Genomic DNA, 55418 nt, shown 5'->3' with positions numbered 1-55418 from the left:
CGGGGCGTACCGCGTTGACGCGCACGCCGTGCGGGCCGAGTTCCTTCGCAAGACCGATCGTCAGCGAATCGACCGCGCCCTTCGAGCCCGCGTAGTCGACGTATTCGTTCGGCGAGCCGAGCCGGGAGGCGATCGACGATACGTTGACGATCGCGCCGCCGCGACCGCCACGGTCGGTGGACAGCCGGCGCGCCGCTTCGCGCGCGCACAGGTACGCGCCGAGCACGTTGGTGTCGAACATCCGCCGCAGCCGGTCGGCCGGCATGTCGGCGAGCGGCATCGACGGCGCGACGATGCCCGCGTTGTTGACGAGCGCGTCGAAGCGACCGAATGCGGCCGTGACGGTGTCGAACATCGCGACGACGTCGGCTTCGTTCGCGACGTCGCCCGCGACGACGCATGCACGGCCGCCCGCGTCGCGGACGGCCTGCGCGGTGAGTTCGGCCGCCGCCGCGTCGCGCGCGTAGTTGATGCCGACGTCCCAGCCGCGCCCGGCCGCGAGCACGGCGGTCGCGCGGCCGATGCCACGGCTCGCGCCGGTGATGAGGACGGCCTTGCGGTCGGACGGTGCGGTCATCGCGTGCGGGTTCCGGTGGCGCTTACTTGGCTGCGTCGGGTGCCCACTTGTCGCGGGCGGGCGGCTGGTAGCGACGCAGTCGCTCGATCAGCTCGACGGGTTCGGATTCGACGCACAGCGCGTCGAAATAGGCCGGACGCATGAAGCCTTCGTCGACCGTATGGCGCAGCAGCGCGATCAACGGATCGTAGAACGAATCGATGTTGTAGACCGCGACGGGCTTGCGGTGATAGCCGAGCTGCGCCCACGTGTAGACCTCGAATAGCTCTTCGAGCGTGCCGGCGCCGCCGGGCATCGCGACGAACGCGTCGGAGAGGTCGGCCATCATTTTCTTGCGGTGGTGCATGTCGGGCACGACGTGCAGTTCCGACAGCCCCGTATGGCCGACTTCCTTGTCGACGAGCAATTCGGGGATCACGCCGACCGCACGGCCGCCGGCCGCCATCACTTCGTCGGCGATCACGCCCATCAGGCCGACGCGGCCGCCGCCGTAGACGAGCGTGAGGCCCGCATCGACGAGCGCGCGGCCGAATGCGCGCGCGGCGTCGGCATAGATGGGCCGGACGCCGGACGACGAGCCGCAGTAAACACAGACTGCCTTCATTGCTTGGAATCCTTGGCGGGGGCCTGCCCGGTGACGACGGGGCTGTCTGCCGGTCGCGGCGAGCCGTCGCGCGGCGGCAGGTAGTCGGTGAACTGGCGCTTCGGCAGCTTGCCGGAGACCAGGTCGTCGAACAGCTGGCGCGAACGGCCGCGCAGATACGGTGCCATCACGGAGATCACGTGCATGCTGACCTGGTGCAGTTCCTCGCGGATCGCGTCCTGGTCGTTGTACTTGCGTGGATGCATCACGTACTGATACGACAGCCAGTACGTCGAAATGACGGCCATGTTGGTGGCGATGACCTCGATCTCGGCGGGGGTCGCGACCATCTCGGCGTCGGATACGAGCAGCTCGCACATGTCGCGCGCGAAGCGCACCTTGTGGCTGATGATCTGCTTGAAGTGCGTCTCGAGCGTGCGATTGCGCGCGAGCAGGTCGTTGAGGTCGCGATACAGGAACCGGTAGGTCCACATGAAATCGGCCATGTACTGCAGGTACGACCAGGTTTCGTCGATCGTCGGACGGTGATCTTCGGGAAAGCGCAGCCGCCGTTCGATCTGCTGCTCGAACTGCGCGAAGATGCTGTTGATGATGTCGTCCTTGTTGCGGAAATGGTAGTACAGGTTGCCTGGACTGATTTCCATTTCCTCGGCGATCGTCGTGGTCGTGACGTTCGGCTCGCCGATCTCGTTGAAGAGTTTCAACGACAACTCGAGAATCCGTTCGCGGGTGCGGCGGGGAGGTTTCGCTTCCATGTCGTCCGGCCCTGTGTGTGCCGGACTGGCGGGCGCTGCAATCGATGCTGCGTGATTCGTCCGGCGCGGGTTGCTGTTCTATGTCTAGCGGACGATTATAAACCGGGGTTTCGCCACACCGGGCGCATTTCGTGTGCGCGGCCCCGCACGGCGCATGGTGCAGCGCCGCACGCGGGCGGTGCGCGGCGCGTGCGCCCGGCGCTTGTCTAGAAGCCCAGCCAGTGTGCGACGACCGGGCCGAGCACGAAGGCCCACGTCGTCACGCATGCGAACAGCGCGACCGTCACGGCCGCGCTGCCGAGGTCCTTCGCACGTTTGGAGAGTTCGTGGCGTTCGAGCGAGATGCGGTCGATCGCGGCCTCGACGCTCGAGTTCAGCAGCTCGACGATCAGCACGAGCAGCACCGACGCGATCAGCAGCGCGCGCGAGGCGGCCGGCACCGGCGCAAACGCGCCGATCGGGAGCATCAGCGCGGCGAGCGTGAGTTCCTGGCGAAACGCGCTCTCCTCGCGGATCGCGACGCGAAAGCCGTTCAGCGAATGCTTGAGCGCGTACCAGGCGCGCGTGATGCCGCGGTGGCGCTTGTACGGGTTCGGCGGCAGCGGCGTCAGCCGATCGTCGGGGCCGAGCGGCTCGTGCGCGTGCACGTCCGCATCGGCATGCGGCTCTTCCTCGTCGAACGGACGGTGCCGTTGCGGCGTGGCGTCGGGGGGCGGGGACTTGTCGTTCAGGTCTCGTTTCAAACGGCGGCACCTTCTGCTGGCGAGTACGCGGTCTTCGGCAGCGGCTTCAGATGCGACGCGAACTGCTCGGACGCCGCGCGCCACGAAAAGCGTTCGGCCCATGCGCGCGCAGTCGCGCGTTCGATCTTCAGCGCTTCGAGGCAGGCTTCCTGCAGGTCCTCGTGCATCGCGCCGGCGTCGCCTTCGCCGAGCACGTCGATCGGGCCCGTCACGGGATAGGCGGCAACCGGCGTGCCGCAGGCGAGCGCCTCGAGCAGCACGAGGCCGAACGTGTCGGTGCGACTCGGGAACACGAACACGTCGGCCGCAGCATACACCTTCGCGAGCTCGGCCTGTGACAGCACGCCGAGATAGTTTGCCTCCGGATAACGCGACTTCAGCTCCGCGAGCGCGGGGCCTTCGCCGGCGACCCATTTCGAGCCGGGCAGGTCGAGGCGCAGGAACGCCTCGACGTTCTTCTCGATCGCGACGCGGCCGACATAGAGGAAGATCGGCCGCGCGGTATTGAGCACCTTCGATTCCATCGGCCGGAACACGTCGAGGTCGACGCCGCGGGTCCACAGCACGACGTTCGTGAAGCCGAATTTCTCGAGATCCTGCTTGACCACCGGCGTCGGCGCCATCACCGCGAGCGACGGGCCATGGAACCAGTGCAGGAAGCGGTAGGTCGCCGCGAGCGGGATGCCGAAGCGCGCCTGCACGTACTCCGGAAAGCGCGTGTGATACGCGGTCGTGTACGGCAGCTTGCGCGAGCGTGCATAGCGCCGCGCGGCGAGGCCGAGCGGGCCTTCGGTCGCGATGTGCAGCGCGTCGGGGGCGAACGCGTCGATCCGCGCGCGCAGCTTGCGGTACGGCAGGATCGACAGGCGGATCTCGGGGTAGGTCGGGCAGGGCACCGTGCGGAATTCGAGCGGCGTCAGCAGTTCGACGCGGTGGCCGAGCGCGGTGAGTTCGCGCGACGTGCTCTTCAGCGTGCGCACGACGCCGTTGACCTGCGGTTCCCACGCGTCGGTGACGATCATGATCTTCATCGCGGCAATGTCCTGTAGGTGCGGGGTTGTGTCAGGCAGTGGCCTTGGCCTTGCGCGACGTGGTTTCCGACGGTGCGGTGCGCATCACCGTCCAGTAGACGATCTTCAGTTCGCCTTCCATCGTTTCGACGAGTGCGGACAGGCTCTCGACCCAGTCGCCGTCGTTGCAGTACAGCACGCCGTCGATGTCGCGGATCTCCGCCTTGTGAATGTGCCCGCACACGACGCCGTCGCAACCGCGGCGGCGCGCCTCGTCGGTCATCACGGTCTCGAACTGCGAGATGAAGTTGACGGCGTTCTTGACCTGGTGCTTCAGGTACTGCGACAGCGACCAGTACTGGAAGCCGAGCCGGCTGCGGATCCGGTTGAACCAGCGGTTCAGCACGAGGATCAGCGTGTAGAGCGTGTCGCCGAGGTACGCGAGCCATTTCGCGTGCTGGATCACGCCGTCGAACAGGTCGCCGTGCACGATCCACAAACGTTTGCCTGCGAGCGTCGTGTGGAACGCCTCGCCGCGCACCTGGATGTCGCCGAACGCGAGGTCGCAGAACTGCCGCGCGCCTTCGTCGTGGTTGCCCGGGATGTAGACGACCTGCGTCCCCTTGCGCGCCTTGCGCAGGATCTTCTGCACGACGTCGTTGTGCGCCTGCGGCCAGTACCAGCCCTTTTTCAGTTGCCAGCCGTCGATGATGTCGCCGACGAGGTACAGGTACTCCGAATCGTTGTGGCGCAGGAAGTCGAGCAGGTACGGCGCCTGGCAGCCGCTCGAACCGAGGTGGATGTCGGACAGCCAGATGGTGCGGTAGCGATGCGCGGACGAGTCGGGGTCGTCATGCCGCGTGGCGTGACCGGCAGGCGGTTCTTGCGACACCCGCCCGTCGGTTGCGGCGGAACCGGACAGGAAGGCGGTGGCGGCGCGGGCGCCGAGAGGGTGACGGAACAGGGAGGTCGCAGACGTTTTCTGGCCCATGCATGACTCGCGCCGGTTGACATTACCGGCATTCCGCCATGCGGGCGTGACTGTGCCGTGACAGTCACGAGACGTTCTTATTACGACCGCTGCAAGGTGTTTAGCAGTGAATGTCGGGACGTTGTGTGACCTGCCGTACTGAACGTCCGGCGCTTGTCCGGCAAGGCTGTCGGGCCGGGCGGGAGTCGCCTCGGCGACGTGCTTTCGTCTGGTGAATGCGGTGCGTCAGCGCTTCAACGCGGGATGGCGACGACGCGCGTGCGTGCGATCCGGTCGTGCGGAAACTGGCGGCCGGCATGCAGCCGGGCCGCGCCGGCCCACACGACGATCCACGCGGCGGTGAGTGCGAGCGTGACGGGTACCGACAGGCCGAGGAGCGGATGCAGCGCGAGCGGCGGCAGGAACCACAGCCAGCCGAGCGCATAGCGGACGAGCGCGTGGCCCGCGCTCAGCGGCCGGCCGCTCGACGATTCGAGCCGCAGCCGCCACGTTTTCATCGGTAGCGTCTGGCCGCCGTGGGTCCAGAACCAGACGAAGTACGCGCCGACCACGAGCGCGATCCAGGCGGCGAGCAGGTTGTGATGGACGAGGCCGTTGCGCTGCTGCGTCGCGAGGCTGAACGCGAGTCCGGCGAAGAACACCACGCCGAACAGCAGCACGCCTTCGTAGAGCAGCGCGGCGAGGCGCCGCCGCACGGACGGCGCGGCGGCCGATGTTTCGGGGGCGCGGGCGTTCGCCACGGCCGCTCAGGAGCCCTTGAACAGCGAGGGGGCGTCGGCGGGCGACACGGGCGCCACGGCGGCCGGCGCGGATGCGGTGCCGGCCGTCGACGACGCGGGCACCGGCTGCGCGGCGGCGGCCGAGACGGGCGCCGGCGCGGTGGCTGCGCCGCTTGCGGCGTGATCGTGCGAATTGACGAGGCGACGGACGTCACGGTCGGCGACGGTCGGCGGCGCGCTGACGACGCTCGGCCGGCGGCGGCGCTCGGCGGCCGCGAGACGTTCCTTCTGCTCTTCGGGGAGTTGCTGGTACGCCTTCCAGGCCCGCTCGCGCGCCTGCGCGGACAGCTCCTTCGCACTCTGGTAGTTCTCGCGCGCGACGCGGCGCTGCTCGGGCGTCATCCGCGCCCATTCGGTCATCCGGTCCTGCAGGCGTTTTTGATCATCGGGCGTCAACTTCGCGAAACGCGATGCGATCTTCAGCCATTTGCGCTTGCGTGCGTCGCTGAAGCCATCCCACTGGTCGGCGAACGGCGCGAGTGCCGCGTGTTGCGCCGGCGTGAGGCGCGCCCAGGACAGCGGGCCGGACGCGGCCGGCAGCCGCAGGGGCAGCGGAGGGAGTTCGGTGGTCAGCCCGGTCGCGGCCGATGCGGGCGCGGCAGGGCTGTTGGCCGCGGCGGTGGGCGTCGCGGGGGCCGGGTGGAATCGTGGGTACGTGGCGACGTAGGAAACGGCGATCGCGATTACGCATCCGAAAAATACGGCCAGGCCGCGCTTCTGACTCACCCGTGCGATCCCCTCGTTATTGTCTGTTAGTGCGCACGCGACAGATACGCGTTGAACCCGTGATCGAGATACGCGTTGAGCGGCAGGTCGTCGCTGAGCATCGCCGCGTCGATGTCGGCGAGTTCGGCGGTGCGCTGCATGTCTTCCCAGTAGGCGATGCCGACGAGCCCCGCGAGCAGCAGCGCCAGCGGCCACGCGCGCAGCAGGCGGCGCGCGAACGACGGGCGGCCGGCCTGCGGGCGGCCCGCGGGCGCCGTGCCGTACGCACCGGCCGCGCCGGCGAAGGCCGGCACGAACACCGGCACGGTCGCGGCTTCGGGCTTCTTGCGCGCGAGCGCAGCCCGGCGGGCGGCGGCCAGACGGTCGGTGGTCGCGGCAGGCAGGTCGGCCGCGCGCTCGTCCAGCGCGCGGCGCACCTTCAGCGCGAATTCGTGTTCTCGATTTGCGGGAGCGGAGCTCATAGCGTGATTCCTTTGGCCTTGAGCGCTTGCGCCAGGGTGTGGGTGGCTCGCGAGCAGTGCGTCTTGACGCTGCCCTCGGAGCACCCCATTGCGGCGGCAGTCTCGGCGACATCCATATCTTCCCAATAACGCATCAGGAACGCTTCCCGTTGACGCGTCGGAAGTTTCTGGATTTCTTCGTCGATCAGGGCCAGAACCTGCTCTCGTTCGAGGCGGTGCTCGCTGCTTTCGACGCCCGCGTTGTCGTCCGCGGATTCGAGGGTTTCGAGCGGGTCGAAATCGTCGTCGTCGGTGTTGTTCAGCGACGAGAACAGCGTGACCCACGTGTTGCGGACCTTCTGCCGGCGGAACCAGTCGTGGATCGCGTTCTGCAGGATCCGCTGAAAAAGCAGCGGCAGCTCGGCCGCCGGCCGGTCGCCGTACTTCTCCGCAAGCTTGATCATCGCGTCCTGCACGATGTCGAGCGATGCATCGTCGTCACGCACGGCGTACGCGGCCTGCTTGAACGCGCGCCTTTCGACGCCCGCCAGAAAGTCGGCGAGTTCCTTGTCTGATGCCATTCCGTGAAGGTATGCGCTGCGGGCCGCTGCGTGGTGAAAAAGGTCGAAAAATTTCGTAAAACCCGCGGATGCTATCAAATTTTCGTGCCGCTTGGCACCGGGGCGGGCGCCGCACGTTGCGCGCGAGCCGCGGCGGCGGGGTGCCGGGCGGGGCCCATGATGCGCTGCGGGATATTTTGCTTGACGACCCATTCGCGACCCGCTATCGTCAGCGATTCGCAACATGAAGTGATGGTCTCATTTGAGGCTGGCCCAAGAAGCCTGCCCTTCAAACTGGACGCGCCGCTTGAACCCGAGCCACAAGCCCGGCAGAGAGCACCCGATCAATTTTTTGCCGAAAATTCGAAAGGTCAAAATGAACATGCCCAGCGCGGAATTCTCCACGTCGGAACCCCTTTCCCCTCCCGATAGCGACTCCATCGGCGGCACCGTGCTCATGAAGGCACTGGCCGATGAAAACGTCGAATTCATCTGGGGCTACCCCGGCGGCTCGGTACTCTACATCTACGACGAGCTTTACAAGCAGGACAAGATTCAGCACGTGCTGGTGCGCCACGAACAGGCGGCCGTGCACGCAGCCGATGCGTATGCGCGTTCCACCGGCAATGTCGGCGTTTGCCTCGTGACGTCGGGCCCCGGTGTCACCAACGCGGTGACCGGCATCGCAACGGCGTACATGGATTCGATCCCGATGGTCGTGATCAGCGGCCAGGTGCCCACGGCCGCGATCGGCCAGGATGCCTTCCAAGAGTGCGACACCGTCGGCATCACGCGTCCGTGCGTGAAGCACAACTTCCTCGTGAAGGACGTGCGCGACCTCGCGGAAACCGTCAAGAAGGCGTTCTACATCGCCCGCACCGGCCGTCCGGGCCCCGTGCTGATCGACATCCCGAAGGACATCTCGAAGACGCCGTGCCAGTACGAGCCGGTCAAGAGCGTGTCGCTGCGTTCGTACAACCCGGTCACGAAGGGCCATTCGGGCCAGATCCGCAAGGCCGTGTCGCTGCTGCTGACGGCGAAGCGTCCGTACATCTACACGGGCGGCGGCATCATCCTCGCCGACGCGTCGCGCGAACTGAACCAGTTCGCGGACCTGCTCGGCTACCCGGTCACGAACACGCTGATGGGCCTCGGCGGCTATCGCGCGTCGGACAAGAAATTCCTCGGCATGCTCGGCATGCACGGCACCTACGAAGCGAACATGGCGATGCAGCACTGCGACGTGCTGATCGCGATCGGTGCCCGCTTCGACGACCGCGTGATCGGCGATCCGGCGCACTTCGCGTCGCGTCCGCGCAAGATCATCCACATCGACATCGACCCGTCGTCGATCTCGAAGCGCGTGAAGGTCGACATCCCGATCGTCGGCGACGTGAAGGAGGTGCTGAAGGAGCTGATCGAGCAGTTGCAGACGGCCGAGCATGGCCCCGACACCGAAGCCCTCGCGCAATGGTGGAAGGACATCGAGGGCTGGCGCGCGAAGGACTGCCTGAAGTACGACCGCGAAAGCGAGATCATCAAGCCGCAGTACGTGGTCGAGAAGGCGTGGGAGCTGACGGACGGCAATGCGTTCGTGTGCTCGGACGTCGGCCAGCACCAGATGTGGGCGGCGCAGTTCTATCGTTTCAACAAGCCGCGTCGCTGGATCAACTCCGGCGGCCTCGGCACGATGGGCTTCGGCCTGCCGGCAGCGATGGGCGTCAAGATGGCGCACCCGGACGACGACGTGCTGTGCATCACGGGCGAAGGCTCGATCCAGATGTGCATTCAGGAGTTGTCGACCTGCCTGCAGTACGACACGCCCGTGAAGATCATTTCGCTGAACAACCGCTATCTCGGCATGGTTCGCCAGTGGCAGCAGATCGAATACAGCAAGCGCTATTCGCATTCGTACATGGATGCGCTGCCTGACTTCGTGAAGCTCGCCGAAGCGTACGGCCATGTCGGCATGCGGATCGAAAAGACTTCGGATGTGGAGCCGGCGCTGAAGGAAGCGCTGCGCCTGAAGGACCGCACCGTGTTTCTCGACTTCCAGACCGATCCGACCGAAAACGTCTGGCCGATGGTACAGGCCGGCAAGGGCATCACCGAGATGCTGCTCGGATCGGAAGACCTGTAACGGCGCGACGCGCGCCTGGGCCGAAGCGGCCGCCTTCACGAAGGGCGGTGCGGCACGCGGCGGCGCGCGGCGCGAGTGAATCGACACGGACACATTCTGGAAGAAGCGAACATGAGACACATCATTTCCGTCCTGCTGGAGAACGAACCGGGCGCGCTGTCGCGCGTGGTCGGTCTGTTTTCCGCACGCGGCTACAACATCGAAACCTTGACGGTGGCGCCGACCGAAGACCAATCGCTGTCGCGGCTCACCATCGTTTCCATTGGCTCCGACGACGTGATCGAACAGATCACGAAGCATCTGAACCGCCTGATCGAGGTGGTGAAAGTGGTGGACCTGACCGACGGTGCACACATCGAACGCGAGCTGATGCTGATCAAGGTACGTGCAGTGGGCAAGGAGCGCGAAGAAATGAAGCGGATGGCGGACATTTTCCGCGGCCGCATCATCGACGTGACCGAAAAGACCTACACGATCGAATTGACGGGCGCGAGCGACAAGCTCGACGCATTCATCCAGGGGCTGGACGCGGGCGCGATCCTCGAGACCGTGCGCACCGGCAGCTCCGGCATCGGACGCGGCGAGCGCATCCTGAAGGTGTGATGCCGACATTGCCAAAGTGGCACGCCGGGTGCGCCGTCATGTCCCGGCCCGCAGTACTCCATCCGAACGAATTGTTGAATTTTTGAATTAGCGAAGGAACCATCATGAACGTTTTCTACGACAAAGACGCTGACCTCTCCCTCATCAAGGGCAAGCAAGTCACGATCATCGGCTACGGCTCGCAAGGCCATGCACACGCGCTGAACCTGAAGGACAGCGGTGTCAACGTGACGGTCGGCCTGCGCAAGGGCGGCGCGTCGTGGAGCAAGGCCGAGAACGCCGGCCTGTCGGTCAAGGAAGTCGCGGAAGCGGTGAAGGGCGCCGACGTCGTGATGATGCTGCTGCCGGACGAGCAGATCGCCGACGTGTACGCGAAGGAAGTGCACGAGAACATCAAGCAGGGCTCGGCGCTGGCATTCGCGCACGGCTTCAACGTCCACTACGGCGCGGTGATCCCGCGCGCCGACCTCGACGTGATCATGATCGCGCCGAAGGCACCGGGCCACACCGTGCGCGGCACGTACTCGCAAGGTGGCGGCGTGCCGCACCTGATCGCGGTTGCGCAGAACAAGTCGGGCGCGGCACGCGACATCGCGCTGTCGTACGCTGCGGCGAACGGCGGCGGCCGTGCCGGCATCATCGAGACGAACTTCCGTGAAGAAACCGAAACCGACCTGTTCGGCGAGCAGGCCGTGCTGTGCGGCGGTACCGTCGAGCTGATCAAGGCTGGTTTCGAAACGCTGGTCGAGGCAGGTTACGCGCCGGAAATGGCGTACTTCGAGTGCCTGCACGAACTGAAGCTGATCGTCGACCTGATCTACGAAGGCGGCATCGCGAACATGAACTACTCGATCTCGAACAACGCCGAGTACGGCGAGTACGTGACGGGCCCGCGCATCGTCACGGAAGAGACGAAGAAGGCGATGAAGCAGTGCCTGACCGACATCCAGACGGGCGAGTACGCGAAGAGCTTCATCCTCGAGAACAAGGCAGGCGCACCGACGCTGCAGTCGCGCCGTCGCCTGACGGCCGAGCACCAGATCGAGCAGGTCGGTGCGAAGCTGCGCGCGATGATGCCGTGGATCGCGAAGAACAAGCTTGTCGACCAGACGAAGAACTAAGCACCGCGTGCTGTTCCGGCCCCTCGAATAGAGGGCCGGTACCAAAAAGCCGCCCGAAGGCAGCAGTGCCCCGGGCGGCTTTTGTTATGCTACGGGCTTTGCAATTCACCGAACACAGAACGAATCCATGAACTATCCTCATCCGATCATCGCGCGCGAAGGCTGGCCGTTCATCGCGATTGCTGCCGTCATCGCGCTGTTGATCCACGCCGTCGGGGGCTTCGGCTTCGCGTGGCCGTTCTGGCTGCTGCTCGTCTTCGTCGTCCAGTTCTTCCGTGATCCGCAGCGCCCGATCCCGGCGCAGCCGAACGCGGTGCTGTGCCCGGCAGACGGCCGCATCGTCGCGGTCGAGACCGCGCAGGATCCGTACGCGAACCGCGAAGCGCTGAAGATCAGCGTGTTCATGAATGTATTCAACGTCCATTCGCAGCGTTCGCCGGTCGATGGCGCGATCTCCAAGGTCGAGTACTTCCCGGGTGCGTTCCTGAACGCGGCGATCGACAAGGCATCCACCGAGAACGAGCGTAACGCGGTCGTGATCCAGACGGCGAGCGGCAAGACCGTGACCGCCGTGCAGATCGCCGGCCTCGTCGCACGCCGGATTCTCTGCTACGTGCGCGCCGGCGAGCCGCTGTCGCGCGGCCAGCGTTACGGTTTCATCCGCTTCGGTTCGCGCGTCGACGTGTACCTGCCGCTCGGCAGCCGCGCGAAGGTGTCGATCGGCGAGAAGGTCTACGCGTCGTCGACGATCCTCGCCGAGCTCGAACAGTAAGCGGCGGGGCGCACGATGGCCGCATTCAAACCGCGTCGGCCGCGCAACGGCGCCGGCCAGACGCCACGCCCGTTCCGCCGCAACAAGGGGATGGCCGCCGATCCGGTGCCGATCGAGAGCCGCCGCGCCGCGCGTCAGCGGTTCCTGAAGACGCGCGGCATCTACCTGCTGCCGAACGCGTTCACGACCGCCGCGCTGTTCTGCGGCTTCTTCGCGGTCGTGCAGGCGATGAACGTGCGCTTCGAGATCGCCGCAATCGCGATTTTCGTGGCGATGGTGCTCGACGGGATGGACGGGCGCGTCGCGCGCATGACGCATACGCAGAGCGCGTTCGGCGAGCAGTTCGACAGCCTGTCGGACATGGTGTCGTTCGGTGTCGCGCCCGCGCTCGTGATGTACGAGTGGGTGCTGAAGGATCTCGGCCGCTGGGGCTGGCTCGCCGCGTTCGTCTACTGCTCGGGCGCCGCGCTGCGCCTCGCTCGCTTCAACACGAACATCGGCGTCGTCGACAAGCGTTTCTTCCAGGGGCTGCCGAGTCCGGCCGCCGCCGCGCTGATTGCGGGCTTCGTGTGGCTCGCCACCGACAACCGCGTGCCGATGAAGCTCGGCTGGCTGCCGTGGGTCGCATTCGTGCTGACGATCTATGCGGGTGTGACGATGGTGTCGAACGCGCCGTTCTACAGCGGCAAGGCGCTCGACGTGCGGCACCGCGTGCCGTTCGCGGCGATCCTGCTGGTCGTCGTCGCGTTTGTGCTCGTGTCGTCCGACCCGCCGCTGATGCTGTTCTGCCTGTTCGTGCTGTACGGGCTGTCCGGCTACGTGTTCTGGGCCTACATGGCCGTGCGCGGGCGGGCAAACCCCGCGCGCTCGTCGCAGCGCGATCACTGACGCGCGTTGTTTACCCGGAAACGGCGGCCTCGGGGCCGCCGTTTTCATTTGTCCCCTGTTCGGCCCGGACTGCCGGAAACCCCGGGTGCCGTCCGATTGCGCACCCAACGGAATGCCGCTATAGTCTTCGGCATGACTGCATTTTCCCGCCTCTCCCTCCTTCTAGCCGGTGCGCCGCTACGCGCGCTAGCTTCGGCGCGCCTGCCGCGCTGACCGTTCCCGCCCTCCGTCAAGCTTCGTCTGTTGTTGAGCGTCGCCAACGGTGGCGCGATCTCGTTACGTTTGACTTCCGTATAAAGAGCCCTGGAGCCCCCCATGACAGACAAGCTGATCATTTTCGATACGACGTTGCGTGACGGCGAACAATCGCCCGGCGCGTCGATGACGAAGGAAGAGAAAATCCGCATCGCGAAGCATCTCGAGCGGATGAAGGTCGACGTGATCGAGGCCGGCTTCGCGGCCAGCTCGAACGGCGATTTCGACGCGATCCACACGATCGCCGGTCTCGTGAAGGACAGCACGATCTGCTCGCTGGCGCGGGCCAACGACAAGGACATCCAGCGTGCGGCCGACGCGCTGAAGCCGGCCAACAGCTCGCGGATCCACACGTTCATCGCGACGTCGCCGCTGCACATGGAGAAGAAACTGCGCATGACGCCGGACCAGGTGTTCGAGCAGGCGCGTCTCGCGGTGCGTTTCGCACGCAAGTTCACCGATAACGTCGAATTCTCGCCGGAAGACGGCAGCCGTTCGGACCTCGACTTCCTGTGCCGCGTGCTGGAAGCCGTGATCGCCGAAGGGGCGACGACCATCAACATCGCCGATACGGTCGGCTACGGCGTGCCCGAGCTCTACGGCAACCTCGTGAAGACGCTGCGCGAACGCATTCCGAACTCGGACAAGGCGATCTTCTCCGTGCATTGCCACAACGACCTCGGGATGGCGGTGGCGAACTCGCTCGCCGGCGTGAAAATCGGCGGCGCGCGCCAGATCGAGTGCACGATCAACGGTCTCGGCGAGCGCGCGGGCAACACGTCGCTCGAGGAAATCGTGATGGCGGTGAAGACCCGCAAGGACTACTTCGGCCTCGACGTCGGCATCGACACGACGCAGATCGTGCCGACGTCGAAGCTCGTGTCGCAGATCACCGGCTTCGTCGTGCAGCCGAACAAGGCGGTGGTCGGCGCGAATGCGTTCGCGCACGCATCGGGCATCCACCAGGACGGCGTGCTGAAGGCGCGCGACACCTACGAGATCATGCGCGCGGAAGACGTGGGCTGGACCGCGAACAAGATCGTGCTCGGCAAGCTGTCGGGCCGTAACGCGTTCAAGCAGCGCCTGCAGGAGCTCGGCGTGTCGCTCGACAGCGAAAGCGAACTGAACGCGGCGTTCATGCGCTTCAAGGATCTGGCCGATCGCAAGGCCGAGATCTTCGACGAGGACATCATCGCGATCGTGTCCGAGGAATCGGCGCTTGCACACGAGCAGGAACACTTCAAGTTCGTGTCGCTGTCGCAGCGCTCGGAAACGGGCGAGCAGCCGCACGCGAAGGTCGTGTTCGGGGTCGACGGCAAGGAAGTGACCGGCGAGGCGCGCGGCAACGGCCCGGTCGACGCGACGTTCAATGCGATCGAGAGCGAAGTCGGCAGTGGTTCCGAGCTGCTGCTGTATTCGGTGAACGCGATCACGACCGGTACGCAGGCGCAGGGTGAAGTGACTGTCCGGCTGTCGAAGAGCGGGCGGATCGTCAACGGCGTCGGCACCGATCCGGACATCGTCGCCGCATCCGCGAAGGCGTACATCTCGGCGCTGAACAAGCTGCATTCGAAGGACGACAAGGTCAATCCGCAGCGCTCGTAAGCGCCGCGCGTCGCGCATCACCGAAACGCCCCGTGCGGCCCTGCGCCGCCGGGGCGTTTTTCATGCGCCGCTCATTCGGCGGCCGGCGCACGGAACAGCCAGCGGCGCGCGGCCGTGCGCGGTACCGGGCTGCGGCGCCGGAACTCGACGGCGATGCCACGTCGCGGCGCATCGGCGACGAACGCGTCGAGCAGTTCGAGCACGTCGTGATCGATGTAATCGGCGCGTGTCGCGTCGATGATCACCGCGGCCCGGTCGGGGATGTGCCGCAGGTGATGCTTGACCTGCACCTTGCCGAGAAACGACACGTCCTTGCGGAACGACAGCAGGAAGTGGTCGTCGTGCTGCGCGAGCGTCACGGGGCTCTTCAGGTTCGCGACGGCGACGGCCAGCACGCTGCACGCGAGGCCGAGCGCGATGCCGAACAGCAGGTCGACCGCGAGCACGCCGGCGATCGTCGCGGCGAACGGCACGAAGGCGGCCGGCCCCTGTTTCATCACCGAGCGGAACAGCGCCGGTTTCGCCAGCTTGAAGCCGGTATGGATCAGGATCGCGGCCAGGCTCGCGAGCGGGATCAGGTTGATCAGGCCGGTGAGCGCGAACACGCTCGCGAGCAGCAGCATCCCGTGCACGATCGCCGACATCCGGCTTTGCGCGCCCGCGTTGACGTTCACCGAACTGCGCACGATCACCGACGTGATCGGCAGCCCGCCGACCGCGCCCGCGACGAGATTGCCGACGCCCTGGGCCTTGAGTTCGCGATCGGGCTGGGTCGGCCGGCGCTTCGGGTCGATCTGCTCGACGGCTTCGAGGCTCAGCAGCGTCTCGAGGCTCGCGACGACCGCGAGCGTGATCGCGACGCGCCACACGTCCGGATTGACGAGCTGAGCGAAGTTCGGGCCGAGCTCCGCATGCTTGAGCGACGCCGCAAAGGCCGCGAACGAGCCGAGTTCGGGCAGCGTCACGCGATGGGCGGCGCCCGGCGCGACCGACGGTGCGACGATGCTCAGCACGAGCGTGGCGCCGATACCCAGCACGACGACCGCAAGCGGAGCCGGCACCGAGCGCACCAGCGCGAAGCGGCGCAGCGCGGGCGTGTCCCACGCGATCAGCAGCGCGAGCGACGCAAGCGCGATGGCCGTGGCGGCCCACGCGACCGGCAGGCCGGGCCAGTTCGCAAACGATTGCGCGGCCGAGCCGCCGATACCGAACGCGAACGGAATCTGCTTTACGATCAGCAGCAGGCCGATCGCGGCGAGCATGCCCTTGATGACGGGTGACGGTACGTAGGCGGCGAAGCGGCCGGCGCGCAGCATGCCGAACCCGAACTGCAGGACGCCGGACAGCAGCACCGCGAGCAGGAATGCGGAGAAGCTGCCGAGTTGAGCGATGCCTTCTACGACGATCACGACGAGGCCGGCGGCCGGCCCGCTGACGGACAGCGACGAGCCGCTCAGCAGCGCGACGACGATGCCGCCGACGATGCCGGATACGAGCCCGGCAAACGGCTCGACGCCGGATGCATTGGCGATGCCGAGACACAGCGGCAGCGCGACGAGGAACACGACGACGCCGGCGACGATGTCGCGCGGCAGGGTGGACAGGCGCTGGTTCAGTTTCATGGTCGGGATGATTTCATTGGCTTTGGGGGGGCAGGTCAGCCGAGCGCGCAGGCCGCGACGGCCTGCACGGGTTCGACGTCGGCGGGCGGGGTGGTGTAGCCGGAATCGAGTTCCTTCAGGCGGCCGTCCGCGAGCGAAAAGATCCAGCCGTGCACAAGTGGTGGCCGTTCGCGGCCCCGCACGATCGGGGACGCGCGCAGCAGCCGCACCTGTTCGAGCACGTTGAGCTCGGCGAGGCGGTCGGCGGCGGCCGTGTCGTCGAGCCCGTTCAGCGTGTCACGATGCCGTCGCGCGAGCGCGCACAGCGGCGCGATGCGGCGTGCGACGTGCGGCAGGTCGGACGGCGGCGGCAGCAGCGATGCGCGTACGCCGCCGCACCCGTAGTGCCCGCACACGATCACGTGGTCGACCTGCAGCACGCGCACCGCGTACTCGAGCACGCTGGCGGAATTGTCGTCGTCGGGATGGAACAGGTTCGCGATGTTGCGATGGACGAACAGCTCGCCGGGTGCGCAGTGCGTGATGGTTTCGGCCGGCACGCGGCTGTCGGCGCAGCCGATCCACAGCACGCGCGGGTTCTGGCCGCGCGCGAGCGCGTCGAAGAAGCCGGGCGTGTGTTCACGCGTTTCGCGGGCCCAGGCGATGTTGGCAACCAGCATGCTCTTGGGGCGATTCATGAGGACTCCTTTGAGATAAAGGCAATCGAATATCGGCAAAAATGACGAAATGGCATTCTTTCTAAATTGAAAGGTTGAGTTTCGACTGATATTAGGGGTATGCCCTAGCGCTTCGGGGGTGTTGAAACAAATTGTTTCAAATTGGTTTGACGTAGTGCATTGCATGCACCAACTCACCGCATGATATGCACTGCGCGTGCCTGTTTTCAGGCAAAGGCCCGTATGACGGGGATGTCAGCGAATTGCCATCGGCATGTCATCGATCGGAAAAGATTTCCGTCGCATTTGCCGAATTAATAAGCCGGCGGAAAAAAGGAAATGGCCATTCACGCAATGATTCGTGAATGGCCATCGAGATAATTGCGCGTAAATGCGTAATCGGTCAGAACAGGTTGCGGCGGTCGGGGTCGTGCAACGGGTCGGGTGTTTTCTGCGTGATACGCAGGATGCCCTGCGGGTCGAAGTAGAAGCTGTACATCATGTACCAGACGTTGTCCTCGAGATACCGGTACGTCCATACCTCGCGCTTCATCAGCGGGAAGTAGGACGTCTCGACGGGGCGTCCGAAGTTGACGAGGACGTCGGTCTTCGTCCACTTGCCGATCTCCGCACGATAGAACTCGCTCGGCTGCAGGACCTGGCGCACGTTGACGATCTTGTGGGCCGCATCGACGTCGGCCGCGACGGTGATCTCGCCCATCGGCTGGGTTGGCCACATCAGGCGCTTGCCGCCGCCGGGCAGGTCGTAGATCTCGCGCGGCGGGCCCATGCGTGCGACGATCGCCGACTCGTCCTGGCCGGCCTGGTATTGCTGCCACGGTTGCGCGCAACCGGTCAGCAGCGCGGCGGCGCTGGCGAGCAGCACCGGCAGGCGCGCGGAAATGCGAATGCGCATGGGGATTCTCCAGAACACGGAAACAAGTCCCGTTTTATCACGGACGGCGAGCGATCGCGCATCGCTTGGAAAAAATCGGTGCGGATCGCCGGCACGGTCACGCTTGCGGGCGGCGGGGGCGCCGGCCTATGATCCGCGCTTCTCGGGCTGATTGAAGGGCAGGTGGCCGATGCAGGGGTGGAAGCGGTGCGCGCTCGCGTTGAGCGCGGGGTGGATGCTGGTGTCGTCCGCATTTGCCGGCGGCGAGCCGGTGCGGATCGCGCTGATCGAAGGGATGTCGGGCCCGTTCGCGAACGCGGGCGCGGCGGTCGAGCGCAACCTGCGCTTCGGCGTCGAGCAGGTGAACGCGGCGGGCGGCGTGAAGCTGCGCGACGGCGCGCACCCGCTCGAACTCGTCGTGCTCGACAGCAAGGGCAGCCCCGAGGAGGCGCTCGTGCAGCTGCGCGCGGCCGCGGATCGCCACATCGGTTTCGTCACGCAGGGCAACAGCTCGGCCGTCGCGGCCGCGCTCGTCGCGGCGCTCGACAAGCTGAACGCGCGCGATCCGGACAACCGGATGCTGTTCCTCAACTATTCGGCCGACGATCCGGCGCTGACCGGCGCGCGCTGCAGTTTCTGGCATTTCCGCTTCGATGCGCACGCCGGCATGCGGATGGCCGCACTCGCGGACGTGATGGCACGCGACCGCGCGCTGCGCAAGGTCTACCTGCTGAACCAGGACTATAGTTTCGGCCACGACGTCAGCACGCTCGCACGGCAGGCGCTGGCCGCGCGGCGCCCGGACGTGACGATCGCTGGCGACGAGTTCCACCCGATCGGCCGGATCAAGGATTTCTCGCCGTATATCGCGAAGATCCGCGCGAGCGGCGCCGACGCCGTCGTGACCGGCAACTGGGGCAACGACCTCACGCTGCTCGTGAAGGCGGCGCGGGAGCAGGGGCTGAATGCGAAGTTCTACACGTTCTACGGCAACAGCCTCGGCGCGCCGGCAGCCCTCGGCGACGCCGGTGTCGGGCGGGTCGTCGCCGTGGCGGACTGGCACCCGAACGCAGGCGGTGCGAAATCGGATGCGTTCTACCGGGCGTTCCGGAACCGTTTTCCGGCCGCCCAGGACGACTATCCGGTGCGGCGGATGAGCCTGATGATCGAGATGCTGGCCGCCTCGATGAACCGTGCGGGTTCGGCCGACCCTGTCGCGGTCGCGCGTGCGCTCGAGGGTCTGTCGTTCGACGACGGCTTCCATGCGTCGCGGATGCGCGCGCAGGACCATCAGTTGACCCAGCCCCTTTACGTGATGGAGATGGACAAGGCCGGCACGCCGGGCGTGCGCTTCGACAACGAAGGGTCGGGCTATGGCTTCCGGACGGTGCTCGCGGTGCCGGCGCAGCGTACCGAGATGCCGTCCGCCTGCTCGATGACACGCCCGTGACAGGGGGCGGTAAGAACGGCGTGGAGTTGTGCTACAATGCCCGCCGGTTGTAAGTCACGGCACGGCCATTCTTCCGTGTCCGCCTGTTCAGTTAGAAAGTAGAAACCAAGGAAATCTCATGTCTGTTGCAGATATCAAGAAGTCGGAAGTCGTTGCTCAGTTCGCCCGCGGTACGAACGACACGGGGTCGCCCGAAGTCCAGGTCGCACTGCTGACCGCACGTATCGTCGAACTGACGGGTCACTTCAAGACCCACGCGAAGGATCACCACAGCCGCCGCGGCCTGCTGCGCATGGTGAGCCGCCGTCGCAAGCTGCTCGACTACCTCAAGGGCAAGGATGCCGACCGTTACCGCGCACTGATCGAGAAGCTGGGTCTGCGTAAGTAATCGAGGCGATTGCCGCCAGCAAGATGCCTGTGTCAGTCCGCTGATACAGGCATTTTGTTTTTGCGCGTTGCGTAGCGTCACACGCATCGCAGGCTGTCCGGCACGACCGTGCGGGGCCGCCGCAACGACTGATACCGGGGCAGGATTTGTGTCATTCCAGCGCGTCGCTACACGAGTGCCGCGCTGGAATGGCATAAAAAACACACCTTGCTCCGGGTGATTCGGTCGGGACGCCGCCGCGCGGGATGGCCGGCGCGGCGAATGAAATGCATGAATTCAAAGGAGCAACCATGTCCATGTTCAACAAGGTCGTGAAGGAATTCCAGTGGGGCCAGCACAAGGTGCGCCTCGAAACCGGTGAAGTCGCTCGCCAGGCAAGCGGCGCCGTGATCGTCGACGTCGAAGACACCGTCGTGCTGGCAACCGTCGTCGGCGCGAAGTCGGCGAAGCCGGGCCAGGACTTCTTCCCGCTGACCGTCGATTACCTCGAGAAGACCTACTCGGCCGGCAAGATCCCGGGTGGCTTCTTCCGTCGCGAAGGCCGTCCGTCGGAGCACGAGACGCTGACGTCGCGCCTGATCGACCGTCCGCTGCGCCCGCTGTTCCCGGAAGGCTTCTACAACGAAGTCCAGGTCGTGATCCACGTGCTGTCCGTGAACCCGGAAATCCCGGCGGACATCCCCGCGCTGATCGGCGCATCGGCTGCGCTCGCCGTGTCGGGCCTGCCGTTCAACGGCCCGGTCGGTGCTGCGCGCGTTGCCTATATCGACAACGCCTACGTGCTGAACCCGACGCGTGACCAGATCAAGGCATCGAGCCTCGACCTCGTCGTCGCGGGTACGGAGCGTGCGGTGCTGATGGTCGAATCGGAAGCCGACCAGCTGTCGGAAGACGTGATGCTGGGCGCCGTGGTGTTCGGCCACGAGCAGATGCAAGTCGCGATCGACGCGATCCACGAACTGGTGCGCGAAGGCGGCAAGCCCGAGTGGGACTGGCAGCCGGCGCCGAAGAACGAGGCGCTGATCGCACGCGTGACCGAGCTGGCACAGAACGACCTGCTCGCCGCTTACCAGCTGCGCGACAAGCAAGCGCGTTCGGCGAAGCTGAAGGAAGTTTACGCAGCGACCTCGGCGAAGCTCGAGGAAGACGCACTGGCAGCCGGTACGGCAGCGGCCGACAAGGCCACCGTCGGCAACGTGCTGTTCGACATCGAAGCGAAGATCGTCCGTTCGCAGATCCTGAACGGCGAGCCGCGTATCGACGGCCGCGACACGCGCACCGTGCGCCCGATCGAGATCCGTACCGGCGTGCTGCCGCGTACCCACGGCTCGGCGCTGTTCACGCGCGGCGAAACGCAGGCGCTGGTCGTCGCGACGCTCGGCACGAAGGGTGACGAGCAGATCATCGACGCGCTCGAAGGCGAATACCGCGAGCGCTTCATGCTCCACTACAACATGCCCCCGTTCGCGACCGGCGAAACGGGTCGCGTCGGCTCGCCGAAGCGTCGCGAAATCGGCCACGGCCGCCTCGCGAAGCGCGCGCTGGTCAAGTGCCTGCCGAGCGCCGACGAATTCGGCTACTCGATCCGCGTCGTGTCGGAAATCACCGAATCGAACGGTTCGTCGTCGATGGCATCGGTGTGCGGCGGCTGCCTCGCGCTGATGGACGCCGGCGTGCCGATGAAGGCGCACGTCGCGGGTATCGCGATGGGCCTGATCCTCGAAGGCAACAAGTTCGCGGTGCTGACCGACATCCTCGGCGACGAAGATCACCTCGGCGACATGGACTTCAAGGTAGCCGGCACGGAGCAAGGCGTGACGGCGCTGCAGATGGACATCAAGATCCAGGGCATCACGAAGGAAATCATGCAGGTCGCGCTCGCGCAGGCGAAGGAAGGCCGCATGCACATCCTCGGCAAGATGACGTCGGCGGTTTCGGGTGCGAACACGCAACTGTCGGAATTCGCGCCGCGCATGATCACGATCAAGATCAACCCGGAAAAGATCCGCGACGTGATCGGCAAGGGCGGTTCGGTGATCCGCGCGCTGACGGAAGAAACGGGCACGACCATCGACATCTCGGACGACGGCGTCGTGACGATCGCGAGCACGAACAGCGACGGCATGGCCGAAGCGAAGAAGCGCATCGAGCAAATCACGGCCGAGATCGAAGTCGGCCAGGTGTACGAAGGCACGGTTCTGAAGCTGCTCGATTTCGGCGCGATCGTGAACCTGCTGCCGGGCAAGGATGGCCTGCTGCACATCTCGGAAATCGTCAACGAGCGTGTGAAGGACATCAACGACTACCTGAAGGAAGGCCAGCAAGTGAAGGTCAAGGTCATCCAGACGGACGAAAAGGGTCGCGTGCGCCTGTCGGCGAAGGCGCTGCTGAATGAAGCAGCGGCAGCTGCGCAGTCGGATACGCCGCCGCAGCAGTAAGCGGGCAGGCAGACGAACGGCCGGCAGTGCGAAAGCGTGCCGGCCGTTTTTTCTGTAGCATCGTTGTGCGGCGCAGCAGCGCCGGCAACGCGTCCGTGCCGCGTGCGGGCGCACCATCCGATTCCGATCCTGATCCCGGAGCGACCATCACCATGAAAGCCATCGAAATCACCGAATTCGGCGCCCCCGACGTGCTGAAGCTCGCGGAGCGCCCGCGCCCCGATCCGAAGCGCGGCGAAGTGCTGATCAAGGTGGCGGCTTCCGGCGTGAACCGGCCCGACGTGTTTCAGCGCAAGGGCGCGTATGCGCCGCCGCCGGGCGCATCGGATCTGCCGGGCCTCGAGGTCGCGGGTGAGATCGTCGGCGGCGACCTGTCCGACGCGGCGCTGAACCCGTTCGGCCTGAAACTGGGCGATCGTGTGTGTGCGCTGCTCGCGGGCGGCGGTTATGCCGAGTATGCGGTCGCGCCGCTGCTGCAATGCCTGCCGGTACCCGACGGGCTTACGGATATCGAGGCCGCGTCGCTGCCCGAAACGTTCTTCACCGTATGGAGCAACGTGTTCGACCGTGCGCAGCTCGGCGCGGGCGAGGGCGGCGAGCAGGAGACGCTGCTCGTGCAGGGCGGCTCGAGCGGCATCGGTGTGACGGCGATCCAGATCGCGCATGCGCTCGGCTTTCGCGTGTTCGCGACGGCCGGTACCGCCGACAAGTGCCGCGCGTGCGAGGCGCTCGGCGCCGAGCGGGCGATCAACTACAAGACGGAAGACTTCGTCGAGGTCGTGAAGTCGCTGACGCACGATCGCGGCGTCGACGTGATCCTCGACATGGTGGCGGGCTCGTACGTGCCGCGCGAACTGTCCGCACTCGCGGATGGCGGCCGTCTCGTGCTGATCGCGCTGCTCGGCGGCGCGAAGGCCGACATCAACCTCGGCGAGATCCTGCGTCGCCGGCTGACGATCACGGGTTCGACGCTACGCCCGCGTCCGGTCGAGTTCAAGGCGCAGATCGCCGCGCAACTGAAGGCGCGCGTGTGGCCGCTGATTGCCGATGGCCGTATCAAGCCGGTGATCTATCGTGTATTGCCGGCCGCGGATGCCGCGCAGGCGCATGCGCTGATGGAAAGCAGCGAGCACACCGGCAAGATCGTCCTGGATTGGGGGTCGAACGCCTGACGGCCCGTGTGGCCGGGCTTGACATGCGCGGTTTGACCGGTTCAAGCCGTGCGCAGTAAAATCGCGGGTTTGCTTCGCCAGATCAAACCTGACGGCCGGTTTCCGGCACGTTAATGACCAAGCGGTGACGAGACAGACACGATGTCGAAACAGAGAACTAAGCGTGTGATCGGCAACTGGAAGATGCACGGCCGGCTGGCCGGCAACCAGGCGTTGCTGAACGAAGTGGTGCAGGGTGCGGGCGCGGTGGCGGCCGAAACATCGGTCGGCGTGTGCGTGCCGTTCCCGTATCTCGCGCAGGTTCAGGCGCAGCTCGACGGCGGCCGTGTGGCCTGGGGTGCGCAGGACGTGTCGGCGCACGAACAGGGCGCGTTCACCGGCGAAGTGGCGGCCGCGATGGTCGCGGAGTTCGGCGCACGCTATGCGATCGTCGGTCATTCGGAGCGTCGCGCGTATCACGGCGAGCGCAACGAGACGGTCGCGGCGAAGACGCAGCGCGCGCTCGCGGCGGGGCTCGCGCCGGTCGTGTGTGTCGGCGAGACGCTCGACGAGCGCGAGTCGGGCGCGACCGAGCAGGTGGTCGGTGCGCAGCTCGACGCAGTGCTGGCCGTGCTGACGGCCGACGAGGCTGCGCGCATCGTCGTCGCGTACGAGCCGGTCTGGGCGATCGGCACGGGCAAGAGCGCGACGTCGGCGCAGGCACAGGACGTGCATGCGTTCCTGCGTGGGCGTCTCGCGGCAAAGGGTGCGGCGGACGTGTCCGTGTTGTACGGCGGCAGCGTGAAGCCGGACAACGCGGAAGAGCTGTTCGCGCAGCCGGACATCGACGGTGGCCTGATCGGCGGCGCGTCGCTGAAGGCGGAAGATTTCCTGGCGATCTGCCGGGCCGCGCGATAAGCGGTCCGGGATCGAATTGAACCATGAGGGCGGCCGGTCGTTCCGGTCGCCCGATCCAATCGGGTGGGTGTGATGCTGTTATTCAAGACGCTGATTATTGTGGTGCAGGTGCTGTCTGCACTCGGTGTGATTGGTCTCGTGCTGCTGCAGCACGGCAAGGGTGCCGACATGGGTGCTGCGTTCGGCAGCGGCGCGTCGGGCAGTCTGTTCGGTGCCACGGGGTCGGCAAACTTCCTGTCGCGTACGACGGGCATTCTCGCGACGATCTTCTTCGTCGCGACGCTGGCGCTGACGTATCTCGGTTCGTACAAGTCGACGCCGTCGGCCGGTGTGCTCGGCACGGCAGCGACCGCGCCGGCATCGGCACCTGCAGCATCGGCGCCGGTAGTCGCGGCATCCGCCGCCGTTGCGGGTTCGGCTGCGAGCGCGCCGGGCCAGGATGTCCCGAAATAAAAAGTTAAAATTTTTGCGATTGTGCGTTGAACAATTCCGGGACTCAGGTTAGAATTTAATTCTTGAAGCGATTCGCGGGAAACAAGTAGTTACAACCCCGGTTGCATGCAGTGCCGACGTGGTGAAATTGGTAGACACGCTATCTTGAGGGGGTAGTGGCGAAAGCTGTGCGAGTTCGAGTCTCGCCGTCGGCACCAAAGTTACTCAATGCCAGCCGCTTCTAGTGGCTGGCATTTTTCATTTCTGGGGTGTGCTTGCGGTTGTCTTGCGATCGCGTGCACTCCGAAATGATTCCTTCCGCCGGAAGTGGTATTCTCCGGACGCTCAGAACCAACCGATAGAGGATTGCCTTGAACCTCGCAGCCTATTACCCCGTCTTGTTGTTCCTCCTCGTGGGCACTGGTTTAGGTATAGCGCTGGTCAGCATCGGCAAGCTTCTTGGTCCCAACAAGCCGGACGTCGAGAAGAACGCACCGTACGAGTGCGGCTTCGAAGCCTTTGAAGACGCCCGGATGAAATTCGACGTCCGGTACTACCTCGTCGCCATCCTGTTCATCATCTTCGATCTCGAAACCGCATTCCTGTTTCCGTGGGGCGTCGCGCTCCGGGACATCGGCTGGCCGGGTTTCATCGCAATGATGATTTTTCTGCTCGAATTCCTGCTGGGCTTTGCCTATATCTGGAAGAAAGGCGGCCTCGACTGGGAGTGATGGGTTAATCGCCGGTTTGCATGGGCGGCCACGCTCGGTCGCTCGTCTGGAGTGGAAAGCAAATGAGTATCGAAGGGGTCTTGAAGGAAGGGTTTGTCACCACGACGGCTGACAAGCTGATCAACTGGACGCGTACCGGCTCGCTGTGGCCGATGACGTTCGGGCTCGCGTGTTGCGCCGTCGAAATGATGCATGCGGGCGCGGCCCGTTACGATCTGGACCGGTTCGGCGTCGTGTTCCGCCCGAGTCCGCGTCAGTCGGACGTGATGATCGTCGCCGGCACGCTCTGCAACAAGATGGCGCCCGCGCTGCGCCGCGTGTACGACCAGATGGCCGAGCCGCGCTGGGTGATCTCGATGGGGTCGTGCGCGAACGGCGGTGGCTACTACCACTACTCGTACTCGGTGGTTCGCGGCTGCGACCGGATCGTACCGGTCGACGTCTACGTGCCGGGCTGTCCGCCCACGGCCGAGGCGCTGGTCTACGGCGTGATCCAGCTTCAGGCGAAGATCCGCCGCACCAATACCATCGCCCGTCAATAAAGCCCCGAGCGTCCCCTCAATATGGCAAGCAAAATCGAGACCCTCAAGGCAAACCTCGAAGCCGCGCTCGGCGCGCGCGTGGTGAGCCTCACCGAAGCGATCGGTGAACTGACGCTCGTCGTGAAGGCGAGCGATTACCTCGAAGTCGCAAAGACGCTGCGCGACGATCCGAAGCTCCGTTTCGAGCAGCTGATCGACCTGTGCGGCGTCGACTACCAGACCTTCGGCGACAGCGCTTACGACGGCCCGCGTTTCGCGGCCGTGTCGCACCTGCTGTCGGTCACGAACAACTGGCGTCTGCGCCTGCGCGCATTCGCGCCGGACGACGACCTGCCGATCGTGGCATCGCTGGTCGACATCTGGACTTCCGCGAACTGGTACGAGCGCGAAGCGTTCGACCTGTACGGCATCGTGTTCGAAGGCCACCCCGACCTGCGCCGCATCCTCACCGACTACGGCTTCATCGGCCACCCGTTCCGCAAGGACTTCCCGGTGTCGGGTTACGTCGAAATGCGTTACGACCCGGAAGAGAAGCGGGTCGTGTACCAGCCGGTGACGATCGAGCCGCGCGAAATCACGCCGCGCGTGATCCGCGAGGATCGCTATGGCGGTCTGAAACATTAAGGGGGCGTCATGGCAGAAATCAAGAACTACACGCTCAACTTCGGCCCGCAGCACCCGGCAGCGCACGGCGTGCTGCGCCTCGTGCTCGAGCTCGACGGCGAAGTCATTCAGCGTGCCGATCCGCACATCGGCCTGCTGCACCGCGCGACGGAAAAGCTCGCGGAATCCAAAACATTCATCCAGTCCGTGCCGTACATGGACCGTCTCGACTACGTGTCGATGATGGTCAACGAGCACGGCTACGTGCTCGCGATCGAAAAGCTGCTCGGCATCGAAGTGCCTGAGCGCGCCCAGTACATCCGCGTGCTGTTCGACGAGATCACGCGCGTGCTGAACCACCTGATGTGGATCGGCGCGCACGCACTCGACGTCGGCGCGATGGCGGTGTTCCTGTACGCATTCCGCGAACGCGAAGACCTGATGGACGTGTACGAAGCGGTGTCCGGTGCCCGGATGCACGCGGCGTACTACCGTCCGGGCGGCGTCTACCGCGACCTGCCTGACGCAATGCCGCAATACAAGGCGTCGAAGATTCGCAACGAGAAGGCGCTCGCGAAGATGAACGAAGCGCGCAGCGGCTCGGTGCTCGACTTCATCGACGACTTCTTCACGCGCTTCCCGAAGTGCGTCGACGAATACGAAACGCTGCTCACCGACAACCGGATCTGGAAGCAGCGTCTGGTCGGGATCGGCGTGGTCAGCCCGGAGCGTGCGCTGCAGATGGGCCTGACGGGCCCGATGCTGCGCGGCTCGGGCATCGCCTGGGACCTGCGCAAGAAGCAACCGTACGAAGTGTACGATCGCATGGATTTCGACGTGCCGGTCGGCGTGAATGGCGATTGCTACGACCGCTACCTGGTTCGCGTCGAAGAAATGCGCCAGTCGATCCGTATCGCGAAACAGTGTATTGAGTGGCTCCGCAAGAATCCGGGCCCGGTGATGACCGACAATCACAAGGTTGCACCGCCGTCGCGCGTCGGCATGAAGACCAACATGGAAGACTTGATTCACCACTTCAAGCTCTTCACCGAAGGTTTCCATGTGCCGGAAGGCGAAGCGTACGCGGCGGTCGAGCATCCGAAGGGTGAGTTCGGCATCTACCTCGTGTCGGACGGTGCCAACAAGCCGTATCGCCTCAAGATTCGCGCACCGGGTTTCGCGCACCTGGCGTCGCTCGACGAAATGGCGCGCGGTCACATGATCGCCGACGCCGTCACGATCATCGGTACGCAGGACATCGTGTTCGGCGAAATCGATCGCTAATGGTTGCGCCGCCCGTTTGTCGCGGGCGGCGAGCGGTAAGTCACACGCGAAGTCACATGCTGCATGCGCTGAACCGGCGCGGCTTCGCAAGCTGTCAACAGAGTGAGCGCCAGGTCTGCCGTCCATGCACCCCAGTGTGCGGCAGGTTGTTCGTTCGGTAGGAATTGAAAGAGTCGTGTCTGAAAATGATCTCAGCTGAAGGCCTGAAGGAAATCGATCGAGCGTTGACGAAGTATCCCGCCGATCAGAAACAGTCCGCCGTGATGTCGGCGTTGGCCGTTGCTCAGGAAGAGCACGGCTGGCTGTCGCCCGAACTGATGCAGTTCGTTGCGGACTATCTCGGCATGCCGGCCGTTGCCGTGCAGGAAGTCGCGACGTTCTACACGATGTACGAGCTCAACCCGGTCGGCAAGCACAAGATCACGCTCTGTACGAACCTGCCGTGCCAGCTTGGCCCGCACGGCGGCGCGGAAGCGACTGCCGACTACCTGAAACAGAAGCTGGGCATCGGCTTCGGCGAGACCACGCCTGACGGCAAGTTCACGCTGAAGGAAGGCGAATGCATGGGCTCGTGCGGCGATGCGCCGGTGCTGCTGGTGAACAATCACAGAATGTGCAGCTTCATGAGCCGCGAGAAGATCGACCAGCTGCTTGAGGAGCTCTCGAAATGACGTCCCTCCACGACCGTCACATCAAACCGCTGATCCTCGCTGGTCTGAACGGCGAGAACTGGCATCTCGAAGATTACGTCGCGCGCGGCGGCTACAAGCAGCTGCGCCGCATTCTCGAAGAAAAGATTCCGCCCGAGCAGGTGATCGCCGACGTCAAGGCGTCGGGCCTGCGCGGCCGCGGCGGTGCGGGTTTTCCGACCGGCCTGAAGTGGAGCTTCATGCCGCGTCAGTTCCCGGGGCAGAAGTACCTCGTCTGCAACTCGGACGAAGGCGAGCCGGGTACGTTCAAGGATCGCGACATCCTGCGCTGGAACCCGCACGCGCTGATCGAAGGCATGGCCATCGGCGCGTACGCGATGGGCATCACCGTCGGCTACAACTACATCCACGGCGAAATCTTCGAAGTGTATCGACGCTTCGAGGCCGCGCTCGATGAAGCGCGTGCAGCGGGTTTCCTCGGCGACAACATCATGGGCTCGGAATTCTCGTTCCAGCTGCACGCGCACCACGGTTACGGCGCGTACATCTGCGGCGAGGAAACGGCGCTGCTCGAATCGCTCGAAGGCAAGAAGGGCCAGCCGCGCTTCAAGCCGCCGTTCCCGGCGAGCTTCGGCGTGTACGGCAAGCCGACCACGATCAACAACACCGAGACGTTCGCCGCGGTGCCGTTCCTGCTGTCCATCGGGCCGCAGAATTACCTCGAGATCGGCAAGCCGAACAACGGCGGCACGAAGATTTTCTCGGTGTCGGGCGACGTCGAGCGTCCGGGCAACTACGAAGTGCCGCTCGGCACGCCGTTCGCGACGCTGATGGAGCTCGCCGGCGGGATGCGCGGCGGCAAGAAGATCAAGGCCGTGATTCCGGGCGGGTCGTCGGCACCGGTGATCCCGGGCGACATCATGATGCAGACGGATCTCGACTACGATTCGATCGCGAAGGCGGGCTCGATGCTTGGTTCCGGCGCGGTGATCGTGATGGACGAGACGCGCTGCATGGTGCGCTCGCTGCTGCGCCTGTCGTACTTCTACTACGAGGAATCGTGCGGCCAGTGCACGCCGTGCCGTGAAGGCACCGGCTGGCTGTATCGCGTCGTGAACCGTATCGAGCACGGCGAAGGCCGCCAGGAAGATCTGGATCTGCTGAACTCGGTGGCCGAGAACATCATGGGCCGCACGATCTGTGCACTCGGCGATGCGGCGGCGATGCCGGTACGCGGGATGCTCAAGCACTACTGGGACGAATTCGCGTACCACGTCGAGCACAAGCACTGCATGGTCGGCGGCCACGCGCACGCGGCGGCGGCCTGAAGCGAACCCGGTTGCGGAATTTGAGCGCACGGTCGGGCGAAGGCGCGAACGGGCGGAAATAGGTTAAGGACCATTCACCATCATGGTTGAACTTGAAATAGACGGCAAGAAGGTCGAGGTGCCCGAAGGCAGCATGGTGATCCAGGCTGCGCACAAGGCGGATACGTACATTCCTCACTTCTGCTATCACAAGAAACTGTCGGTTGCGGCCAACTGCCGGATGTGTCTCGTCGAAGTCGAGAAGATGCCGAAGGCCGTGCCTGCCTGTGCGACTCCCGTGTCGGCCGGCATGATCGTCCATACGCAATCCGACAAGGCCGTGAAGGCGCAGCAGTCGGTGATGGAATTCCTCCTCATCAACCACCCGCTCGACTGCCCGATCTGCGATCAGGGCGGCGAATGCCAGCTGCAGGATCTGGCGGTCGGCTACGGCAAGTCGTCGTCGCGCTACTCGGAAGAAAAGCGCGTGGTGTTCCACAAGAACGTGGGCCCGCTGATCTCGATGGAAGAGATGTCGCGCTGCATCCACTGCACGCGCTGCGTCCGCTTCGGCCAGGAAATCGCCGGCGTGATGGAGTTCGGCATGCTGGGCCGCGGCGAGCACTCGGAAATCACGACGTTCGTCGGCAAGACGGTCGATTCCGAAATGTCGGGCAACATGATCGACCTGTGCCCGGTCGGCGCGCTGACCAGCAAGCCGTTCCGCTACAGCGCCCGTACGTGGGAACTGTCGCGCCGCAAGTCGGTGAGCCCGCACGATTCCGTCGGCGCGAACCTTGTCGTGCAGGTGAAGAACAACCGCGTGATGCGCGTGCTGCCGTTCGAGAACGAAGCGATCAACGAATGCTGGATCTCGGACAAGGACCGCTTCTCGTATGAAGGCCTCAACAGCGAAGAGCGCCTGACGAAGCCGATGCTGAAGCAGGGCGGCCAGTGGATCGAAACTGACTGGCAGACCGCGCTCGAATACGTCGCGAAGGGCCTGAAGGGCATCGCCGCGGATCACGGCGCGAACGCGCTGGCGATGCTCGCGAGCGCGCACAGCACCGCCGAAGAGCTGTTCCTCGTGAAGCAGCTCGCCAACGAACTGAAGACGCCGAACGTCGATTTCCGTCTGCGTCAGCAGGATTTCTCGGCGCCGGTCCAGGGCGCACCGTGGCTCGGCATGCCGATCGCCGACCTGTCGAACGTGGATGCCGCGTTCGTCGTCGGTTCGTTCCTGCGCCGCGACCACCCGCTGTTTGCCGCCCGCCTGCGTCAGGCCGCGAAGAACGGCGCGAAGCTGCACTTCCTGCACGCGACCGGTGACGATGCACTGATCCCGACCGCACAGCGCATCGTTGCCGCGCCGTCGGCATGGCTCGACCAGCTGGCCGGCATCGCTGCCGCGGTCGCGCAACTGCGCGGCGTCGCGCTGCCCGACGCGCTGGCTGGCGTCACCGCATCGCCGGCCGCGCAGGCTGTCGCCCAGTCGCTCGCGAACGGCGAACGCCGTGCGGTGCTGCTCGGCAACGTCGCGGTCCGCCATCCGGAATTCGCGAAGCTGCACGCCGTCGCCAAGTGGATCGCCGACAACACCGGCGCCACGTTCGGCTTCCTGACGGAAGCGGCGAACACGGTCGGCGCGCACGTCGTCGGCGCACTGCCGGGCGAAGGCGGCCTGAACGCACGTGAAGCGTTCGCGCAGCCGCGCAAGGGCTACGTGCTGCTGAACGTCGAGCCGGAATTCGACACTGCTGATCCGGCACAGGCGCTGGCCGCGCTGAACCAGGCGGAAATGGTCGTCGTGATGTCGCCGTTCAAGCACGGCCTCGACTACGCCGACGTGCTGCTGCCGGTCGCGCCGTTCACGGAGACGGCCGGTACGTACGTGAATGCGGAAGGCACCGTGCAGAGCTTCAACGGCGTCGTGCGCCCGCTCGGCGACACGCGTCCGGGCTGGAAGGTGCTGCGCGTGCTCGGCAGCCTGCTCGGCCTGCCGAACTTCGAATACGAGACCGCGGAAGAGGTGCGTCTCGCTGCGCTTGGCGACGCCGGCGTCGCGGGCCGCCTGTCGAACCAGACGTCGGTCGCGCCGGTGCGCGCCGCCGCGAATGCCGCGAACGGCGGCTTCGAGCGTCTGGCCGATGTGCCGATCTATCACGCCGACGCGCTCGTGCGCCGCGCAGGTGCGCTGCACCTGACGGCCGCCGCGAAGGCGGCGAATGCCGCAGCCCTGCCGGCCGTGCTGTTCGACAAGCTGGGCTTGAAGGAAGGCGACGCGGTGCGCGTGCGCCAGGGCGAGCGTGCGGTGCAGTTGCCGGCCGTGCGCGACGCGAATCTTGCGGAGACGGTCGTTCGCGTGTCGGCGGCAACGCCTGCCGGCGCAGCGCTCGGCAGCCTGTCCGGTGAACTGGTGGTGGAGAAGGCGTAAATGAGCTTGTTCGATACGATCAACGCGGGCGGGTCCCAGCTTCTCGGCTTCGCATGGCCGACGGTGTGGGCCGTCGTGCGCATCCTCGTCGTCTCCGTCGTCATCCTGCTGTGCGTCGCGTACCTGATTCTGTGGGAACGCAAGCTGATCGGCTGGATGCACGTGCGTCTCGGCCCGAACCGCGTCGGCCCCGGCGGCCTGCTGCAGCCGATCGCCGACGTGCTGAAGCTGCTGCTGAAGGAAGTCATTCAGCCGAGCGCCGCCAGCCGCTGGCTGTACCTGATCGCGCCGGTGATGACCGTCGTGCCGGCGTTCGCCGTGTGGGCCGTGATCCCGTTCCAGGCCGAAGCGGTCCTCGCGAACGTGAACGCGGGCCTGCTGTACGCGATGGCGATCTCTTCGATCGGCGTGTATGCGGTGATTCTCGCGGGCTGGGCATCGAACTCGAAGTACGCGTTCCTCGGCGCGATGCGCGCCGCGGCACAGATGGTGTCGTACGAAATCTCGATGGGCTTCGCGCTGGTGCTGGTGCTGATGACGGCCGGCAGCCTGAACCTGTCGGAAATCGTGGGTTCGCAACAGCACGGTTTCTTCGCCGGCCACGGCGTGAACTTCCTGTCGTGGAACTGGCTGCCGCTGCTGCCGGCGTTCGTCGTCTACTTCATTTCGGGCATCGCCGAAACGAACCGCCACCCGTTCGACGTGGTGGAAGGGGAGTCGGAAATCGTTGCCGGTCACATGATCGATTACTCGGGCATGGCGTTCGCGCTGTTCTTCCTCGCCGAGTACATCAACATGATCGTGATCTCGGCGCTGGCTGCGACGCTGTTCCTCGGTGGCTGGGACGCACCGTTCGAATTCCTGTCGTTCATCCCGGGCATCTTCTGGCTGGTGCTGAAGGTCTTTGCACTGCTGTCGGTGTTCATCTGGGTCCGCGCGACGTTCCCGCGCTACCGTTACGACCAGATCATGCGTCTGGGCTGGAAGGTGTTCCTGCCCGTCACGGTGATCTGGGTGGTCGTGGTCGGCTGCTGGATGATGTCGCCGCTGAACATCTGGGTGAAGTAAGGACGAAATCATGACGGCTATCCAACACTTCTTTAAGACCTTCTTCCTGACCGAGCTGCTGAAGGGGCTCGCGCTGACCGGTCGTTACACGTTCAAGCGCAAGTTCACCGTGCAGTTCCCGGAAGAGAAGACCCCGATTTCGCCGCGCTTCCGCGGGCTGCATGCGCTGCGCCGCTATGAAAACGGCGAAGAGCGCTGCATCGCGTGCAAGCTCTGCGAGGCCGTGTGCCCCGCGATGGCGATCACGATCGAATCGGAAACGCGCGCGGACAACACGCGCCGCACGACGCGCTACGACATCGACCTGACGAAGTGCATCTTCTGCGGTTTCTGCGAAGAGAGCTGCCCGGTCGATTCGATCGTCGAGACGCAGATTCTCGAGTACCACGGCGAAAAGCGCGGCGACCTGTATTTCACGAAGGAAATGCTGCTCGCGGTGGGCGATCGCTACGAGAAGGACATCGCCGCGGCGAAGGCTGCCGACGCGCCGTATCGTTGATTGTGTTTGCAGTGCCGGCCCGAAGCCTGGGCCGAGCCGCCGCGACGGGTGCGGGCGTCCCGCAAGCCGCGCCTGACTATGGCCTAACGATGAACCGGTAATCATGGAATTCACGACCGTACTGTTCTACATCTTCGCGCTGCTCCTGGTGGTATCAGGGCTGAAGGTGATCACTTCGCGCAACCCGGTGGCGTCTGCGCTTTTCCTTGTGCTGGCGTTCTTCAACGCCGCCGCGATCTGGATGCTGCTGGAAGCGGAGTTCCTCGCGATCCTGCTGGTGCTGGTCTACGTGGGCGCCGTGATGGTGCTGTTCCTGTTCGTCGTGATGATGCTGGACATCAACATCGACTACCTGCGCCGCGACTTCAAGCGCTTCGTCCCGATGGCGACCGTGGTCGGCGCGATCATCGTGATCGAAACCGCGCTGATCCTGTGGCGCGGTTACGGCGACACGCAGACGGTGCACGCGATGGCGACGGGTGAGATGGCCAACTGGTCGAACACGCGACTGATCGGCAAGGTGATCTACACCGACTACATCTTCGCGTTTGAAATCGCCGGCCTCGTGCTGCTGGTCGCGATCATCGCCGCGATCGGGCTGACCGAGCGCAAGGGCAAGGACAGCAAGCGCCAGCGCGTGTCGGATCAGGTCAAGGTGCGCCGCAATGACCGTGTGCGCCTCGTGAAGATGGAAGCGGACAAGCCGCAGCCGGAAACGGCGCAGAGCGAAGCCGGTTCGGGCACCAACGGCTAAGCGGAGGAAAGGAAAACCATGCTGACTCTTGCTCATTACCTCGTGCTCGGCGCGATCCTCTTTGCGATCGCGATCGTCGGGATCTTCCTGAACCGCCGCAACGTCATCATCATCCTGATGTCGATCGAACTGATGCTGCTGGCGGTGAATACCAACTTCGTCGCGTTCTCGCACTACCTCGGCGATGTGCACGGCCAGATCTTCGTGTTCTTCGTGCTGACGGTCGCCGCAGCGGAAGCCGCGATCGGCCTCGCGATTCTGGTGACCCTGTTCCGTAAGCTCGACACGATCAATGTCGAGGATCTCGATCAGCTCAAAGGTTAATTTCAGGCAACGCTGTTATGTCAACGACACTCAATGAAAACCTGCTGCTGGCGATTCCGCTCGCTCCGCTGGCCGGCTCGCTGATTGCGGGGCTGTTCGGGAACGCAGTCGGGCGCAAGGGCGCACACCGGATCACGATCCTCGGCGTAATGATCGCGTTCCTCCTGTCGGCGAAAGTCTTCTTCGACGTGATGGGCGGCGCAAGCTTCAACGCGACCGTCTACGAATGGATGAACGTCGGCTCGCTGAAGCTCGAAGTCGGCTTCCTCGTCGATTCGCTGACCGCGATGATGATGGTCGTCGTGACCTTCGTCTCGCTGATGGTGCACGTGTACACGATCGGCTACATGGCGGAAGAAGACGGCTACCAGCGCTTCTTCTCGTACATCTCGCTGTTCACGTTCTCGATGCTGATGCTCGTGATGAGCAACAACTTCCTGCAGCTGTTCTTCGGCTGGGAAGCGGTGGGTCTGGTGTCGTACCTGCTGATCGGCTTCTACTTCACGCGTGAGAGCGCGATCTACGCGAACATGAAGGCGTTCCTCGTGAACCGCGTGGGCGACTTCGGCTTCCTGCTCGGCATCGGCCTGCTGCTCGCATTCGCCGGCTCGATGAACTACGGCGAAGTGTTCGCGAAGCGCGCGGAACTCGCGAGCCTGCACTTCCCGGGCACCGACTGGGGCCTGCTGACCGTGGCCTGTATCTGCCTGTTCATCGGCGCGATGGGTAAATCGGCACAGTTCCCGCTGCACGTGTGGCTGCCGGACTCGATGGAAGGCCCGACCCCGATCTCGGCGCTGATTCACGCGGCGACGATGGTGACGGCCGGCATCTTCATGGTGTCGCGCATGTCGCCGCTGTTTGAACTGTCGGATACCGCGCTGTCGTTCGTCACGGTGATCGGCGCGATCACGGCGCTGTTCATGGGCTTCCTCGGCATCATCCAGAACGACATCAAGCGGGTGGTCGCCTACTCGACGCTGTCGCAGCTCGGTTACATGACGGTCGCGCTGGGCGTGTCCGCGTATCCGGTCGCATTGTTCCACCTGATGACGCACGCGTTCTTCAAGGCGCTGCTGTTCCTCGGCGCCGGCTCGGTCATCATGGGCATGCACCACGACCAGGACATCCGCAACATGGGCGGCCTGCGCAAGTACATGCCGATCACGTGGATCACGTCGCTCATCGGTTCGCTCGCGCTGATCGGTACGCCGTTCTTCTCGGGCTTCTACTCGAAGGACTCGATCATCGACGCGGTGAAGCTTTCGCACCTGCCGGGTTCGGGCTTCGCGTACTTCGCGGTCGTCGCGAGCGTGTTCGTCACGGCGCTGTACTCGTTCCGCATGTATTTCCTGGTGTTCCACGGTGAAGAGCGCTTCCGCAAGCCGAAGCATCCGGAATCGCCGATGGGCATGGCGGCCGCGCACGGCCACGACGACCACGGTCATGGCCATGGTCATGACGACCACGCGCACGAGCCGCACGAGACCCCGTGGGTCGTGTGGGTGCCGCTGGTCCTGCTGGCGATCCCGTCGGTGATCATCGGTGCAATCGCGGTCGGCCCGATGCTGTTCGGCGACTTCTTCCAGCACGGCGTTGCATTCGACAAGGTGATCTTCATCGGCGAAAACCACCCGGCGCTGGCCGAGATGGCCGAGGAGTTCCACGGTTGGGTGGGCATGGGTCTGCACTCGGTGTCGGGTCTGCCGGTCTGGCTCGCGCTCGCCGGTGTCGTTGTCGCCTGGTTCCTGTACCTGAAGCGTCCGGATCTGCCGGCGTCGATCCGCCGCGCGTTCGGCCCGATCTACACGCTGCTGGACAACAAGTACTACATGGACAAGATCAACGAAGTGGTGTTCGCCCGTGGTTCGGTGGCGATCGGCCGCGGCCTGTGGAAGGAAGGTGACGTCGTCGTGATCGACGGCCTCGTCAACGGCAGCGCCCGGTTCATCGGCTGGTTCGCCAGCGTGATCCGCTTCCTCCAATCCGGTTACATCTATCACTACGCGTTCGCCATGATCATCGGCATGCTGGGGCTCCTGACCCTGTTTGTAACGCTCGGCGGCAAATAAGGCGGGGGACAACTTAATGCACGCTTTTCCGATTCTCAGTACCGCGATCTGGCTGCCGATCGTTTTCGGCCTCCTCGTGCTTGCGGTGGGTAATGACAAAAATCCGGGGACGGCCCGCTGGATCGCGCTGATCGGTTCGCTGCTCGGCCTCGCGGTCACGATCCCGCTGATCACGGGCTTCGATTCGAGCACGGCTGCGCTGCAGTTCGTCGAGAAGTCGACCTGGATCGAGCGCTTCGACATCGCGTATCACCTCGGCGTCGACGGCATCTCGATGTGGTTCGTCGTGCTGACCGCGCTGATCACGGTGATCGTCGTGATCGCCGCATGGGAAGTCATCACCGAGAACGTCGCGCAGTACCTCGCGGCGTTCCTGATCCTGTCCGGGATCATGATCGGCGTCTTCTCGGCGGCCGACGGCCTGCTGTTCTACGTGTTCTTCGAAGCGACCCTGATCCCGATGTACATCATCATCGGCGTGTGGGGCGGCCCGAACCGCGTGTATGCGGCATTCAAGTTCTTCCTGTACACGCTGGCCGGCTCGCTGCTGATGCTGGTCGCGCTGATCTACCTGTACACGGAAACGCATTCGTTCGACCTCGCGACGTGGCAGAACGCCAAGATCGCGATGACGCCGCAGATCCTGCTGTTCATCGCGTTCTTCCTCGCGTTCGCGGTGAAGGTGCCGATGTGGCCGGTGCACACGTGGCTGCCGGACGCGCACGTGGAAGCGCCGACGGGCGGCTCGGTCGTGCTGGCCGCGATCATGCTGAAGCTCGGCGCGTACGGTTTCCTGCGCTTCTCGCTGCCGATCACGCCTGACGCGAGCCACTTCCTGGCCCCCGTCGTGATCACGCTGTCGCTGATCGCGGTGATCTACATCGGCCTCGTCGCGATGGTGCAGGCCGACATGAAGAAGCTGGTCGCGTATTCGTCGATCGCGCACATGGGCTTCGTCACGCTCGGCTTCTTCATCTTCAACCAGCTCGGCGTTGAAGGCGCGATCATCCAGATGATCTCGCACGGCTTCGTGTCGGGCGCGATGTTCCTCTGCATCGGCGTGCTGTACGACCGCGTGCACTCGCGCCAGATCGCCGATTACGGTGGCGTCGTCAACGTGATGCCGAAGTTCGCGGCGTTCGCGATGCTGTTCTCGATGGCCAACTGCGGCCTGCCGGGCACGTCGGGTTTCGTCGGCGAGTTCATGGTGATTCTCGCGGCCGTCCAGTACAACTTCTGGATCGCATTCGGCGCGGCGTTCACGCTGATCCTCGGCGCTGCTTACACGCTGTGGATGTACAAGCGCGTGTATTTCGGCGCGGTGGCGAACGACCACGTTGCCAAGCTGAAGGACATCGGCCGTCGCGAATTCCTGATGCTGGCCGTGCTCGCCGCGTTCACGCTGCTGATGGGCCTGTATCCGAAGCCTTTCACCGACGTGATGCACGTTTCCGTGGAAAACCTCCTCTCCCATGTCGCGCAGTCCAAGCTGCCGCTGGCGCAGTAATCGCGAGCGGAGGAAATCAAGATCATGAACGCTCCTATGAATGTCCTGTTGCCTGACGCGCTGGTGATGGCCGCCATCGTCGTCGCATGGCTGAACGACACCTTTACCGGTGCTTCCGGCCGCCGCCTGACTTACCTGATCGCGGTTGTTTCGTCGGTCGTCGCCGGCGTGTGGTTCGCGGTGCAGGCACTCGACCCGCAGCAGTACTACTTCTTCTCGAAGATGGTCGTCGTCGACTCGTTCGCGAGCACGATGAAGGCCGTCGTGTCGTTCGGTTTCGCGGTCTCGCTCGTCTATTCGCGCAAGTACCTCGAGGATCGCGACATGTTCCGCGGCGACGTGTTCCTCCTCGGCATGTTCTCGCTGCTCGGCCAGCTGGTGATGGTGTCGGGCAACAACTTCCTGACGCTGTACCTCGGTCTCGAACTGATGTCGCTGTCGCTGTACGCAGTCATCGCACTGCGCCGCGACGCCGCGCAGTCGAGCGAAGCCGCGATGAAGTACTACGTGCTGGGCGCGCTCGCGTCGGGCTTCGTGCTGTACGGCATCTCGATGCTGTACGGCGCGACCGGCTCGCTCGAGCTGGGCGAGGTGTACAAGGCGGTCGGCGGCAACACCGACGCAGCCGTGCTGATGTTCGGCGTGGTCTTCATCGTCGCCGGTATCGCGTTCAAGCTCGGCGCCGTGCCGTTCCACATGTGGGTGCCGGACGTCTACCAGGGCGCACCGACCGCGATGACGCTGTTCGTCGGCGGCGGCCCGAAGGTTGCCGCGTTCGCGTGGGGCCTGCGCTTCCTGGTGATGGGCCTGCTGCCGCTCGCGCAGAACTGGCAGACCGCGCTCGTGATCCTCGCCGCGCTGTCGCTGATCGTCGGCAACATCACCGGTATCGTCCAGCGCAACATCAAGCGGATGCTCGCGTACTCGGCGATCTCGAACATGGGCTTCGTGCTGCTCGGCCTGCTCGCAGGCATCGTGAAGGGCGACGCGTCGGCGCCGGCGAATGCATACAGCTCGGCGATGTTCTACGCGATCGTCTACCTGATCACGACGCTCGGCTCGTTCGGCGTGGTGATGCTGCTCGCACGCCGCGATTTCGAAGCCGACACGATCGACGACTTCAAGGGCCTCAACAAGCGCAGCCCGGTGTTCGCGTTCGTGATGATGGTCATGATGTTCTCGCTGGCAGGCATCCCGCCGACCGTCGGCTTCTACGCGAAGCTCGCCGTGCTCGAGGCGACCGTCAACGCGGGCCTCACGTGGCTGGCCGTGCTGGCCGTGATCACGTCGCTGTTCGGCGCGTTCTACTACCTGCGCATCGTGAAGCTGATGTACTTCGATGCACCGCAGGATGCAACGCCGATCACGGGCGATTTCTGCAAGCGCACGATCCTCGTGCTGAACGGCCTGGCGGTCGTCGTGCTCGGCCTGATCCCGAGCCCGCTGCTGACGGCCTGCCTGCAGGCAATTCGCCACACGCTGCCGCTGTAATGTCGGCAGCCGGCTGGTTTATCGTGCTGTTGGCGTTCGTCTGCGCCAACCTGCCGTTCCTGAACCAACGCCTCTTCGCCGTCGTGCCGTTCGGCGCGACGAAGAAGGGCGGGTGGGTGCGGATCGGCGAGCTGATCGTGCTGTACTTCATCGTTGGCGCGCTCGGCTTCTGGCTCGAGTCGCGCGCCGGCAACCGCTTCGAACAGGGCTGGCAGTTCTACGCGATCACGTTCAGTCTTTTCGTCGTGTTCGCGTTTCCCGGCTTCACGTTCCAGTATCTCGTCAAACGACGCTGACGGCTTCGGCCGTCGCGCTCATTCCCGGAGCCGCCGATGGCCGAACTACCCAATCACGACGCCGCACTGACCGAAACCTGCCTCGAGAGCGAGGCGATTTTCGACGGCGCGTTCCTCAAGCTCAAGCGCGATATCGTCCGCCTGCCGGATGGCAAGAAGGCCACGCGCGAATACGTCCAGCATCCGGGCGCGGTGATGGTGATCCCGCTGTTCGACGACGGCCGCGTGCTGATGGAAAACCAGTTTCGCTACCCAATCGGCAAGGTGATGGCCGAATTCCCGGCCGGCAAACTCGACCCGAACGAAGGCGCGCTCGCCTGCGCGGTGCGCGAACTGCGCGAGGAAACGGGTTACACCGCACGCGAGTACGTGTTCCTGACCCGCATTCATCCGATCATTTCCTACTCGACCGAATTCATCGACCTGTACCTGGCGCGCGGGCTGACGGCCGGCGAGCGCAAGCTCGATGAGGGCGAATTCCTCGAGACCTTCACCGCGACGCAGGCCGATTTGAAGGAATGGGTGCGCACGGGCCAGATTTCCGACGTGAAGACGATCATCGGCACGATGTGGCTCGACAAGGTGCTGTCCGGTACGTGGCCGCTCGGACCGGTCCTGACGCCCTGAGTGCGGCGTCAGCGGCGGGTGGGGCGCCGCGTTACAATCCGGTGACGCGACGCCTCCACGTCGCGCGATCGGTAATTAGCACGGTCGTTCACAAAACCGCTTTTTGCGCTACACTCGCCACACGCCCTGATTCAGCATGAAGGTCCTCGATTTGCAGTGCCCGCACGGTCATCGGTTCGAAGGCTGGTTCGCTTCCGCCGATGAATTCGAAGCGCAGTTGTCCCGCAAGCTGGTCGAATGCCCGGTGTGCGGAACGACCGAGGTCAACCGTCTGCCGTCGGCGCCGCGCCTGAATCTGTCGGGTGCGACGCAGGCACAGCCGGCCGATCCGCGCGCAATGCAGGCGCAGGTGATGCGTGCACTGCGCGAGGTGCTGGAGAAAACCGAGAATGTGGGCGAGCGCTTCGCCGAGGAAGCGCGGCGCATCCATTACAACGAGGCGCCGGCACGCAGCATTCGCGGTGTCACGACGCCCGAAGATGCGCAATCCTTGGCCGAAGAAGGCATCGACGTGATGCCGCTGCCGATTCCTGCCGCGCTGAAAGAACCGCTGCAATGACGTATGCAGTGGGTCCTTGCCGGGCTGGACGGCCGCGGCCTGCGTCTGCATGGGACCGGAGTAAGTGTTGAAGCACTACCTCCGGTCGACAGGAGACACTGCGCATGGATCTGGATTATTCCCCCGCCGACGACGCGTTCCGCGTCGACGTCCGCGCCTGGCTCGAGGCCAACCTGCCTCACGCACTGCGCGCCAAAGTACTCGATCACAAACGACTCGACCGCGAGGATTTCGCGAGCTGGCACCGGATTCTCGGCCAGCGCGGCTGGTCCGCGCCCGCCTGGCCGGTTGAATACGGCGGCCCGGGCTGGAACGCGACGCAACGGCACATCTGGGACGAGGAGTGCGCGCGGATCGGTGCACCGACCGTGCTGCCGTTCGGCGTATCGATGGTCGCGCCGGTGTTGATGAAATACGGCAGCGAAGCGCAGAAGCGTCATTATCTGCCGCGGATTCTCGACGGCTCGGACTGGTGGTGCCAGGGCTATTCGGAGCCGGGTTCGGGATCCGACCTCGCATCGTTGCGCACGCGCGCCGAGCGCCAGGGCGACCACTACATCGTCAACGGCCAGAAGACCTGGACGACGCTCGGCCAGTACGCCGACATGATGTTCTGCCTCGTGCGCACCGATCCGGCCGCGAAGAAGCAGGAGGGCATCTCGTTCCTGCTGATCGACATGAAGACGCCCGGCATCACGGTGCGGCCGATCGTCATGCTCGACGAGGACCACGAGGTCAACGAGGTGTTCTTCGAGGACGTGAAGGTGCCGGTCGAGAATCTCGTCGGCGACGAGAATCGCGGCTGGACCTACGCGAAATACCTGCTTGGCCATGAGCGCACCGGCATCGCGCGCGTCGGCGCGTCGAAGCGCGAGCTCGCGTTCCTGAAGCGCGTGGCGTCGAACCAGCGCAAGAACGGCAAGCCGTTGCTTGCCGATCCCGTGTTCGCCGCCAAGGTCGCGGCGCTCGAGGTCGAGCTGATGGCGCTCGAGGTGACGGTGCTGCGGGTCGTCAGCCGCGAGACGAGCGGGAAGGGGCCGGGCCCCGAGGCGTCCATGCTGAAGATCAAGGGCACGGAAGTGCAGCAGGCGCTCACCGAGCTGATGGTCGACGCGATCGGCCCGCTCGCCGCACCGTTCGACGTTCCGTTCCTCGACGGCCAGCGCGAGCACAGCATCGCCGGCGACGACGACGCGGCGCCGCTGGCCGCGTACTACTTCAACTACCGGAAGACGTCGATCTACGGCGGTTCGAACGAGATCCAGAAGAACATCATCGCGCAGATGATTCTGGGGCTGTGATCAGGGAACGGAGACAACCATGGATTTCAGCTTTACTGATGAGCAGCAGCAGTTCGCCGATGCGCTGCGCCGGTATCTCGGCGAGCAATACGGTTTCGACGCGCGTCAGGCCATCGTGCGCAGCGACGCGGGCGTGTCGGACACGCAATGGAGTGCGTTCACCGAGCTGGGGTTGACCGCGCTGCCCGTGCCGGACGCACAGGGCGGCTTCGGCGGCGGCCCGGTCGACATGCTGGTCGTGATGCAGGAACTCGGCCGCGCGCTCGTGATCGAGCCGTACTGGGCAACGGCGGTGGGTGTCGAGGCCTTGCGCATCGCCGGCTCCGGCGCCGGTGAGGATGCCGCGCTGCTGGAGGCGGTCGCGCAGGGGCAGAAACGTGTGGCGGTTGCTTTCCACGAGCCGCATGCGCGTTACGATCTGTTCGAACTCGATACGCATGCGCGCGAGCAGGGCGGCACGTACCGCCTGACGGGCACGAAGTCGGTCGTTCAGCATGGTGCGCAGGCGCATGCGTGGATCGTGCCTGCGCGCGTCGACGACGGTGGCATCGGCCTGTTCGTCGTCGAACGGGATGCCGCGAATGCGAAGGTGGCCGACTACCGGACGATCGACGGCCAGCGTGCCGCGACGATCGGTTTCAATGAAACGCCGGCGCGACTGCTGACGGGCGGGGCGCGCGACGCCGCCGCCCTCGAGCAAGTTGCCGATTACGCGACGTTCCTGCTGTGCGCGGAGGCAGTCGGCGCGCTCGACGAACTGAACCGCGCCACGGTCGAATACACGAAGACGCGCGAACAGTTCGGCATGCCGATCGCGCGTTTCCAGGCACTGCAGCACCGGATGGTCGACATGCTGATCCATGCCGAGCAGGCACGTTCGCTGACCTACCTGGCAGCCGTGCGCTACGCGAGTGGCGATGCCGACGCGCGGCGCAAGGCGGTGTCGGCCGCGAAAGCGCGTGTCGGCGCCGCCGCGCGTTTCGTCGGCCAGCAGGCCGTTCAACTGCACGGCGGCATGGGCGTGACCAACGAGGTCGCCGCGGCGCACCTGTTCAAGCGGCTGACGATCATCGAGACGACGCTCGGCGACACCGATCATCATCTTGGGCGCATCGCGGCACTGCCCGATTTCGCGCAGGCCGACGCGGCATGACGGCGACGCGCGAGCGCGCCAGACAAGGAGACATCTAGTGGGCATCAGTTACGAAGACCTGGTGGTCGGCAGCACCACCGAAGTGGGCCGTTACACGTTCGAACCCGACGACATCAAGACGTTCGCGCAACGCTACGATCCGCAGCCGTTCCATCTCGACGAAGAAGCCGGGAAGGCATCGCATTTCGGCGGGCTTGTCGCGAGCGGCTGGCATACGTGTTCGGTGTTCATGAGCCTGCTCGTCAAGAAGCTCGGCCAGGACTCGACCAGCATGGGCTCGCCGGGCATCGACTCGATCCGCTGGCTCAAGCCGGTGCGTGCGGGCGATACGATCACGATGTACCAGAAGGTCCACGACAAGCGCGTGTCGGAGAGCAAGCCCGACCGCGGTATCGTGTCGACGGAATGGGTCGGCGTGAACGAGGCCGGCGAGACGGTGATTACCGTGCACACGAAAGTGATCTTCGGGCTGCGCCATCCGGGAGGCGTGCAGGCATGACGGAGATGACGTTGCCGCTGATCGCGTCGGCGCAGGCGCTGCAGGCACGCGTCGGCGCGGAGCCGCTCGCGAGCGGCTGGATCGCGATCGACCAGCATCGCGTCGACGGGTTTGCCGACGCGACCGGCGATCATCAATGGATTCACGTCGATCCCGAGCGCGCGCGACGCGAGTCGCCGTTCGGCGGGCCGATCGCCCACGGGTTCCTGACGCTGTCGCTGATTCCGGCGTTGATGACCGACGCGATGCGTTTTGAGCAGAAGATGGGCGTGAACTATGGACTGAACCGCGTGCGGTTCCTGAAGCCGGTGCCGGTCGGCGCGCGCGTGCGTGCGCTGTTTGCGGTAAAGGAAACCGCCGAGGCCGCCCGGGACGGCGTGCAGGTGACGTGGTCGGTGACGATGCAGGTCGAGCGTCCCGATGCGCCGCTGCCGGTTTGCGCGGCGGAATTCATCACGCTGCATTACTTCTGAAGCGGGGAGCGGCATGCATGGATGCCGCTCCGCCCGTCACTTGCGTGTCAGTGCTTCGCGTATTGCGTTGCGCCGAACAGCACCTCGCGTGCCTTGTCGTCCTGCAGCGCCTTGCGCATCGACGCGAGCACTTCGACACCGCGCTGCACGGCCGGCCGTGCGGCGATCGTGTCGTACCAGCGCTTCACGTTCGGCAATTCGTCGAGCACGATGCCCTGGTTCTGCCATGAGCGCGTCCACGGGAACGTCGCAATGTCCGCGATCGTGTACGTGTCGCCCGCGAGATATTCGGATTCGCCGAGTCGCTTGTCCATCACGTTGTACAGGCGTTTCGCCTCGTTCGTGTAGCGGTTGACCGCATACTCGATCTTCTCCGGCGCATACAGGCGGAAGTGGTGCGCCTGCCCGAGCATCGGCCCGACGCCGCCCATCTGGAACATCAGCCATTCGAGCGTTGCATAGCGTGCGGCCGGATCGGTCGGCAGGAACTTGCCGGTCTTCTCCGCGAGGTAGATCAGGATCGCGCCCGATTCGAACAGCGAGATCAGCTTGCCGCCGGGGCCGTCCGGATCGACGATCGCGGGGATCTTGTTGTTCGGGCTGATCTTCAGGAATTCTGGCTTGAACTGGTCGCCTGCGCCGATATCGACCGGATGGACACGATAGGCGAGGCCCGTTTCCTCGAGCATGATGTGCACCTTGTGGCCGTTCGGGGTCGCCCAGCTATAGACGTCGATCATCGTGAACTCCTTTGTTGCGTGCGCGAAAACGGCGCTGGCAGCGCCGCGACAGGCGGTCATTAGAGCATGGATCGATGCGCGCTGCTGGCGACGCAAATGTGCGTGCCGATACGGGTACGCGGGCGAGCAAGCGCTCGCCGCTGACGTCGCGCGCGGCGCTTCGTGGCGGATGCGTTCAGGCAGGTGGAACGCGGGCGTGGTGGCTCAGCGCTTGTAGCGGGGCGGGCGCTTCTCGAGAAATGCGGTGATGCCCTCGAGCCCGTCCGCATGATGCAGCGACGCGACGAAATGATCGCGTTCGGTGCCGAGATGCGCGTCGAGCGGTTGCGTCGTTGCGTCGTCGAGCAGCGACTTGATGCGCGTGAGCGCGTTCGGCGAGATGCCGGCGAGTGCATCGGCCCATGCCAGCGCGTCGGTCAATGCCGCGCCCGGTACGGCGAGCCGGTTGACGACGCCGAGCGTGTGCAGACGTTCGGCTGCGACGGGTTTGCCTTCGAACAGGATCTCGGCCGCGAGCGCGCGCGGCAGTGCGCGGGCGATGAACCACGAACCGCCCCCGTCGGGTGTCAGGCCGACACGCGCGTATGACATCACGAATTTCGCATCGTGCGCGGCGACGATCAGGTCGCACGCGAGCGCGAGCGAAAAGCCCGCGCCGGCCGCCGCGCCTTCGACCGCCGCGATCACCGGCTTCGTCGAAGCGTGGATCGCCGTTACCCATGCGGCGAGCTGATCGATGCTGTCGGCCTGGTAGGACGGATCCTTCGAGCGGTTGTCGAGCAGCCGGTTCAGGTTGCCGCCCGCGCAGAAGAAGCGATCGGCGCCGGTGAGCACGACAGCGCGAATCCCGGGATCGCGCTCGGCGGTGGCGAGCGCCTCGACGCCGGCCGCGTACATGTCGGGATGCAGCGCATTGCGTGCGCCGGGATTGGATAGCGTGAGGACGAGCGTCGAGTCGCTCTCGGGCGGACGCGAAGCCAGCAGTTCAGCACTCATGCGAGCGTGTCTCCATCGGATGGCGGGGCTGCGGCGCCACGCACGCCGCGCACGCGGATGCGGCCGATGCCGTAGCGGATGTAATGTTGTCGTGACGAACGCAATACTTGCTTTAGACTAGCACGAACGTGCTTTTCGGCGCGACGAATCTCGCTGCGGCCGGCACCGTTGCGGCCGCGTTCCAGCAACGAAGGAGACTCCGATGCTACAGCTGTGCGGTATTCCGTTGTCCAACTATTACAACAAGGTGAAGTTCGTCCTGCTCGAGCACGACATTCCGTTCGAGGAGTCGGTGTGCGGTTTGCCGATCAGCGATCCGGCCCGGCTCGCCGATTCGCCGCTCGGCAAGATTCCGTTCCTGAAGACCGAAGAAGGCGCATTGTTCGAGTCGCAGGTGATCATCGAATACCTGGCGGCGCGTTATCCCGAGAAAGGCATTTTCCCGGCGAGCCCGTTCGCGGCCGCGAAGGTGCGCGAACTGGTCGAGACGCTCGAGCTGTATCTCGAATGGATGGCGCGCGAGGTCTATACGGAAGCGTTTTTCGGCGGCAAGGTCAGCGACGGGACGAAGGCGCACGTCGAGAAGCGCCTGCCGCGCGCGATCGATGCGTTCAAACAGATGACGCAATTTTCGCCGTATGTGCTCGGCGAGTCGTTCGGCCTCGCCGACATCGCCGCATGGGTCCATCTGCCGGTCATCGGGATGGCGACGAAAGCCATTTTCGGACGCGATTTCCTGCTCGACGCGGGCATCGACTGGAAGGCGCACGCGAAGATCGTCGGCGAGCGTCCGGCCGCGCAGCGCGTGGCAGCCGAGCGCAAGGCGTACATCGAGGCGACGAGCGTCGCGCGTTCGTAAACGCGGTTCCTGCAAGGCGGCCCCTGGCCGCCCGTGCGGGACTTACAGGCGGGCGAGCCGTTCGAGCGCGGATGCGAGCGTGCTTTCCTGCTTCGCGAAGCAGAAGCGTACGACGCCCGATTCGTGCGGCTCGTGATAGAACGCCGACACCGGAATGGCGGCCACGCCGATCTCCGACGTGAGCCACTTCGAGAATTCCGCTTCCGGCAGGTCGCTGATCGCCGAATAATCGACGCACTGGAAGTACGTGCCCGTGCAGGGCAGCAGCTTGAAGCGCGTACGCTCGAGGCCGGCCCGGAAGAAGTCGCGCTTCTTCTGGTAGAAGTCGGCAAGCGTCAGGTACGGTGCCGGGTCGCGAAGGTAGTCGGCGAGCCCGACCTGCATCGGCGTGTTCACCGTGAACACGTTGAACTGGTGGACCTTGCGGAATTCGGCGGTCAGCGCGGCAGGGGCTGCGACATAACCGACCTTCCAGCCCGTCACGTGATAGGTCTTGCCGAAGCTCGATACGATGAAGCTGCGCGCGGCAAGTTCAGGATAGCGCGCGACGCTCTCATGGCGCGCGCCGTCATAGACCATGTGCTCGTAGACCTCGTCGGACAGGATCAGCACGTTGGTGCCACGCACGATCTCTTCGAGCTTGCGCATGTCCGCCTCGCGCCACACGGTACCCGTCGGGTTATGCGGCGTGTTGATCAGGATCATGCGCGTTTTCGGCGTGATTGCAGCCGCCAGACGGTCGAACGGAATCGCGTAGTCGGGCGCCTCCAGCGTGACGAACACAGGTGTGCCGCCCGCGAGTTCGATCGACGGCAGGTAGCTGTCGTAGGTCGGCTCGACGACGATCACTTCATCACCCGGATGCACCGTGCACAGGATCGCGGTCAGGAGTGCCTGCGTCGCGCCGGCCGTGACGGTGATTTCGGTCGCCGGATCGTAACGCCGGCCGTAGACCTGCGCGATCTTGTCTGCGATCGCCTCGCGCAGCGGTGCGACACCGGCCATCGGCGGATACTGGTTGTGCCCGTTGCGCATCGCGGCGGCAACCGCATCGACGATGCGCGGATCGCAGTCGAAATCCGGAAAGCCCTGGCCGAGGTTCACGGCGCCTTTTTCTGCTGCAAGCGCGCTCATGACCGTGAAGATCGTCGTGCCGACGTTCGGCAGGCGCGAAGGGAAAACGGGAGTCGTTGGCATGTCTGAAGGAGCGTTCATCGATACGGTCGAAATCGGGTGGTGTTGCGGTGCGTCAAGCCGGCGTGGCGTCGAGCGCGCAGGCCTCGGCAAAGGGGGCCGGTTGCGCGATCCGGAAGCCGAAATCGCGCGCAGTGCGCTTCGCGAGCTTCAGCAGCGCGCGGTCTTTCGACACGAGCCAATCGGCCTGGGCGGCGCGGGCGAGTTCAAGAAACTTCTGGTCGTCGCGGTCCTTGCACTTCGGCAGCGGCGGCGCGTCGGCGTCGACGGCCGGCGGCTCGACGAGGCTCGCCAGGCGAGCGACGGTTGCGAGCGCGGCCGCCTTGTCGACGGCGCGCGCCTGGAACTGCGGATAATCGAGCACATACTCGAGTTCGGTCAGGCAGCGGCCGTCGATCACGGCGGTAAGCGTGCCGCGTTCGAGCGCGGCGCGGATCGGGCGCGTAGCGGGGTCGTCGAATACGAGGATGTCGATCCAGACGTTCGAGTCGAGCACGACGCGATGCGCGGCATGCGGGGCGGGAGAGCGGGTCATTCGTTACAATCGGTGGTTTTCGTCTGACCGCAAGGCACGGCGTGCCAGCGAGCCTCTATGATAATCGTTCTCTCTCCCGCCAAATCCCTCGACTACGATACGCCCGCGCACGTCCAGTCTTACACGAAGCCTGCATTCGTCGACGACGCGTCCGAGCTGATCGACGGCCTGCGCAAGCTTTCGCCGCAGGACATCGCGACGCTGATGGATATCTCCGATCCGCTTGCACGCCTGAATTTCCAGCGCTACGCGGACTGGTCGCCGACCTTTACGCCGGCCAACGCGAAGCAGGCCGTGCTCGCATTCAACGGCGACGTATATGAAGGATTCGACGCCAAATCGCTGTCGTCCGCCGATCTCGACTATGCGCAGCAGCACGTGCGCGTGCTGTCGGGGCTGTACGGGCTGCTGCGTCCCCTCGATCTGCTGCAGCCGTACCGTCTCGAGATGGGTACGCGTTTCGCGAACGCGCGCGGCAAGGATCTGTACGCGTTCTGGGGCGACCGCATCACGCGGGCGCTGAACGAGCAGCTCGAAACGCGCAGCGGCGCGGCGCGCGTGCTCGTCAACTGCGCATCGACCGAATACTTCAAGTCGGTCAAGCCGAAACTGCTGGCCGCGCCCGTCGTCACGCCGGTGTTCGAGGACTGGAAGGGCGGCCGCTACAAGATCATCAGCTTCCATGCGAAGCGTGCGCGCGGCCTGATGGCGCGTTTTATCGTCGAGAACCGGATTGCCGACCCGAAGGCGCTGAAGGAATTCGCGACGGAAGGCTATGCGTTCGATGCGGCTGCGTCGAACGATTCGACTTACGTATATCGCCGGCGAGTCGGCGAGTGACCCTGCCGGCCGTTCACGAGACGGCCGGTGCATGCATGAGGCCGGGCAAGCGCTATACCGCCTGTTCCGGTCGCCAGCTTTACATGTGACCGGTGTAAGCGCTAAAGCGCTAACTCCGGTCGACAAAGGAGAGACAGATGGCCCTTTCGATCACCAGCAATTTCGACGCAGGCGCAATCGACGTCGTGTCGTGCGACAGCCCCGATGCGATTCGGTTGCGCGTGCGCGGCGACAACCGCTCGGAATTCGCGCAATGGTTTTACTACCGCTTGACGGGCGCGCGCGGCGAGCGCTGTGTGATGACGTTCGAGAATGCTGCCGAATGCGCGTATCCGTCGGGCTGGCGCAATTACAGCGCGGTGGCGAGCTATGACCGGGTCGACTGGTTCCGCGTGCCGACGACGTTCGACGGCAAGACGATGACCATCGACCATACGCCGGAATTCGACAGCATCTACTACGCATATTTCGAACCGTACTCGGAAGAGCGTCATGCGGCATTTCTCGGTGCGGTCCAGCAGTTGCCGCAGGCGAGCGTCGTCGAACTCGGTCGCACGGTCGAAGGTCGTCCGATGTCGCTGCTGACGCTCGGTACGCCGGAGACCGACGGCGCACCGAAGAAGAAAGTGTGGATCATCGCGCGCCAGCATCCCGGCGAGTCGATGGCCGAGTGGTTCGTCGAAGGCCTCGTCAAGCGGCTGGCCGGATGGGGCGACTGGGCCGGCGATCCGGTCGCGCGCAAGCTCTACGATCGTGTGACGTTCCACATCGTCCCGAACATGAATCCGGACGGCAGCGTGCATGGCAACCTGCGCACCAACGCGGCGGGCGCGAACCTGAACCGCGAGTGGATGGCGCCCGATGCCGAGCGCAGCCCCGAGGTGCTGGCCGTGCGCGATGCGATCCATGCGATCGGCTGCGACATGTTCTTCGATATCCACGGCGACGAGGATCTGCCGTACGTGTTCGTTGCCGGGTCGGAAATGCTGCCGAGCTTTACCGAGCAGCAGGGCAAGGAGCAGACCGCGTTCATCGAGGCGTTCAAGGTTGCGAGCCCGGACTTCCAGACTGAGCACGGCTATGCGGCGAGCAAGTACAAGGAGGACGCGCTCAAGCTCGCGTCGAAGTACATCGGCCACCAGTTCGGCTGCCTGTCGCTGACGCTCGAGATGCCGTTCAAGGACAACGCGAACCTGCCCGACGAGCGAGTCGGCTGGAACGGCGAGCGAAGCGCGGCGCTCGGCGCGGCGATGCTGGCTGCGATCCTGGTGCACGTCGACACGTTCGCGTAAGCGCAGCGTCGCCGTATGAAAAAAGCCGGGGCATCTCAGGATGCTCCGGCTTTTTTGCTTCTGTCGATGTCGCTTCGTCGAATCAGGACTTCTTCGCGCTCTTCTTCACGACCTTCTTCTGTCCGCTCGACTTTTTCGTTGCGGCGGCCTTCTTGCTGCCGGTGCGGCTCGATGCTTTCGCCTTGACCTTGCCTCGGTGTGACTTGCCCTTGAACTTCTTCGTCGAGGACGTGGAGCGCTCGACGCGCGGCTTCAGCGGCGGAACCGGGTCGTTCCAGCTGAAGGCGAGCATTTGCTGACCGACATAGCCGCATCGGAATTTCAGCGGCGTCGGGTCGCTGCCGTCGCTGTGGATACCGAGTCCGTCGACAGTGACGATATTGTCGACCTTCACGCGCTGCTTGCCCTGGTCGAACGAGTCGTTCCATGGCGTGATTGTCGCGTTGCCGCTGTCGAATGTGTTCGGCGCGAAGTCGACGCGGTCGAACGCCGACGACGTGCTGGCGATGAAGCTGCCGTGCGCCGCACAATCGGCGGCGAGCGGATCGGCATGCATTTCGTTGACGAATTTGTTGATCAGTTCGGAGCGCTGGTCGAGCAGGTCGGCGAATGCCGGTGTCGGAAGCGCAAGCGACAGGCCCGCAATACAGGCTGCCAGCTTGCCGAGCGCCCGGAAAATCCGGAGCGACGCAGGAGAGCTGTCCATCTGGTTATTGGTGAGGAGCGAATGAGACATCGGGCACGTATAGATGCCCGATGAAGAACCGGAGTTCAATCTTAGCGTAAAAAAGTTGTGCGGCAGTAGATGTCGCATTCTGCCGCACCGCGCGAGGCCCTGCCGGCGGGTGATGGCGGTGCCGCCGCCGGAGGGCTATTCAGGCGCGCGGGCCGCCGAGGCGATAGCGCCGGACGTCGAAGGTCGTGACCCACGCGGGACGATAGACCGCGATGAGTGCCGTTGCCATGCCGGTGAACCACGCTTCGCCGAGTGCGAGAAGCGCAGTGTTCAGCAGATAGCCGGCCGGAATCACGACAGGCACGCCGTCCGCCAGCGCGAGCTGGACCCCGGCCGCGGCAGCGGCGACTGCGATGATTGCGATGGCCGGCGACAGGAATCCCTGGCCGGTGATGAACGACGCGAGATTGTGCGGCAACCACGCGAGTGCGGCGCGCTGCAGCAATGCCGACACGGCGACCGGCAGCGCGCCGTAGATCAGATAGGTCAGGCCAATGCCCTGCCAGGGCGCGTCGAAAATGATCGCGGCAACCGCCGTGACGGCGCCCATCGCGATCAATGCGAGTGTCCAGTCGAACAGTGTGACGAGCAGCGTCGCGCCAAGCAGATGCATGACGATGCCGTCTTCGAGCCACGCATTCGAGGCCCAGAGGACCGTAATGGCGGTGATGAGCGCAAGCCACACGTGCTGGAGCGTGGCGTCCTGCAGGCGCACGAAGGGACGATTCCAGATCGCGAGCGCGAGCAGGGCCACGGCGGCGATCCAGCCACCGATGCCAACCCAGAGCGGAAGCGGTGTGAAGAGAAAACCCATTCGTCCATATTACTCGTTGAGCATCAAAGGTGGGAATCCACACACGCCGACCGTCGCAATATCGAGACTGTCTGGCTAGCGTTCGCGCCGGAACCGCGCCGCCGGTTCAGCGGCGATCGGCAAGTCCTGCGTGCTGTCGATCGAGGCTGGCAACGGGTACGGGCGGTCTTTCCGTTGCGTACGCAGCGGAACCGGGCCCTGTTCGCCGATGGGCGGCTTGCGCGTGCGGTTGCGATTCGCCAGCAGCACCTCGAGGTGGGGCGACAGCCAGCCGTTGTAGATCGCGACCGCGGCGGCGCGGTTGGCGGCACCGAGTTGCTGGAAGATGCTGGCGAGGTGGATCTTGACGGTGCCTTCGCTGATGCCGAGCGTACGGGCGATCATCTTGTTGGTGCTGCCCATATGGACGAAGCGCATGATCTGAGCTTGGCGGGGCGACAAGAGGCCGCTCGGCGGCCGGCGGGGAAGCGATCCGGCGAGTGTCTGGAAATGGGCATCGTAGCGCGCCGCAGCAGTGGAAGGCAGCAGACGGAGCGCGATCGGCGGGATGTAATGCCCGCCCAGCAGAACGATCTCGAGCGCACGCACGATCAGGTGTGGCCGGGTGGAATGCGGGATCACGCCGGCGACACCATAGTTGAAGAAGCGCTGGATGGCTTCCGGCGATGTTTCGTCGACGAGAACGGCGACGGGTGTCGGCGAGCACGCGCTGCAGAGCGCCTGAAGCTCGCTGAGTCGGCCGACGTCGAGCCAGTCGATCGCGACGAGGTCGAAACGCTGGTTGCGCAGCAGCCTGCGCGCCTGAAAACTGTCGGGCGCATCGTTGATGCTGGCGTGACGGTCGATCTGTCGCAACAGAGCCTTCAGTCCGTCACGCCGCTCGGCGTCTGAATTGAGCATCAGGAACCGCATATTCAACCTCCTTAATGTGAGCCATTGATTTGCCGTCTGGCATGCCTTGGGTCTGATGATGACAAAGACCTTACACGATGTCTGCTTGGCTGAAAGGCTTAGGAAAAGTATGAAATTTCGGGCGGCAGGATGGCGGACAAGAAAAAAGCCGCTCCGGCGGGAACCGTGAGCGGCTTCGGACGGGCAGGCCGTCAGGGTACTGCTGTGTGGTTCAGTGAAAGTGCGGCTGGGCGGGTGACGCGTCTTCCGGCATTTCCGCGTGGACGATTTCGCCGAGCGGATCTGCGTAAAGCGGTACGCCGCAGTCGTCGCAGTATTCGGGTTCGAAGCGGCCCGCGTGCCGCCGGACGTCGGTTACACCGCATTCCTTCAGCAGGCTCACGATTTCCTCGAGCGGTCCTTCGATCGCCGCTTCGCCTTCGAGCGTCGCGCTGTCGATCGACACGTCGCCGTTTTCACGGCCGTAAAGCGGCCATACGACACCGTAGATTACGTCGTTGCTGGCACGCCGCGTGAAGCCGACACGATACTCGTCGATACGGCGTTCGCCGAAGCCGGCGACCACCGCGCGCAACTCTTGCGGTGCCGCACCAAGTGTGTCGAAAAGATAACGAATGGCGGTTCGCACCGTGTGCGGACGCACCCGTTCGTCCGCATCCCGGCAAGCCGAATAGTACGCGTCCGGAAGCAGGCATTCGAACTCGCAGCCGGGCAGGGCGATCGACAGGTTCGGGCCGCCCTGGGCCGTCCATTGCTCGAGGCACTGGCCACGCTCGATCCGGCTGCCGTTTTCCTCTTCCTGCCATCGGAACAGCGGCGCGCCGGCGGGTGCGGCGACGACGGCGAGCAGGAAGCGCGGGTCGGCCAGGATCGGCGAGGTTTCAGGCAGGTCGCCGAAGCTGAGCTTGGGGGTGTGCTGGGTGATCGCTGCATGAGCGAGCTGCTGGGCCAGCCGGTAGGTCTCGACGTGGTGCCGCGGCAACTGGTCAATGCTGTAAAGGAACGGTGCCAGGCCGACGAGGGTGCCGTTCGCAAGGACGTGTGCCTGCAGGTGCGTTCGCAGCGCGTCGGCAACGTCACTCTTGAGCGGGCCGGACGGAATCATGTAGCGCGTCCATGCGAGAACCGGGACGGCGACCAGCAGCGCGTCGAACGGTTGGCCGTCGTGCTCGATCACCATCGACTCGCTGTGCGTCTCGGCCATGTCGGCGAGCGCGCCATAGGCGTCGGGATGATTCTGCTGAAGATGGTCGAGCGCTGCGTCGAGCGTGGTCTGGTTGCCGTTGCGGACAATCTTGGCGAGCAGCGCGTCGAGCTTCGCTTCCCAGAAGCGATCCTCGATGCGGCTGCCCGACGCGAAGAGCGCAAGCGACAGACCGACCAGTTTGTCGGCATCGGGGGGGAGGCGTTTGGCGATTCGCTGGCGCATATTAAAGACGTATATAGAAAGAGGCGAAGAACCTCACATTCTAGTCCGTTCTTTGCACCATAAGCGGTCTCGTGCCAAGGCATGGCAGATCGGCCGGATTGCAGCCCTTGTAAAAAAGTTGCGTCAAACCCCTTGCGCAGTTGGAAGAGGGTGCTTAGAATCACGCCTCTTTCGCGCTAACGGAAACGCGGTGCGGGAGAGGGAAGCAAGGCTGGTGGTGTGCTGCAGTGTCGGGCGCGCGGCTGGCGAAGGAAGTTGAACCCCGCAGTCGCAACGATGTAGTGTAAAAAGTTGTTGACGAGCTGCGAAACACGGTTCATAATCTCGCTTCTCTGCTGCTGAAAACGCAGCGCTGCTGAGAAACACGAAGTTCCTCGC

The 55418-nt window shown here is 64.7% G+C and carries 57 protein-coding genes and 1 tRNA gene (1 of these 58 running past the window's edge); 37 read left to right on the top strand and 21 right to left on the bottom strand.

Annotation, left to right across the window (positions count from 1 at the left end; translation table 11 throughout):
- The 10 genes from ACTJLD_RS31190 to ACTJLD_RS31145 all read right to left on the bottom strand — a co-directional run.
- Nucleotides 1–577 carry the 5' portion of an SDR family oxidoreductase gene (locus tag ACTJLD_RS31190; protein WP_027786852.1) on the bottom strand. The gene continues 185 nt to the left of window position 1, outside the view, so the window shows 577 of its 762 coding nt (coding positions 1–577); its start codon is at nucleotides 575–577; its stop codon lies beyond the left edge, outside the window.
- A 22-nt stretch (nucleotides 578–599) separates the two neighbouring features.
- Nucleotides 600–1181 (bottom strand): TIGR00730 family Rossman fold protein, encoded by a 582-nt coding sequence (locus ACTJLD_RS31185; RefSeq protein ID WP_021161118.1) that lies wholly within the window; start codon nucleotides 1179–1181, stop codon nucleotides 600–602.
- A complete protein-coding gene (locus ACTJLD_RS31180) occupies nucleotides 1178–1936 on the bottom strand; it encodes a TetR/AcrR family transcriptional regulator (RefSeq protein WP_021161119.1) in 759 nt (252 codons plus the stop codon). Before ACTJLD_RS31180 ends, ACTJLD_RS31185 begins: the two co-directional genes overlap by 4 nt.
- A gap of 206 nt (nucleotides 1937–2142) precedes the next feature.
- Nucleotides 2143–2679 carry a diacylglycerol kinase gene (locus tag ACTJLD_RS31175; RefSeq protein WP_027786854.1) on the bottom strand — a complete coding sequence of 179 codons (537 nt, stop codon included), beginning with the start codon at nucleotides 2677–2679 and terminating at the stop codon, nucleotides 2143–2145.
- Nucleotides 2676–3710: a glycosyltransferase family 4 protein gene (locus ACTJLD_RS31170; RefSeq protein WP_027786855.1), complete on the bottom strand. Its 1035-nt coding sequence runs from the start codon at nucleotides 3708–3710 to the stop codon at nucleotides 2676–2678. The genes ACTJLD_RS31175 and ACTJLD_RS31170 overlap by 4 nt, the downstream gene beginning before the upstream one ends.
- Before the next feature lie 31 nt (nucleotides 3711–3741).
- Entirely contained in the window at nucleotides 3742–4680 is a 939-nt protein-coding gene (locus ACTJLD_RS31165; protein ID WP_027786856.1) for a UDP-2,3-diacylglucosamine diphosphatase, read from the bottom strand.
- 233 nt (nucleotides 4681–4913) lie between these two features.
- A complete protein-coding gene (locus tag ACTJLD_RS31160) occupies nucleotides 4914–5420 on the bottom strand; it encodes an RDD family protein (RefSeq protein WP_440660555.1) in 507 nt (168 codons plus the stop codon).
- Between the two features lie 6 nt (nucleotides 5421–5426).
- Nucleotides 5427–6185, bottom strand: coding sequence for a DUF3106 domain-containing protein (locus tag ACTJLD_RS31155; RefSeq protein WP_440660553.1), 759 nt, complete (start codon nucleotides 6183–6185; stop codon nucleotides 5427–5429).
- A 26-nt stretch (nucleotides 6186–6211) separates the two neighbouring features.
- Nucleotides 6212–6646, bottom strand: coding sequence for a DUF3619 family protein (locus tag ACTJLD_RS31150; RefSeq protein ID WP_027786859.1), 435 nt, complete (start codon nucleotides 6644–6646; stop codon nucleotides 6212–6214).
- Nucleotides 6643–7206 (bottom strand): RNA polymerase sigma factor, encoded by a 564-nt coding sequence (locus ACTJLD_RS31145; protein WP_027784998.1) that lies wholly within the window; start codon nucleotides 7204–7206, stop codon nucleotides 6643–6645. Before ACTJLD_RS31145 ends, ACTJLD_RS31150 begins: the two co-directional genes overlap by 4 nt.
- 355 nt (nucleotides 7207–7561) lie before the next feature.
- Between ACTJLD_RS31145 and ACTJLD_RS31140 the strand changes: the two genes are divergently transcribed.
- From ACTJLD_RS31140 to ACTJLD_RS31115, 6 genes are all read left to right on the top strand, one after another.
- Nucleotides 7562–9325 (top strand): acetolactate synthase 3 catalytic subunit, encoded by a 1764-nt coding sequence (locus ACTJLD_RS31140; RefSeq protein WP_027786860.1) that lies wholly within the window; start codon nucleotides 7562–7564, stop codon nucleotides 9323–9325.
- Between the two features lie 111 nt (nucleotides 9326–9436).
- Complete coding sequence (gene ilvN, locus ACTJLD_RS31135; RefSeq protein WP_011352712.1) at nucleotides 9437–9928, top strand: acetolactate synthase small subunit; 492 nt, start codon at nucleotides 9437–9439, stop codon at nucleotides 9926–9928.
- 104 nt (nucleotides 9929–10032) lie between these two features.
- Nucleotides 10033–11049, top strand: a complete 1017-nt coding sequence (gene ilvC, locus ACTJLD_RS31130; protein WP_021162800.1) for a ketol-acid reductoisomerase — start codon at nucleotides 10033–10035, stop codon at nucleotides 11047–11049.
- Between the two features lie 127 nt (nucleotides 11050–11176).
- Nucleotides 11177–11821 carry a phosphatidylserine decarboxylase gene (locus ACTJLD_RS31125; protein WP_011352710.1) on the top strand — a complete coding sequence of 215 codons (645 nt, stop codon included), beginning with the start codon at nucleotides 11177–11179 and terminating at the stop codon, nucleotides 11819–11821.
- 15 nt (nucleotides 11822–11836) lie between these two features.
- Entirely contained in the window at nucleotides 11837–12709 is an 873-nt protein-coding gene (pssA, locus tag ACTJLD_RS31120) for a CDP-diacylglycerol--serine O-phosphatidyltransferase (RefSeq protein WP_021162801.1), read from the top strand.
- Between the two features lie 315 nt (nucleotides 12710–13024).
- On the top strand, nucleotides 13025–14569 hold the full coding sequence (locus ACTJLD_RS31115) for a 2-isopropylmalate synthase (protein WP_440660550.1): 1545 nt from the start codon (nucleotides 13025–13027) through the stop codon (nucleotides 14567–14569).
- A 71-nt stretch (nucleotides 14570–14640) separates the two neighbouring features.
- Here the strand turns inward: ACTJLD_RS31115 and ACTJLD_RS31110 are convergent, their stop codons facing one another.
- From ACTJLD_RS31110 to ACTJLD_RS31100, 3 genes are all read right to left on the bottom strand, one after another.
- Nucleotides 14641–16191 (bottom strand): SulP family inorganic anion transporter, encoded by a 1551-nt coding sequence (locus ACTJLD_RS31110; protein ID WP_060086021.1) that lies wholly within the window; start codon nucleotides 16189–16191, stop codon nucleotides 14641–14643.
- Nucleotides 16192–16226: 35 nt separating this feature from the next.
- Nucleotides 16227–16868 (bottom strand): carbonic anhydrase, encoded by a 642-nt coding sequence (locus ACTJLD_RS31105; protein ID WP_060357710.1) that lies wholly within the window; start codon nucleotides 16866–16868, stop codon nucleotides 16227–16229.
- A 382-nt stretch (nucleotides 16869–17250) separates the two neighbouring features.
- Nucleotides 17251–17763 carry a hypothetical protein gene (locus tag ACTJLD_RS31100; RefSeq protein WP_027786864.1) on the bottom strand — a complete coding sequence of 171 codons (513 nt, stop codon included), beginning with the start codon at nucleotides 17761–17763 and terminating at the stop codon, nucleotides 17251–17253.
- Nucleotides 17764–17932: 169 nt separating this feature from the next.
- On the opposite strand from ACTJLD_RS31100, the gene ACTJLD_RS31095 reads away from it, so the two are divergent.
- The 28 genes from ACTJLD_RS31095 (at nucleotide 17933) to ACTJLD_RS30960 (ending at nucleotide 44693) form a co-directional block, all read left to right on the top strand.
- Entirely contained in the window at nucleotides 17933–19192 is a 1260-nt protein-coding gene (locus ACTJLD_RS31095; protein WP_440660548.1) for a branched-chain amino acid ABC transporter substrate-binding protein, read from the top strand.
- 118 nt (nucleotides 19193–19310) lie between these two features.
- Entirely contained in the window at nucleotides 19311–19580 is a 270-nt protein-coding gene (rpsO, locus tag ACTJLD_RS31090) for a 30S ribosomal protein S15 (protein ID WP_006398792.1), read from the top strand.
- A gap of 290 nt (nucleotides 19581–19870) precedes the next feature.
- On the top strand, nucleotides 19871–22018 hold the full coding sequence (pnp, locus tag ACTJLD_RS31085) for a polyribonucleotide nucleotidyltransferase (protein ID WP_027786866.1): 2148 nt from the start codon (nucleotides 19871–19873) through the stop codon (nucleotides 22016–22018).
- A gap of 152 nt (nucleotides 22019–22170) precedes the next feature.
- Nucleotides 22171–23190 carry an NAD(P)H-quinone oxidoreductase gene (locus ACTJLD_RS31080; RefSeq protein WP_440660545.1) on the top strand — a complete coding sequence of 340 codons (1020 nt, stop codon included), beginning with the start codon at nucleotides 22171–22173 and terminating at the stop codon, nucleotides 23188–23190.
- Nucleotides 23191–23331: 141 nt separating this feature from the next.
- Nucleotides 23332–24087, top strand: coding sequence for a triose-phosphate isomerase (tpiA, locus tag ACTJLD_RS31075; RefSeq protein WP_440660544.1), 756 nt, complete (start codon nucleotides 23332–23334; stop codon nucleotides 24085–24087).
- Between the two features lie 72 nt (nucleotides 24088–24159).
- Nucleotides 24160–24540 (top strand): preprotein translocase subunit SecG, encoded by a 381-nt coding sequence (gene secG, locus ACTJLD_RS31070; RefSeq protein WP_027786867.1) that lies wholly within the window; start codon nucleotides 24160–24162, stop codon nucleotides 24538–24540.
- Nucleotides 24541–24652: 112 nt separating this feature from the next.
- Nucleotides 24653–24737: transfer RNA gene (locus tag ACTJLD_RS31065), tRNA-Leu, on the top strand.
- A gap of 153 nt (nucleotides 24738–24890) precedes the next feature.
- The gene (locus tag ACTJLD_RS31060) at nucleotides 24891–25250 is read left to right on the top strand and encodes an NADH-quinone oxidoreductase subunit A (protein WP_006398798.1); all 360 of its coding nucleotides are present in this window, start codon (nucleotides 24891–24893) and stop codon (nucleotides 25248–25250) included.
- 62 nt (nucleotides 25251–25312) lie between these two features.
- Complete coding sequence (locus ACTJLD_RS31055) at nucleotides 25313–25792, top strand: NuoB/complex I 20 kDa subunit family protein (RefSeq protein WP_006398799.1); 480 nt, start codon at nucleotides 25313–25315, stop codon at nucleotides 25790–25792.
- 21 nt (nucleotides 25793–25813) lie between these two features.
- On the top strand, nucleotides 25814–26416 hold the full coding sequence (locus ACTJLD_RS31050; RefSeq protein ID WP_440660542.1) for an NADH-quinone oxidoreductase subunit C: 603 nt from the start codon (nucleotides 25814–25816) through the stop codon (nucleotides 26414–26416).
- Between the two features lie 9 nt (nucleotides 26417–26425).
- On the top strand, nucleotides 26426–27679 hold the full coding sequence (locus ACTJLD_RS31045) for an NADH-quinone oxidoreductase subunit D (RefSeq protein ID WP_006478265.1): 1254 nt from the start codon (nucleotides 26426–26428) through the stop codon (nucleotides 27677–27679).
- Between the two features lie 185 nt (nucleotides 27680–27864).
- Complete coding sequence (gene nuoE / locus ACTJLD_RS31040) at nucleotides 27865–28350, top strand: NADH-quinone oxidoreductase subunit NuoE (protein WP_006756903.1); 486 nt, start codon at nucleotides 27865–27867, stop codon at nucleotides 28348–28350.
- Nucleotides 28347–29657, top strand: coding sequence for an NADH-quinone oxidoreductase subunit NuoF (gene nuoF, locus ACTJLD_RS31035; protein WP_006478267.1), 1311 nt, complete (start codon nucleotides 28347–28349; stop codon nucleotides 29655–29657). Before nuoE ends, nuoF begins: the two co-directional genes overlap by 4 nt.
- 82 nt (nucleotides 29658–29739) lie before the next feature.
- Nucleotides 29740–32070: an NADH-quinone oxidoreductase subunit NuoG gene (nuoG, locus tag ACTJLD_RS31030; RefSeq protein ID WP_119337211.1), complete on the top strand. Its 2331-nt coding sequence runs from the start codon at nucleotides 29740–29742 to the stop codon at nucleotides 32068–32070.
- Entirely contained in the window at nucleotides 32071–33138 is a 1068-nt protein-coding gene (gene nuoH / locus ACTJLD_RS31025; protein WP_027786869.1) for an NADH-quinone oxidoreductase subunit NuoH, read from the top strand.
- A gap of 10 nt (nucleotides 33139–33148) precedes the next feature.
- Nucleotides 33149–33637: an NADH-quinone oxidoreductase subunit NuoI gene (gene nuoI / locus ACTJLD_RS31020; RefSeq protein ID WP_009691265.1), complete on the top strand. Its 489-nt coding sequence runs from the start codon at nucleotides 33149–33151 to the stop codon at nucleotides 33635–33637.
- A 103-nt stretch (nucleotides 33638–33740) separates the two neighbouring features.
- Nucleotides 33741–34391, top strand: a complete 651-nt coding sequence (locus ACTJLD_RS31015; RefSeq protein WP_021162815.1) for an NADH-quinone oxidoreductase subunit J — start codon at nucleotides 33741–33743, stop codon at nucleotides 34389–34391.
- 18 nt (nucleotides 34392–34409) lie between these two features.
- Nucleotides 34410–34715 (top strand): NADH-quinone oxidoreductase subunit NuoK, encoded by a 306-nt coding sequence (gene nuoK / locus ACTJLD_RS31010; protein WP_006478272.1) that lies wholly within the window; start codon nucleotides 34410–34412, stop codon nucleotides 34713–34715.
- Between the two features lie 17 nt (nucleotides 34716–34732).
- Nucleotides 34733–36787: an NADH-quinone oxidoreductase subunit L gene (gene nuoL, locus ACTJLD_RS31005; RefSeq protein WP_021162816.1), complete on the top strand. Its 2055-nt coding sequence runs from the start codon at nucleotides 34733–34735 to the stop codon at nucleotides 36785–36787.
- A gap of 16 nt (nucleotides 36788–36803) precedes the next feature.
- On the top strand, nucleotides 36804–38294 hold the full coding sequence (locus ACTJLD_RS31000; RefSeq protein ID WP_021162817.1) for an NADH-quinone oxidoreductase subunit M: 1491 nt from the start codon (nucleotides 36804–36806) through the stop codon (nucleotides 38292–38294).
- A 36-nt stretch (nucleotides 38295–38330) separates the two neighbouring features.
- Entirely contained in the window at nucleotides 38331–39785 is a 1455-nt protein-coding gene (gene nuoN, locus ACTJLD_RS30995; RefSeq protein ID WP_027786870.1) for an NADH-quinone oxidoreductase subunit NuoN, read from the top strand.
- Nucleotides 39785–40081, top strand: a complete 297-nt coding sequence (locus tag ACTJLD_RS30990) for a DUF2818 family protein (protein WP_021162819.1) — start codon at nucleotides 39785–39787, stop codon at nucleotides 40079–40081. Before nuoN ends, ACTJLD_RS30990 begins: the two co-directional genes overlap by 1 nt.
- 36 nt (nucleotides 40082–40117) lie before the next feature.
- Nucleotides 40118–40708 carry an NUDIX domain-containing protein gene (locus tag ACTJLD_RS30985; protein ID WP_440660537.1) on the top strand — a complete coding sequence of 197 codons (591 nt, stop codon included), beginning with the start codon at nucleotides 40118–40120 and terminating at the stop codon, nucleotides 40706–40708.
- Nucleotides 40709–40844: 136 nt separating this feature from the next.
- Nucleotides 40845–41267, top strand: coding sequence for a DUF1178 family protein (locus ACTJLD_RS30980; RefSeq protein WP_048020504.1), 423 nt, complete (start codon nucleotides 40845–40847; stop codon nucleotides 41265–41267).
- Nucleotides 41268–41371: 104 nt separating this feature from the next.
- On the top strand, nucleotides 41372–42568 hold the full coding sequence (locus ACTJLD_RS30975) for an acyl-CoA dehydrogenase family protein (protein WP_111942572.1): 1197 nt from the start codon (nucleotides 41372–41374) through the stop codon (nucleotides 42566–42568).
- Between the two features lie 19 nt (nucleotides 42569–42587).
- Nucleotides 42588–43721 carry an acyl-CoA dehydrogenase family protein gene (locus ACTJLD_RS30970; RefSeq protein WP_440660535.1) on the top strand — a complete coding sequence of 378 codons (1134 nt, stop codon included), beginning with the start codon at nucleotides 42588–42590 and terminating at the stop codon, nucleotides 43719–43721.
- Between the two features lie 37 nt (nucleotides 43722–43758).
- Nucleotides 43759–44220 carry a MaoC family dehydratase gene (locus ACTJLD_RS30965; RefSeq protein WP_060207752.1) on the top strand — a complete coding sequence of 154 codons (462 nt, stop codon included), beginning with the start codon at nucleotides 43759–43761 and terminating at the stop codon, nucleotides 44218–44220.
- On the top strand, nucleotides 44217–44693 hold the full coding sequence (locus ACTJLD_RS30960; protein WP_124534249.1) for a MaoC family dehydratase: 477 nt from the start codon (nucleotides 44217–44219) through the stop codon (nucleotides 44691–44693). Before ACTJLD_RS30965 ends, ACTJLD_RS30960 begins: the two co-directional genes overlap by 4 nt.
- A 47-nt stretch (nucleotides 44694–44740) precedes the next feature.
- Here ACTJLD_RS30960 and ACTJLD_RS30955 read toward each other — a convergent pair whose 3' ends face one another.
- Complete coding sequence (locus ACTJLD_RS30955; RefSeq protein ID WP_440660532.1) at nucleotides 44741–45433, bottom strand: glutathione binding-like protein; 693 nt, start codon at nucleotides 45431–45433, stop codon at nucleotides 44741–44743.
- A gap of 204 nt (nucleotides 45434–45637) precedes the next feature.
- Nucleotides 45638–46429, bottom strand: a complete 792-nt coding sequence (locus tag ACTJLD_RS30950) for an oxepin-CoA hydrolase, alternative type (protein ID WP_027786878.1) — start codon at nucleotides 46427–46429, stop codon at nucleotides 45638–45640.
- A gap of 202 nt (nucleotides 46430–46631) precedes the next feature.
- Between ACTJLD_RS30950 and ACTJLD_RS30945 the strand changes: the two genes are divergently transcribed.
- Nucleotides 46632–47288, top strand: a complete 657-nt coding sequence (locus ACTJLD_RS30945) for a glutathione S-transferase family protein (RefSeq protein ID WP_059676525.1) — start codon at nucleotides 46632–46634, stop codon at nucleotides 47286–47288.
- A 42-nt stretch (nucleotides 47289–47330) separates the two neighbouring features.
- Here the strand turns inward: ACTJLD_RS30945 and ACTJLD_RS30940 are convergent, their stop codons facing one another.
- Nucleotides 47331–48503, bottom strand: coding sequence for a pyridoxal phosphate-dependent aminotransferase (locus tag ACTJLD_RS30940; protein ID WP_027786880.1), 1173 nt, complete (start codon nucleotides 48501–48503; stop codon nucleotides 47331–47333).
- A gap of 34 nt (nucleotides 48504–48537) precedes the next feature.
- Nucleotides 48538–49017: a putative toxin-antitoxin system toxin component, PIN family gene (locus ACTJLD_RS30935; protein ID WP_124815240.1), complete on the bottom strand. Its 480-nt coding sequence runs from the start codon at nucleotides 49015–49017 to the stop codon at nucleotides 48538–48540.
- A gap of 57 nt (nucleotides 49018–49074) precedes the next feature.
- Here ACTJLD_RS30935 and yaaA point away from each other — a divergent pair, with 57 nt between their 5' ends.
- Nucleotides 49075–49857, top strand: coding sequence for a peroxide stress protein YaaA (gene yaaA, locus ACTJLD_RS30930; RefSeq protein ID WP_021162829.1), 783 nt, complete (start codon nucleotides 49075–49077; stop codon nucleotides 49855–49857).
- A gap of 137 nt (nucleotides 49858–49994) precedes the next feature.
- Nucleotides 49995–51149 (top strand): M14 family metallopeptidase, encoded by a 1155-nt coding sequence (locus ACTJLD_RS30925; RefSeq protein WP_021162831.1) that lies wholly within the window; start codon nucleotides 49995–49997, stop codon nucleotides 51147–51149.
- An 82-nt stretch (nucleotides 51150–51231) separates the two neighbouring features.
- Here ACTJLD_RS30925 and ACTJLD_RS30920 read toward each other — a convergent pair whose 3' ends face one another.
- From ACTJLD_RS30920 to ACTJLD_RS30905, 4 genes are all read right to left on the bottom strand, one after another.
- On the bottom strand, nucleotides 51232–51885 hold the full coding sequence (locus ACTJLD_RS30920) for a BspC domain-containing protein (RefSeq protein WP_060193485.1): 654 nt from the start codon (nucleotides 51883–51885) through the stop codon (nucleotides 51232–51234).
- A 139-nt stretch (nucleotides 51886–52024) separates the two neighbouring features.
- Nucleotides 52025–52699: an energy-coupling factor ABC transporter permease gene (locus ACTJLD_RS30915; protein ID WP_060319535.1), complete on the bottom strand. Its 675-nt coding sequence runs from the start codon at nucleotides 52697–52699 to the stop codon at nucleotides 52025–52027.
- Between the two features lie 75 nt (nucleotides 52700–52774).
- Nucleotides 52775–53611, bottom strand: coding sequence for a response regulator transcription factor (locus ACTJLD_RS30910; protein ID WP_060193490.1), 837 nt, complete (start codon nucleotides 53609–53611; stop codon nucleotides 52775–52777).
- A gap of 211 nt (nucleotides 53612–53822) precedes the next feature.
- Nucleotides 53823–55040: a DUF2863 family protein gene (locus tag ACTJLD_RS30905; RefSeq protein ID WP_060319536.1), complete on the bottom strand. Its 1218-nt coding sequence runs from the start codon at nucleotides 55038–55040 to the stop codon at nucleotides 53823–53825.
- Nucleotides 55041–55418: the final 378 nt, after the last annotated feature.

The organism is Burkholderia sp. 22088, from assembly GCF_052045915.1.
Lineage (GTDB): Bacteria > Pseudomonadota > Gammaproteobacteria > Burkholderiales > Burkholderiaceae > Burkholderia > Burkholderia cepacia.
The sequence above is the reverse complement of the archived record's forward strand: the minus strand, read 5'-3'. Positions and strand labels throughout refer to the sequence as shown.

What these genes read in the sequence shown, in the direction of transcription:
- ACTJLD_RS31185 (WP_021161118.1), bottom strand. Translation starts at nt 1,181, where the DNA reads ATGAAGGCAGTCTGTGTTTACTGCGGCTCGTCGTCCGGCGTCCGGCCC.
- ACTJLD_RS31180 (WP_021161119.1), bottom strand. Translation starts at nt 1,936, where the DNA reads ATGGAAGCGAAACCTCCCCGCCGCACCCGCGAACGGATTCTCGAGTTG.
- ACTJLD_RS31170 (WP_027786855.1), bottom strand. Translation starts at nt 3,710, where the DNA reads ATGAAGATCATGATCGTCACCGACGCGTGGGAACCGCAGGTCAACGGC.
- ACTJLD_RS31165 (WP_027786856.1), bottom strand. Translation starts at nt 4,680, where the DNA reads ATGGGCCAGAAAACGTCTGCGACCTCCCTGTTCCGTCACCCTCTCGGC.
- ACTJLD_RS31150 (WP_027786859.1), bottom strand. Translation starts at nt 6,646, where the DNA reads ATGAGCTCCGCTCCCGCAAATCGAGAACACGAATTCGCGCTGAAGGTG.
- ACTJLD_RS31145 (WP_027784998.1), bottom strand. Translation starts at nt 7,206, where the DNA reads ATGGCATCAGACAAGGAACTCGCCGACTTTCTGGCGGGCGTCGAAAGG.
- ACTJLD_RS31140 (WP_027786860.1), top strand. Translation starts at nt 7,562, where the DNA reads ATGAACATGCCCAGCGCGGAATTCTCCACGTCGGAACCCCTTTCCCCT.
- ilvN (WP_011352712.1), top strand. Translation starts at nt 9,437, where the DNA reads ATGAGACACATCATTTCCGTCCTGCTGGAGAACGAACCGGGCGCGCTG.
- ilvC (WP_021162800.1), top strand. Translation starts at nt 10,033, where the DNA reads ATGAACGTTTTCTACGACAAAGACGCTGACCTCTCCCTCATCAAGGGC.
- ACTJLD_RS31125 (WP_011352710.1), top strand. Translation starts at nt 11,177, where the DNA reads ATGAACTATCCTCATCCGATCATCGCGCGCGAAGGCTGGCCGTTCATC.
- pssA (WP_021162801.1), top strand. Translation starts at nt 11,837, where the DNA reads ATGGCCGCATTCAAACCGCGTCGGCCGCGCAACGGCGCCGGCCAGACG.
- ACTJLD_RS31115 (WP_440660550.1), top strand. Translation starts at nt 13,025, where the DNA reads ATGACAGACAAGCTGATCATTTTCGATACGACGTTGCGTGACGGCGAA.
- ACTJLD_RS31110 (WP_060086021.1), bottom strand. Translation starts at nt 16,191, where the DNA reads ATGAAACTGAACCAGCGCCTGTCCACCCTGCCGCGCGACATCGTCGCC.
- ACTJLD_RS31105 (WP_060357710.1), bottom strand. Translation starts at nt 16,868, where the DNA reads ATGAATCGCCCCAAGAGCATGCTGGTTGCCAACATCGCCTGGGCCCGC.
- ACTJLD_RS31100 (WP_027786864.1), bottom strand. Translation starts at nt 17,763, where the DNA reads ATGCGCATTCGCATTTCCGCGCGCCTGCCGGTGCTGCTCGCCAGCGCC.
- ACTJLD_RS31095 (WP_440660548.1), top strand. Translation starts at nt 17,933, where the DNA reads ATGCAGGGGTGGAAGCGGTGCGCGCTCGCGTTGAGCGCGGGGTGGATG.
- rpsO (WP_006398792.1), top strand. Translation starts at nt 19,311, where the DNA reads ATGTCTGTTGCAGATATCAAGAAGTCGGAAGTCGTTGCTCAGTTCGCC.
- pnp (WP_027786866.1), top strand. Translation starts at nt 19,871, where the DNA reads ATGTCCATGTTCAACAAGGTCGTGAAGGAATTCCAGTGGGGCCAGCAC.
- ACTJLD_RS31080 (WP_440660545.1), top strand. Translation starts at nt 22,171, where the DNA reads ATGAAAGCCATCGAAATCACCGAATTCGGCGCCCCCGACGTGCTGAAG.
- tpiA (WP_440660544.1), top strand. Translation starts at nt 23,332, where the DNA reads ATGTCGAAACAGAGAACTAAGCGTGTGATCGGCAACTGGAAGATGCAC.
- secG (WP_027786867.1), top strand. Translation starts at nt 24,160, where the DNA reads ATGCTGTTATTCAAGACGCTGATTATTGTGGTGCAGGTGCTGTCTGCA.
- ACTJLD_RS31055 (WP_006398799.1), top strand. Translation starts at nt 25,313, where the DNA reads ATGAGTATCGAAGGGGTCTTGAAGGAAGGGTTTGTCACCACGACGGCT.
- ACTJLD_RS31050 (WP_440660542.1), top strand. Translation starts at nt 25,814, where the DNA reads ATGGCAAGCAAAATCGAGACCCTCAAGGCAAACCTCGAAGCCGCGCTC.
- ACTJLD_RS31045 (WP_006478265.1), top strand. Translation starts at nt 26,426, where the DNA reads ATGGCAGAAATCAAGAACTACACGCTCAACTTCGGCCCGCAGCACCCG.
- nuoE (WP_006756903.1), top strand. Translation starts at nt 27,865, where the DNA reads ATGATCTCAGCTGAAGGCCTGAAGGAAATCGATCGAGCGTTGACGAAG.
- nuoF (WP_006478267.1), top strand. Translation starts at nt 28,347, where the DNA reads ATGACGTCCCTCCACGACCGTCACATCAAACCGCTGATCCTCGCTGGT.
- nuoG (WP_119337211.1), top strand. Translation starts at nt 29,740, where the DNA reads ATGGTTGAACTTGAAATAGACGGCAAGAAGGTCGAGGTGCCCGAAGGC.
- nuoH (WP_027786869.1), top strand. Translation starts at nt 32,071, where the DNA reads ATGAGCTTGTTCGATACGATCAACGCGGGCGGGTCCCAGCTTCTCGGC.
- nuoI (WP_009691265.1), top strand. Translation starts at nt 33,149, where the DNA reads ATGACGGCTATCCAACACTTCTTTAAGACCTTCTTCCTGACCGAGCTG.
- ACTJLD_RS31015 (WP_021162815.1), top strand. Translation starts at nt 33,741, where the DNA reads ATGGAATTCACGACCGTACTGTTCTACATCTTCGCGCTGCTCCTGGTG.
- nuoK (WP_006478272.1), top strand. Translation starts at nt 34,410, where the DNA reads ATGCTGACTCTTGCTCATTACCTCGTGCTCGGCGCGATCCTCTTTGCG.
- nuoL (WP_021162816.1), top strand. Translation starts at nt 34,733, where the DNA reads ATGTCAACGACACTCAATGAAAACCTGCTGCTGGCGATTCCGCTCGCT.
- ACTJLD_RS31000 (WP_021162817.1), top strand. Translation starts at nt 36,804, where the DNA reads ATGCACGCTTTTCCGATTCTCAGTACCGCGATCTGGCTGCCGATCGTT.
- nuoN (WP_027786870.1), top strand. Translation starts at nt 38,331, where the DNA reads ATGAATGTCCTGTTGCCTGACGCGCTGGTGATGGCCGCCATCGTCGTC.
- ACTJLD_RS30990 (WP_021162819.1), top strand. Translation starts at nt 39,785, where the DNA reads ATGTCGGCAGCCGGCTGGTTTATCGTGCTGTTGGCGTTCGTCTGCGCC.
- ACTJLD_RS30985 (WP_440660537.1), top strand. Translation starts at nt 40,118, where the DNA reads ATGGCCGAACTACCCAATCACGACGCCGCACTGACCGAAACCTGCCTC.
- ACTJLD_RS30980 (WP_048020504.1), top strand. Translation starts at nt 40,845, where the DNA reads ATGAAGGTCCTCGATTTGCAGTGCCCGCACGGTCATCGGTTCGAAGGC.
- ACTJLD_RS30975 (WP_111942572.1), top strand. Translation starts at nt 41,372, where the DNA reads ATGGATCTGGATTATTCCCCCGCCGACGACGCGTTCCGCGTCGACGTC.
- ACTJLD_RS30970 (WP_440660535.1), top strand. Translation starts at nt 42,588, where the DNA reads ATGGATTTCAGCTTTACTGATGAGCAGCAGCAGTTCGCCGATGCGCTG.
- ACTJLD_RS30960 (WP_124534249.1), top strand. Translation starts at nt 44,217, where the DNA reads ATGACGGAGATGACGTTGCCGCTGATCGCGTCGGCGCAGGCGCTGCAG.
- ACTJLD_RS30955 (WP_440660532.1), bottom strand. Translation starts at nt 45,433, where the DNA reads ATGATCGACGTCTATAGCTGGGCGACCCCGAACGGCCACAAGGTGCAC.
- ACTJLD_RS30950 (WP_027786878.1), bottom strand. Translation starts at nt 46,429, where the DNA reads ATGAGTGCTGAACTGCTGGCTTCGCGTCCGCCCGAGAGCGACTCGACG.
- ACTJLD_RS30945 (WP_059676525.1), top strand. Translation starts at nt 46,632, where the DNA reads ATGCTACAGCTGTGCGGTATTCCGTTGTCCAACTATTACAACAAGGTG.
- ACTJLD_RS30940 (WP_027786880.1), bottom strand. Translation starts at nt 48,503, where the DNA reads ATGAACGCTCCTTCAGACATGCCAACGACTCCCGTTTTCCCTTCGCGC.
- ACTJLD_RS30935 (WP_124815240.1), bottom strand. Translation starts at nt 49,017, where the DNA reads ATGACCCGCTCTCCCGCCCCGCATGCCGCGCATCGCGTCGTGCTCGAC.
- yaaA (WP_021162829.1), top strand. Translation starts at nt 49,075, where the DNA reads ATGATAATCGTTCTCTCTCCCGCCAAATCCCTCGACTACGATACGCCC.
- ACTJLD_RS30925 (WP_021162831.1), top strand. Translation starts at nt 49,995, where the DNA reads ATGGCCCTTTCGATCACCAGCAATTTCGACGCAGGCGCAATCGACGTC.
- ACTJLD_RS30920 (WP_060193485.1), bottom strand. Translation starts at nt 51,885, where the DNA reads ATGTCTCATTCGCTCCTCACCAATAACCAGATGGACAGCTCTCCTGCG.
- ACTJLD_RS30915 (WP_060319535.1), bottom strand. Translation starts at nt 52,699, where the DNA reads ATGGGTTTTCTCTTCACACCGCTTCCGCTCTGGGTTGGCATCGGTGGC.
- ACTJLD_RS30910 (WP_060193490.1), bottom strand. Translation starts at nt 53,611, where the DNA reads ATGCGGTTCCTGATGCTCAATTCAGACGCCGAGCGGCGTGACGGACTG.
- ACTJLD_RS30905 (WP_060319536.1), bottom strand. Translation starts at nt 55,040, where the DNA reads ATGCGCCAGCGAATCGCCAAACGCCTCCCCCCCGATGCCGACAAACTG.